This window comes from Micromonospora fiedleri, from assembly GCF_016774385.1.
Taxonomy (GTDB): Bacteria; Actinomycetota; Actinomycetes; order Mycobacteriales; family Micromonosporaceae; genus Micromonospora; species Micromonospora gifhornensis.
Genome location: NZ_JAETXL010000007.1, coordinates 228,099 through 285,769, shown reverse-complemented (window position 1 = coordinate 285,769; position 57,671 = coordinate 228,099). Strand labels below are relative to the sequence as shown.

Genomic DNA, 57,671 nt, shown 5'->3' with positions numbered 1-57,671 from the left:
CCCGCAGACACCGACGGGCCTCGGTGACTGGACACCGGAGCTGCTCGGCCCGGGTCAGGTGTTGCCGGTGGTCTCCGCGCCGCACCCGGTGCTCAGCCGGGCCGGGGCGCAGGTCGACCCGACCGCCGAGGAGACCGTACGGCTGGCGGCCGACCTGGTCGCCACGATGCGGGTGTCGCCGGGCTGTGTCGGGCTGGCCGCGCCGCAGGTGGGTGTGGGTGCGCAGGTTTTCGCGGTGGACGTCACCGGGCACGCCAAGGCGGTCACCGTGCACGGCACGTTCGTGCTCTGCAACGCCCGAGTGGTCGAGGCGACCCGATGGAAGGCGGGCCGGGAGGGGTGCATGTCGGTTCCCGATCTCACCGGGGACGTCAAGCGCGCCAGCCGGCTCGTGGTCGAAGGGGCGTTGCCCGGCAGCGGCGAGCAGGTCCGCCTGGTGACGGACGGTTTCGAGGCGCGCGCCCTGCAACACGAGATCGACCACTGCGCCGGGCTGCTCTTCCTGGACCGGGTGGCGGGCGCACACGCGATCTACCAGCGCAAGGTCTACCTCTGAACCGGCCGCGCCGGTACGAAGAGTGACGACCCCGGTCGGGTCTGTCGACAGTGGAGGATGTGTTCCGATGGCTCCGGTCTGCCTCGGCGCGTCGTTACCGTCCGTCGCGCACGACGCCGCTACGGTGGGGGCATCATGCGTCTGACGGTCGGCCCCCTGCCTCCCGCCGTGTACTGGCGGCGTCGCGCCGTCGTGCTCGGCGCGGTCCTGCTTTTCCTGATTGTGCTGCTCTACTCGTGCAACGGCCCGCGTGGCGGCAACGATGCGACCGGGGGCAATCAGCCCGATCCGGGCGTCTCCGGAACTCCGGAGCCCACCGGCTCGGTGCTGACTCCGCAGACCGGTTCGCCGCCGCCGTCGTCGGGTGACGCCGGTGCCGGTCCGACCACACCGACCGAGACCCCCGGGCCAGGGTCGAGCCTGACCAACAACCCGCCGGCCGTCGCACCCGTGGCCGACGAGGGCACCTGCACGGACGCGGAACTCTCGGTGACCGCTGTGGCGCTGCCGGCGAAGGTGGTCCGGGGTGCCTCGGTGGACCTGCACCTGAAGGTCCGCAACCGGGCCGACCGGACGTGCAATCGGGATGTCGGTGCGACCGCGCAGGAGATCTACATCAAGTCCGGTGCCGAGGTGGTCTGGTCGTCGGACACCTGCGGCACCGCCGCCGGGTCGGACGTGCAGTCCTTCACCTCGGGCTTCGAGCGTTCGTACCAGGTGGGCTGGAACGGCAAGGACAGCAGCCGGTGTGCCAACGGGCTGGCGAGCGGGGAAACCCCGCCCGCCGGGACGTACGAGGTCTTCGCTCGGGTGGGCACCAAGCTGAGCCAGCCGGTCAAGCTCGTCCTCACCGACTGACCGAGCGTCAGACGTACCGCTCCAGGATGGACGCCTCGGCGAGCCGGGACAGCCCTTCGCGTACGCCTCGGGCCCGGGCATCGCCGACGCCCTCGACGGCCTGGAGGTCCTCCACGGTGGCGCCGAGCAGCCGCTGGAGGCTGCCGAAGTGCACCACCAGCCGGTCCACCACGGCCACCGGCAGCCGGGGCACCTTGGCCAGCAGCCGGAAGCCGCGAGGGCTGACCGCCGCGTCCAGCGCGTCGGAGGCGGCCGGGTAGCCGATGGCCTTGGCGACCGAGACCAGGTCGATCAGCTCGGTGGCGGTGAGCAGGTCCAGCTCGACCAGGGCCTCGTCGAGCGTGCGGGGCTTCCGACCGGCCGGCAGGTAGTCCCGGATGACCAGGGTGCGGTCAGCATCCACGCCGGCCATCAACTCGTCGAGCTGGAGGGCGAGCAACCGGCCGTCGGTGCCCAGCTCCACCACGTATCCGGCGATCTCGTCGGCGATCCGGCGGACCATCTCCAGCCGCTGCACCACGGCCACCGCGTCACGCACGGTGACCAGGTCCTCGATCTCCAGCGCCGAGAGCGTGCCGGAGACCTCGTCCAGCCGGAGCTTGTAGCGCTCCAGGGTGGCCAACGCCTGGTTGGCCCGGGACAGGATCGCCGCCGAGTCGTCGAGCACGTGCCGTTGCCCGTTGACGTAGAGGCTGATGATCCGCATCGACTGGCTGACCGAGATCACCGGGTAGCCGGTCTGCCGGGCGACCCGCTCGGCGGTGCGGTGCCGGGTGCCGGACTCCTCCGTCGGGATGGTCGGGTCGGGCATCAGGTGCACCGCGGCGCGGACGATGCGGGTGCCGTCACTGGACAGCACCACCGCGCCATCCATCTTGCACAGCTCGCGGACCCGGGTGGCGGAGAACTCGACGTCGAGCGGGAAACCGCCGGTGCACAGCCCTTCGACCACCTTGTCGTAGCCGAGCACGATCAGCGCGCCCGTCCGCCCGCGCAGGATGCGTTCCAGACCGTCGCGCAGTGCGGTGCCGGGTGCCATCAGGGCCAGATTGGCGCGCAGCGGATCGCCGGCGCTGCCACCCCCGGTCACGCTGATGCTGATCGGACGGGCGGGCGAGCCCACGGCGCCGGTGCGGGCGTGGGGCGTCGCGCCGGCAGGCTTGGTGGTATCGCGGTCGACTGGCACGGGCACAGTCTACGGACTGCCGTGCGGTGGGTGCTCCTGTGGTTACTGTGATGTGTCACGATCCGTCCCTCCGTCCGGGCCGGGCGGAATCACCCGGGACGTGGCTTTCATTCCGCCGATGCCCGGGCTGCCGCCTGAAGCGCCGAACGGACGTTGTCGACCTCGATCACCCGCATCTGGTCGGGGCCGGCGCCGGTGCTGGTCGGCCCGCAGCCCGGTGGCACCAGGGCCAGCCGGAAGCCGAGCCGGGCCGCCTCGGTCAGCCGGCGGGGCACCGCGCCCACCCGGCGTACCTCACCGGTCAGACCGACCTCGCCGATCGCCACGAGGTGGGGTGCGATGGCCAGGTTGAGGCCGCCGGAGGCGACGGCGAGCGCGACCGCCAGATCTGCCGCCGGCTCCACCACCCGGATGCCCCCGACGGTGGCCGCGAAGACCTCCCGGTCGTGCAGGGTGAGCCGTTCGGTGCGGCGTTGCAGCACCGCCAGCACCATCGCCAGGCGGGCCGAGTCCAGACCCGAGACGGTACGCCGAGGTGAGCCGGCCACCGTGGCACCGATCAGCGCCTGCACCTCGGTGACCAGGGCCCGCCGCCCCTCCATCGCCACCGTCACGCAGGTGCCCGGCACCGGCTCGGCGTAGCGGGTGAGGAACAGCCCGGAGGGGTCGGCGAGGCTGCTGATGCCGCCCTCGTGCATCTCGAAGCAGCCCACCTCGTCGGCCGCGCCGAAACGGTTCTTGACCCCGCGTACCATCCGCAGCGACGAGTGCTTGTCGCCCTCGAAGTGCAGCACCACGTCGACCAGGTGCTCCAGCACCCGAGGGCCGGCCACCTGGCCGTCCTTGGTGACGTGGCCGACCAGCACGGTGGCGATCCCGCGCTCCTTGGCGACCGAGACCAGCGCGGCGGTGACCGCCCGGACCTGGGTGACCCCGCCGGGCACCCCCTCGGTGCCGGTGGTGGAGATGGTCTGCACCGAGTCGAGCACCAGCAGGCCGGGCTTGACGGCGTCGAGGTGACCGAGCACCGCCGCCAGGTCGCTCTCGGCGGCCAGGTAGAGCTGGTCGTGCAGGGTGCCCATCCGCTCGGCCCGCAGCCGCACCTGGCTGACCGACTCCTCGCCGCTGACCACCAACGACGGGCTGCCCGCACCGGCCGCCCACTGCTGGGCGACGTCGAGCAGCAGGGTCGACTTGCCGACACCGGGCTCACCGGCGAGCAGCACCACCGCCCCCGGCACCAGCCCACCGCCGAGCACCCGGTCGAGCTCGCTGACGCCGGTGGGCCGGGCCCGGGCCGGTGCCGCGCTGATGGTGGCGATCGGCCGGGCCGGCTCGGCGGGCATCCGGGAGCTGACCACCCGTCCCGACACGGTGGGACCGGTGATCGTGCACTCGACCACCGAGCCCCATTCGCCGCATTCGGTGCAGCGTCCCACCCATTTCGGTGGCTGGTGGCCGCAGGCGTCGCACTCGTACGCGGGCCGGGGCTCGCGGCCGGCAGCCTTGCCGCGCCCACCGGCGGTGCCTCGGGCCGGAGTCGATCGGGAGATGCTCACCCCAGCGACGCTAACCCCCGGGTACGACGACGATGCCGCCGGCATGGGGTCACCACGCCGGCGGCGCCGGAATTCGCTCGGGCGGGACCTGCCGCTCGGTGGGTCAGTGGCCGCCTTCGCCCTCGAACTCGGTGTGCCGCTCGATGATGGGCGAGGGCGGCGGCGGCGGGGTGAGCGGCACGGCCACCGGGGCCGGGCTGGTGATCTGGTCGCCGCCACCGAAGTCGAAGTTGACGGTGACGTTCTGGCCGGCGAGCAGGGCCCCGTTCAGCCCGATGAGCTGGAGCACCCGGTCACCCTCGGTGTTCAGCTGCACGTAGCTCAGCGGCGGGATCTCGATCCGGGCCGGCTGGGTGTCCGGCGACGAGGTCGGGTCCGGCGACGGCGAGTCGTCGGGCGAGGGGGAGCCGTCGGGCGACGGGGAACCGGTCGGCGAGGGCGAGCCGGTCGGCGACGGGCTGGCGGTGGGCGACGGGCTGGTCGCGGCGCGGACCGTGGTGAGCACGACCTCGCGGGCGTCCGGCGAGGTGACCGTCACGGTGACCGGGTTGTGCGTGTCGTTGTAGAAGACCGCGTTCAGCACCGCGTTGTCGCCGGCCTGGTAGCCCTCGACACCGGGGTACGCGACCAGCACGCCCAGCACGCCGTACTTGCCCTCGGCGCCCTGGAGGTTGACGCCCTGGACCGACGGCACCTTGTTGGCCGTCTCGGAGATCTGGCCGGCGCCGCACCCGGACAGCAGCAGCGCCGCTGCCGCCGCGATTCCGGGCAGCAGTACGGCAGCTCGCCGGGATCCCCTGATCGAGCGCGTCACGTCGGTCCTCCTCGTCACGATCACTACCCGGCTAACCCGCCGGACCCGCTGGCCATGCCCGCGCAGACCGCGCTCCAGGGTAGTTGGAGCTGATCGTGGCCCGCACGCCGACCCGGTGCAGCCACCTGCCAGGGTGAGGCTCAGACCAGCCGACCGCTCGTGACCAGCAGCACGACATCGATCAGCGCTACCAACATCATCGCCCGGAAGGCGGCCACCGGGCGGACACCGGCTCGTTCGGCGCTGCGACCGGCGTACCAGGCGCTTGCGGTGATCATCAGGGCGGCGGCGACGGTCGCGAGGCCCACGCCCGACGGCGGGCCGGGCGGGCCGAGCACCAGCGTGCCGGTCGCCGCGACCAGCAGCCCGACGGCCGCCAACCGGCTCCCCGCCGGACCCAGCCGGTGTGGCAGCCCGCGTACCCCGGTCCGGGCGTCGTCGGCGAAGTCGGGCAGCACGTTGGCGAAGTGTGCGCCCGCGCCGAGCAGAGCTGCGGCGGCGACCAGCCAGACGGGCGGGGCGGGTGCGCCGGGCAGGGCCAGGACCACGAAGGCGGGCAACGCGCCGAAGGAGATCGCGTACGGCAGCACCGAGATCGCCGTCGACTTCAGCGGCCAGTCGTAGAGCAGGGCCGAGAGCAGCCCGATGGTGGCCCAGAGCGCGGCCACCGGGTTCGTGGTCAGCGCCAGCGCCACGGTGCTGGTGGCGGCCACCGTCGCGGCCACCGCCACCAGTCGGCGGCTGACCAGCCCGGCCGCGACCGGTTTGTCGGTGCGGCCGACCAACGCGTCCCGGTCGGCGTCGACCAGGTCGTTGGTCCAGCCGACGGCGAACTGACTGGCAGCCACGGTGATCGCCACCGTGGCGATGCCCTGGGGCGGGTGACCGATACCGGCGGCGAGCAGGGCGGCCACTGTGGTGACTGCCGCCGTCGGCTCCGGATGGCTCGCCCTGACCAGCCCTAACACCGTCGACGACATAACGGAAGTCTGGTCGTTACCCGTCAGTCGTGCCACGCTCGATGTCATGCGTGATGCCGGCCTGAGCCTGCCCCGCAACGATCCGCGCCAGTACGACGACCTGGCCGGGGAATGGTGGCGGCCGGACGGCGCCTTCGCCATGCTGCACTGGCTCGCCCAGGCCCGGGCGGCCCTGGTGCCCCCGGCGACGCGTCCCGGCGCGCTCCTGGTCGACCTCGGTTGCGGTGCTGGCCTGCTCGCCCCGCACCTGGTCGGCAAGGGTTACCGGCACGTCGGGGTGGACCTGACCCGCTCGGCGCTGAGCCAGGCGGCCGACCACGGTGTGACAGTGGTCAACGGTGACGCCACGGCGGTGCCGCTCGCCGACGGCTGCGCCGACGTGGTCGCCGCCGGTGAGCTGCTGGAACACGTCCCGGACTGGCGCGCCGCGGTCGCGCAGGCGTGCCGGTTGCTGCGACCGGGCGGCCTGCTCGTGCTCGACACGCTCAACGACACCGCCCTGAGTCGGCTGGTCGCGGTCCGGATCGCCGAACGGCTGCCGACCGTGCCGCGTGGCATCCACGACCCACGGTTGTTCGTGGACGATCGTGAGTTGGTCGCCGAGTGCGCCCGACACGGGGTGGACCTGCGGGTGCGTGGCGTCCGCCCGGCCGTGCCCGGCCTGCTGCGCTGGTTGCTCCGCCGGGCTCGCGGCATCGAGACGCCGTCCGACCAGGTGCCGCGCATCGTGCCGACCGCGTCGGCCGCGGTGCTCTACCAGGGGCGCGGGGTACGCGACGGATAGCGGAACTCGACGGGGGGTATGGGGATGGCCGAGGAGGGTTCCATGAACGAGCGTCATCGGGTGGCTGGTCGGCGGGGCGCGGTGGCCCGCGCCGATGCGGAGCGCCGGCATGGGTGAAGCGGGAGCGGCCGCGGCTCGGAGGTTGGCGCCCCGGTTGGCGGCTCGGGCCGCCGAGCATGACCAGGCCGGCTCGTTCCCGGCCGATGACTTCGCCGATCTGCGCGCGGCCGGGCTGTTCGGGTTGATGGTCCCCGCCGAGCTGGGTGGTGCGGGCGCCACCTTCGCCGAGTACGCGGCCGTCGCCACCGAGCTGGCCCGGGGCAACGGCGCGACGGCACTTGTGTTCAACATGCACGCCTCGGTCACCGGCGCGCTGGGGGCGGTCACCGAGGAACTGGCCGAGGCGCTCGGCGTACCGCAGGAGGCGCTTGCCGCCCGGGACCGGTTGCTGCGCGCGGCGGCCGACGGGGCGTGGTACGCCGTCGCGATGAGCGAACGCGGCGCCGGCGCCCGACTGTCCCAGCTCAGCACGGTGTACGAGCCGGTCGACGGCGGCTGGCGGATCAAGGGCAGCAAGACGTTCTGTTCCGGTGCCGGTCACGCCGACGGCTACCTGGTGGCCGCCCGGAGCGCGACCGACCCGTCGATCGTCTCGCAGTTCCTGGTCCCGGCGGGGGAGGGTCTCACCGTCGAACCGACCTGGGATTCCCTGGGCATGCGGGCCACCGCCTCGCACGACCTGCACCTGGACGTCACGGTGCCGGCCGATCGGCTGCTCGGCGGGGTGGAGGGTCTGGCCCTGGTGGTCGCCCAGCTCATGCCGCACTGGCTGGTGGCCAGCTACGCCGCCGTCTACGTCGGGGTGGCGCGGGCGGCGATCGACGCGGCGGCGGAGCACCTCAACGCCCGCAACCTCGCCGGGCTGCCGGCGGTGCGCGCCCGCCTCGGTCGGGCCGACGCCGCCGTGGCGGCGGCACAGTTGACGGTGGCCGAGGCGGCCCGCCGGGTCGACGAGGCACCCGGTGACGCGGAGACCAACCGCTGGGTGTGGCGGGCCAAGCTGCTGGCCGGTACGACCGCCGCCGACGTGGCGGCATCCGTGCTGGAGGCGGCGGGCACCTCCGCCACCCGACGTGGCCATCCGCTGGAGCGCCTCTACCGGGACGCCCGGTGCGGGTCGCTGCATCCGGCCACCTCTGATGTCTGTGCCGACTGGCTCGGTGTCGCCGCCCTCGGTGGTGACCCGGACCGTGAGGGCTCGGCCCCTCGTTGGTGAGGGTGGTAAGTCCGACCAGAAGGAGGGTGAAGCCGTGTCGGTACCGGTGATCGCGGGCCTGGGCACGGCTTCGCCGCCGTCGGCGGACCAGGACGAGTTGTGGGAGCGGTTCTTCTCCCGGCACTACTCCGGCAGCACCCGGGCGCTCGCCGAGCGGATCTTCGCGAACTCGGGGGTCGACCGGCGACAGGCCGCGGTCAACCCGTTGATCGAGGACGTCTCCGACTGGCCGACCGAGCGGCGGATGCGCCGCTACCAGGTCGAGGCGCTGCCGCTGGGCAAGGAGGCGGTCGGTCGGGCGTTGACCGCCGCCGGGCTGGCGGCCGGTGACATCGGGCTGTTCGTCGTCTGTTCCTGCACCGGGTACGCGACGCCGGGGCTGGACATCCTGCTCGCCCGGGACCTGGGCATGGCCCCGTCGACCCAGCGGATGTTCGTCGGTCACATGGGTTGCTACGCGGCGTTGCCCGGGCTGGGCGCGGCGAGCGACTTCGTGACCGCACGGGGACGGCCGGCGCTGCTGCTCTGCGCCGAGCTGACCAGCCTGCATCTGCAACCGTCGTCGGCGAGGGTGGACACCCAGCAGATCATCTCGCATGCGCTCTTCTCGGATGCCGCCGTCGCCGCCGTGGTGGTTCCCGGCGGCCGTGGGTACGCGGTGCGCGCGGTCACCTCGGTCACCGACTCGTCCACCGCCGACCACATGACCTGGGACGTGACCGACACCGGCTTCCGGATGGGGCTGTCCCCCAAGGTGCCGCAGGTGCTCTCGGCACACGTCCGGGGCCTGGTCGACGAGTTGCTGACCAGCCACGGCAGCCGGCTGTCCGACGTCGACGGCTGGGCGGTGCACCCGGGGGGACCGCGCATCCTCAACGTGGTCGAGCGGGAGCTGGCCCTGGCCTCTGCCGCCTTGGCCGCCTCGCGGCAGACCCTCGCGGAGCACGGCAACTGCTCGTCCCCCACCGTGCTGCTGATCCTCGACCGGCTGTTGCGGTACGCACCGTCGCCGCGTCGAGTGGTGATGCTCGCCTTTGGACCCGGGTTGACCCTTTACGCAGCGTTGCTGGAACGTCACGTCTGAGCGGTACGGTAGCGGCTACCCTTTAGGCGTGGACGTCGATGCCATCTACCGCTTGCGCGGGGCCTTGCTGGTCGGGGTCGGCGTCGTCGCGTTGGCCCTGGGCGGCTGGTGGTGGCGGGTGGAAGCCCCGGCGTCGCCGCCGGCGGGGGAGCGCCTCGAGGCCGCGTCGGAGGATTCCTTCTGGCAGGAGGATCGGATCGACCGGAGCAGGTTCCGACAGGAGCCGGGCGCATCCTCGTCGATCGTGATCGAGTCCACCACCGGCGCGGTACTTGTGGACCCGCACACCGGGCAGGTGATCGGGACGGTCTCCGAGAGCGACGCCGGCCCTGGTGCGGGACGGGGCATCGGTCGACAAGCGGCGGTGTGGACCGAGCGGGCCTCGCTGGACGCGGGCACGGCGCTGGCCCGGGAGTCCCGGCTCGATCGCGGCGAGCGGAACGTGCTGATCTTCAGTTGCACCGGTCCCGGCGAGTTGCTGGTCACCGTCGTTGGCGCCAGAGCGGGCGATCCGATGACGGTGGGCTGCGACGGCACGGTGATCACGACGGAGATGGTCGGCACGGGCGCGAACGTGACAGTGCTGTTCTCCACCGCCGGTGCGGCGTCGCTGCAACTGGTGGCCCGCCTGGTCGACCCGTCCTGAGCGGGCGGGCGTCAGCCGGCCAGGGCGGCCAGTTCCCGCTGGTAGTCGGCGATCGAACCGACCTCGGGGACCACCAGCACGATTCGACCGGTGCGGTCGGCGAGCAGGGCGGTGGCCGTGTCCGGGCGGGCCGGCAGGTGCAGGAAGGCGCGCAGTCCCCCGGCCGGGTCGCCGAGGGCGTGTGCGTTGCTGCCCGCAGGAGCCGCCCGAGGGCTCTGCCCCGCGACGGTGACGACGGTGACGCCGACGGGTGCCGCTGCGGCCGCCTCGGTGACCCGATGCGGGCAGGCGCACCCGTCGACCAGCAGCACCACCGCCGGCAGCAGCCCACGCAGCGGCACCGGCGACTGTTCGGCGTCGACGAGGTCCAGCGCGGGCAACGCCCTGCCGTTGAACTGGGCGGGTGTGGGTTCGGGCCCGGCCGTGGTCGGTTCGGGAGTGCCCCGGCCGGCCCGGGGCCAGGTGACGGTGACCAGGCCGGCGACGGTGGCGATGACCGCGACGAGCAGCACCAGCACGGGCACCGTCGGGGGTCGCCACCAACGGGATCGGCTCACCACCTGCGTCCGCAGCTCACGGCGGACCTGTTCGGCCTCGGCGGCCAGCGCGGAGGCGTCGTCCGGTACGACCACCCGACCCCACTCGGGAGGCAGGTCGGGCAGCCCGGGACCGTCGGCGTCAGCCTTGCCCATCACGACCCCCTGGTGCTTCCTGGGTACGCGGACAGTGGCCTCTCCAGCGTCCCGTACTGCGCCCGGTCCCGCTACCGCTGCCCACACTTGGGTACGGCGGGATATCATGGGGTGGGTGCGTAGCCTTTGATCTCTGGTTACTTGATCTTTGAGTGCCTGATCATTGGGTGTCTGAGCAATGAGGTACTTGATCTCTGGCGTGGGCGAAATCGCTGACGTAGAGGTATTGGTCTGCAGACGTATTGATCATTGGTGGGTTGATCATTGACGGGCACGCCGAGGTTCACGGCTTTTTCGTCGGCCATGCCCGATCGGTCATGTTCAGATTACAGAGCGTGCTCGAATCATCGGATCGGTCATATGTCAAGCCGAAGAAAGACCTCTCACAGGGCCCCTGAGCTGCGCCAACGGTCAGGACAGCGGTGAGACATCGGTGCCTGAGCGTGTTACCCTAGACACAGCGAAAGGGGTTTCGAACCTATGGTTTTCAGTGTCGGCGAGACCGTTGTTTACCCCCACCACGGGGCCGCACTCATCGAGGCAATCGAGACTCGGGTCATCAAGGGCGAGCCCAAGCAGTACCTCGTCCTGAGGGTCGCGCAGGGTGACCTGACGGTCCGGGTGCCTGCCGAGAACGCCGAGATCGTGGGTGTGCGCGAGGTGGTGGGCGAAGAGGGCCTCGGCAAGGTCTTCGACGTTCTCCGGGCTCCGCACACCGAGGAGCCGACCAACTGGTCGCGACGTTACAAGGCGAATCTGGAGAAGCTGGCCTCCGGCAATCCGCTGAAGGTGGCCGAGGTCGTCCGCGACCTGTGGCGCCGGGAGCGGGAGCGGGGCCTTTCCGCAGGTGAGAAGCGCATGCTCGCCAAGGCCCGCGACATTCTCGTCGGCGAGGTCGCGTTGGCCGAGAAGAGCACCAAGGACGAGGCGGAGACGCTGCTCGACAAGGTGCTGACCGAGGCCTAGTCCGCACAGCATCGTCGTACCCACTTCGTAGCGAAGAAACCATCGAGGACCGCGACGTGACCGCGCAGCTGAATCCGCGCGGTGACGTCGCGGTCCTCGTGCCTGCGGCCGGTGCCGGCGTACGCCTCGGCCCCGGTCGACCCAAGGCGCTGCGGCTGTTGGCCGGGGAACCGCTGCTGGTGCACGCGGTCCGCCGGCTGGCCGCCGCCGCATCGGTGCACACCATCGTGGTGGCCGCCCCGATCGCCGAGGTCGCGGCCGTACGTGAGCTGCTCGCGCCGATCGCCCCGGTCACGGTGGTGCCCGGTGGGGCCGAACGGCAGGAGTCCGTGGCCGCCGCCCTTGCCGCCGTGCCCGCCGGGCCCGACATCGTCCTGGTGCACGACGCGGCCCGCGCCCTGACCCCGCCCGCCCTGGTGGAGTCGGTGGCGGCTGCGGTGCGCTCGGGCCACGACGCGGTCATCCCGGTGCTGCCGGTGGTCGACACGATCAAGGAAGTCGACGCGGACGAACTGGTGCTCGGCACCGTCGACCGGCGAGCGCTGCGGGCGGTGCAGACCCCGCAGGGGTTCCGACGGTCGGTACTGGCCGCCGCACACGCCGCCGCCGGTGACGCGTTGACCGACGACGCCGGGCTGGTGGAGAAGCAGGGCGTACCGGTGTTCTGTGTTCCCGGCTCGGATCACGCCCTGAAGATCACCCGCCCCTTCGACCTCGCGCTGGCTGAGCACCTGCTGGCGACCGGTCTCCGGACGCGTACCCTCGATTCATGATCGTTCCTCGGGTGGCCATCGGCACGGACGTGCACGCTTTCGAGGCTGGCCGACCCTGCTGGGTGGCCGGCCTGCACTGGCCGGACCAGGACGGGTTGGCCGGGCACTCCGACGCCGACGTGGCCGCGCACGCCGCCTGCAACGCGCTGCTCTCCGCCGCCGGGTTGGGTGACCTCGGCGCGAACTTCGGGGTGGGGCAGCCGGAGTGGGCCGGGGCGAGCGGGGTACGTCTGCTGGTCGAGACCGCGCGCCGGGTCCGCGCCGCCGGCTTCGCCATCGGCAACGTGTCCGTGCAGGTCGTGGGGGTACGACCCAAGATCGGTCCACGCCGGGAGGAGGCCGAGCAGGTGCTGTCGGAGGCGGTCGGCGCCCCGGTCACGTTGTCCGCCGCGACCACCGACGGGCTGGGGTTCACCGGGCGCGGCGAGGGACTCGCCGGGATCGCGGTGGCCTTGGTGTACGCCCAGCCGAGCGCCTAGGCTCGCGCGATGTCCGCCGACGTCCCCGCCGACCCGCCCGCCGCCGACGGCTACCTTCAGCGCGCCACCCTCCTCGCCGAGTTGGGCCGCTACGACGAAGCGGTCGATGAGCTCGGTCTCGCGCTCGCCCTCGACCCCGCCCACGTGGAAACGCTCGTCATGCTCGCCCGGGTGCAGTTGGCCGCGGACCGGCCCGTCGAGGCGCTGGCCGCCGCCGAATCCGCCGTTGCCGCCGCACCCGGGCAGGTTCCCCCGCTCGTCCTGCGCGGCCTGGCTCTCGGCGACCTGGAACGGTACGGCGACGCCGCGCGTACCGCCGACGAGATCCTGGCCCTGGGCCCGCAGGACGCGTACGCCCAGCGCAGCGCGGCGGCGATTCTGGCGGGTTCCCGCAACGGCCAGCCGGCCCTGAACGCCGCCTGGCACGCGGTGGAGTTGGCACCCGAGGAGCCGCAGGGGCACCTGGTGCTCGGCCTGGTGGCGGCGAACATGCGAATGTTCGATCTCGCCGAGCGGGCCTACCGGGAGGCGTTGCGACTGGATCCGCGACTGGCCGAGGTGAGCGAGGACGTCGGCGTGCTGCGGTTGGAACAGCGACGCTGGAGCACCACGCTGGAGCAACTGGCCGAGGCCGCCGTGCCGACGCTGCCGCCGACCGATCCCCGCCGGACCGAGGTGAACCGTCCGGAACCGGCTCCCGACGACCTGCCCCGGCAGGGTCCGCACCCGCCCACCGGTCCGGGCGCCGACCAGCAGCCCGGCTGGCCGACCGAGGGTCGTACCGGGCCCGGCTGGCCCACCGAGGGTCGTACCGGGCCGGGCGGGCCGGCCGACGGGGGCGCCTGGCCGGGCGGGACGCCTGCGGGGTGGGACACGCCTAGCGGCGAGCGCCGCCCGGGGCCCGGTCCCCAGGACGGTGGCGAGCAGCCGAGCCACGGTGGGGCCGAGTTCCCCGAGCCGGGCCGGTTCGGCGGGCCGGTGGATGCGGGCCGGGCCGGTACCGGTCCGTTCGTCGCGCGTCGTCCGGTGCCGGCGGCGCTGCGGCAGTTCGTGCTCTGGGGCGCCGGCTGGTCGATGGTCGCCGCCCTCGTGATCGCCTGTTCGGCGACCACCGGTTCCGGCTTCTCCCGGTTCATGGCGGTGCTGGCGGCCGCCGGCGGGGGCATCGTGCTCTGGCGGCACGCGTCCCGGCTGCCCGGCCTGACCCGGACGGTGCTGCCGGTACTGCGGCGAACCGACCGTCCGCTGGTCCTGGCCGTGTACGCGGCAGCCGCCGCGCCCGCGCTGATCCTGCTCTACGCCCTGGTCGGCACGCCCTGGCCGCTGGTGCTCTCCATCGGCATCGCCACCGTCGCCCAGTTGACGATCGTCTCGCGCCCGGTGGCCTGAGCCCCGCCCTCGCCGTGCGGCAGGCAGCGGGCCTGGCGTTGGTGCGACGTGCGCAGCTCCAACGCCGGCTGCGCGCTAACAACCGGCTGCCCGTTAACAGGGGGCCCCTTCACCTCGCGAGGCGTTAACAAGGGGCCCCTGCTTCGTCAGCGGCGGGACCAGGTCCAGGCGTACGCGTCGTCCTCGCAGTCGGCTGCCGCGTCGCACAGGTCGAGCGGGCGGAAGGTGTCGACCATGACGGCCAACTCGTCGAAGAAGTCGACACCGATCGAGCGTTCCGCGGCACCGGGCTGGGGGCCGTGGGTGAAGCCGGACGGGTGCAGCGAGATGGAACCCTGCTCGATGCCGGAACCGCGTCGCGCCTCGTAGTTGCCGCCGGTGTAGAAGAGCATCTCGTCGGAGTCGACGTTGTGGTGGTGGTACGGCACCGGGATGGCGTCCGGGTGGTAGTCGACCTTGCGGGGGACGAACGAGCAGATCACGAAGTTCGGGCCCTGGAAGGTCTGGTGCACCGGTGGCGGCTGGTGGATCCGGCCGGTGATCGGCTCGAAGTCGTGGATGGAGAAGGCCCACGGGTACATGTGACCGTCCCAGCCGACCACGTCGAACGGGTGGTTGGCGTAGACGTGGCGGGTCCAGCCGCGACGGTGGCGGACCAGCACCTCTACGTCGGTCTCCTCGACCAGCAGCGGCGCGTCCGGTCCCCGGACGTCCCGCTCGCAGTACGGCGAGTGTTCCAGGAACTGGCCGCGCACCGAGAGGTAGCGCTTCGGTGGGCCGATGTGGCCGGTCGCCTCGACGGCCAGCAGCCGGGTCGGCGTGTCCCCGGTGGGCACCAGCCGGTGCACCGTCGAGGTCGGAATGATCACGTAGTCGCCGGCCACCGCGTCCAGTACGCCGAAGGTCGACTCGACCCGCAGGGTGCCCGCCTCGACGTACAGGCAGTGGTCGCCGGTGGCGTCGCGGAACAGCGGGGACGGCTGGTCGGCGAGCACGTAGGCGATGCGTACGTCGTCGTTGGCGAGCAGGTAACGCCGGCCCAGGATCGGGTCGGCCCCGGTGCCGTCGAGCTTGTGGGTGCGCAGGTGCCGGGGCTTGAGCGGCAGGTTGGGCACCCGGGTCACGGCCGGCGGGGTGAACTCCTCGGCGGCGACGATCGCGGTCGGGGCGTACCGGTGGTAGAGCAGGGACGAGTCGGAGGAGAAGCCCTCCTGGCCCATCAACTCCTCGGTGTAGAGGCTGCCGTCGGGCTGCCGGAACTGGGTGTGGCGCTTGCGCGGCAGTTCGCCGACGCTGCGGTAGTACGGCATGTCGCCTCCCGGTCACCAGCTTGATGCGTCCGATTATCGGACGCTGTTGTCCGCTCCTTGTAGCGTCCCGTACATTCTTGTCTCGTGTCAACGCAGCTGCCCGCACTCGTCGCCGGCCTGGTCGACGATGCCGCCGTCTTCCCGCCGGGCAGCGCGTCGCTGCCCGACGCCGTCGCCGCCCACCGGCGACACCGCGCCGACTGGTACGCCGACCTCGTCGGCCCGCTGCTGCTGCCCGCCTCGAAGGTTGCGGCGGGCGAACTGAGCGGGCTGGTCGACCCGGCCGAGGGCTTCGTGATCGGGTTGATCGGCGACACCGGCCTCGACCGGCTGCCCCTCGCGCTGTCGTTCCTGCCGCCGCTCGGGGTGACCGTCCGGCAGGTGGAGGCCCCGGTCGCCAAGCGGGGCGAGGACCCGCAGCCCGGCCTGGCCGAGCTGATCAAGCTCACCGAGCGGCTGGACGACGTCGCCGTCTTCGCGGAGATCCCGTTGACGTTCGGGCTGACCGCCGCCCTGGACACGCTGGCCGAGGCGCGCTCCGATGGGTTGCCGGTCGCCGCCAAGTTCCGTACCGGCGGGTTGGCCGCCGAGCTGTTCCCCACTCCCGCCGAGCTGGCTGCGGTCATCTGCGCCTGCCGGGACCGGCAGCTGCCGTTCAAGTTGACGGCGGGGCTGCACCACGCGGTGCGCCACCTCGACCCGGAAACCGGCATCACCCATCACGGCTTCGCCAACGTGCTGGCCGCGACGCTTGCCGCCGCCGAGGGGGCCGCGGTGGGGGCGGTGACCGAGCTGCTCACGGTCCGCGACGAGCGACCCCTGGTGCAGCAGTTCGAGGGCCGGCACGACCTGGCGCGTCCGCTGTGGGTGGGCTTCGGCTCGTGCAGCATCGTGGAACCACTTACCGATCTGATCCGGCTGGGGCTGGTGAACGGGAGAAATCAGGCATGAGCGAGCGAGTGAGCTGGGTGGCGGGCGCGGAAGGGTCCGGTTTCGGCATCCAGCACCTGCCGTACGGGGTGTTCCGGGTCGGTGACGGGGAACCGCGCATCGGCGTACGCATCGCCGATGTGGTTCTGGACCTGGCCGCCGCGGAGGCCGCCGGTCTGGTGCTGGCCGGCGGGGCGCTGCGCGAGCCGACGCTCAACACGTTCCTGGCGCTGGGGCGTCCGCAGTGGACCTCGGTACGGCAGCGGATCACCGAACTGCTCACCGACCCGGCCCACCGGGCCGCCGTGGAGCCGCTGCTGGTGCCGCTGGAGCAGGTCCGGATGGAACTGCCCATCGAGGTCGCCGACTACGTGGACTTCTACTCCTCCGAGCAGCACGCCTCGAACGTCGGCCAGATCTTCCGGCCCGGCCAGCCGGCGCTGCTGCCCAACTGGAAGCACCTGCCGATCGGCTACCACGGCCGGGCCGGCACCGTGGTGGTCTCCGGCACCCCGGTGGTACGCCCGCAGGGCCAGCGGCCGAGCAAGGACGGGCCGGTCTTCGGCCCGTCGGTACGCCTCGACATCGAGGCCGAGGTCGGGTTCGTGGTCGGCGTACCGAGTCCGCTCGGCGCCCGGGTGGCCGTCGCCGACTTCGACGAGCACATCTTCGGCGTGGTGCTGGTCAACGACTGGTCGGCCCGGGACATCCAGGCGTGGGAGTACCAGCCGCTGGGCCCGTTCCTGGGCAAGTCGTTCGCCACCTCGATCGCCGCCTGGGTGACCCCGCTGGACGCGCTGCGGAACGCGTACGTCGCCGCGCCGGAGCAGGACCCGGCGGTCCTCGACTACCTGCGCGACGACCCGCACGTCGGGCTGGACCTGCGGTTGACCGTGCAGTGGAACGGCGAGACGGTCAGCGAGCCGCCGTTCGCCGGGATGTACTGGACGCCGGCCCAGCAGTTGGCCCACCTGACCGTCAACGGCGCCTCGCTGCGTACCGGTGACCTCTACGCCTCCGGCACCGTCTCCGGTGACCGGCGTGACCAGGTCGGCTCGTTCCTGGAGCTCACCTGGGGCGGTGCCGAGCCGGTGACCGTGGGTGGGGCGGAACGCACCTTCCTGCTCGACGGCGACACCGTGACCATCACCGCCACCGCACCCGGACCGGACGGCTCCACCATCACGTTGGCCGAGGTTACGGGCACGATCGTGCCGGCTCGCTGACCCCTTTCCGACAGGTCTCCCGCTATCGCACCGGCTGTGCGAACAAGTCCCGTCACCGCTCGTTGATCGCCTCGGAATTCCGTCGCCACGTCGCGCCGGGCTGACCGGCGCCCCCCGTTCCGGTCGGTCCGGTCGCGGCGGGGCGGCATGTCGAAGCCGAGGGAGATGACGACGATGCACGATCTCGTGGGCGCGGTCTGGCGTACCAGCAGCCGCTCCAATGACCAGGGGCTCTGCGTGGAGGTGGCCGACAACCTGGTCCGCCGCCGCGGTGTGGTGGGTATACGTGACTCCAAGGACCAGGCCGGGCCGGTGCTGAAGGTCAGCCCTCGGGGCTGGAGCGCGTTCGTCGGTGCGATCCGCGACGGCGACTTCGCCCGCTGACCGCCCAGGGTCTCCGGGGCGGACGATCTGCCCCGGGGCCCCGCATCATGATCTCGCCGGGTCGGCTGCCGACCTCCGCCGCAGCGCAGCCTGACCGCAGCATCCGGGCCGTTCCGACTGGTGGGTAGGGTGCCGGGCGGGGAGGTACGGCATGGGGTGGACGACGGGGCAGCGGCGGATCGTGGCAGCGGTGGCGGCGACCGGGGTCGCGGCGGCACTCGCGCTCGTCGCGTACCGCGTCCTGGCGCCGGCCGAGGTCAGCACCACCGCCCGAGGCGACTACCCCGCGCGCAGCCAGCCGGCACCCGGGGTGGTGGGCCGCCTGCCGGTCGCCCCGCTGATCGTGGACGGCCGGCTGCGGGTGTACGCGGCACAGCGCCAGGTCTACGCCGATCAGCCGGCCGACGGTCGGCACCGGAGCACGCCGTACTGGTCGTACCGCCGGTGGCCGGCGACGGTGGACGCGGTGGTGGCGAGCGGTACGACTGTGGTGAGCCGGTGGTCCGACGGCAGGCTGGTGGCCCTCGACGCGCGTACCGGTCAGGTCATCTGGCGCGCGGACGGCCCCGAGCCGGAGCGGGAACGGGTCACCCGCCGGACCGGGTCGGCGATCGTCTGGCAGCCGCGTGGTGTCTCCGTGGTCCGGACGGCCGACGGCCGGGATGCGGTGGTGACCTCCGGTTCCGGCGAGGTGCGGGCGGTGGACCTGGCCGGTGGTGCGCAACTGTGGCAGGCCGAGGTGGGGCGTGGTTGCCGGGAGCCGGTCGGCGGCAGCGCCGACGGCCAACTGCTCACCCTGGACCGCTGTGCCGGGCCGACGGTGGTCGAGTTCCGGGACGCGGCGACCGGGAAGGTGGGCGACCGGTGGCGTCCTCCGGACGCCGGTGACGAGCTGACGGCGACCCTGATCGGCTGCGCTCCGACGGGCTGCGCGGCGTTGCGTACCGCTGGTCCGGACGGCATCTCGACCCGGGGTTGGTTGCTCGGCTCCGGTAAGCCGGTTGCGGCTGCGGTGCTCGACGCAGCGGACGCCGAACTGCTCGACGGGACGGCCGTGACCTTGACGGACGGGCTGGTCGTCGGCCGCGCGGTGCGCAACGGCACTGAGCGCTGGCGGGCGTCGGTCGGGCCGGGCCGGTTGATCGCCGTTCAAGCCGACCGGGTCCATGTGTTGACCGTGGGGAACGAGCTGGTCACGTTGGACGCGGCCAGCGGTCGTGAGCTGTCCCGGTTCGTCCTGAACGTGGGCTCCGACGGCACCGGGTGGCTGCCCGGGTCGGTGTACGCAGCCGACGGATACGTCACGGTGGAGCGGCTGCGGCGGCCGGTCGACCCCGATGGGGACGATCACACTTACTACTTCACCGCAGAACCGTTGATCATCGCCGCGACCTGATCAGCGCACAAATATCCGCAAAGCGGACAAAAAAGACATATGGTGCTGGTGGTGGGCTTCCGGGCCGGTCCGCTGGGGGATGGCGGACCGGCCCGGTACGGCCTCGGGAGCCGGGCTCAGCTCAGCGCGACCTCGGCGGCGGCCAGGAAGGCGTCGTTCTCGGCCGGGGTGCCGATGGTGACCCGGACCCCGTCACCCGGGAACGGTCGGACGATCACGCCCCGAGCCTCACACGCCTTGCCGAACTCCAGCGCCCGCTCGCCCAGCGGCAGCCAGACGAAGTTCGCCTGGCTGGCGGGCACGTCCGGGATCAGCTTGCGCAGCGCCTCGGTGACCCGCTCCCGCTCGGCCACCACCAGGGCGCACCGCCGCTCCATCTCGTCGGCCTGGGCCAGCGCGGCCAGCGCCCCGGCCTGGGCCGCCATGCTGCTGGAGAAGGGCGTGACGACCTTGCGTACCGCCGCTGCCACCTGCGGCTGGGCGACCAGGAAACCGATCCGCAGACCGGCCAGCCCCCAGGCCTTGGACAGGGTGCGCAGCACGGCCACGTTGGGCCGGTCGACGTAGTTCAGCCCGTCGGGCACCTCCGGGTCGGTGACGAACTCCCGGTACGCCTCGTCGATCACCACCAGCACGTCGTCCGGCACGTCGTCCAGGAAGCGGTCCAGCTCCGCCCGACCCAGCGCGGTGCCGGTCGGGTTGTTGGGGTTGCAGACCAGGATCATCCGCGTCTGGTCGGTCACCGCCGCGGCCATCGCCGCCAGGTCGTGCCCGTGCCCGGCGTCGTTGGGCACCTTCACGCTGGTCGCGCCGCTGGTCGCCGCGATGATCGGGTACGCCTCGAACGACCGCCACGCGTAGACCAGCTCGTCACCGGGCAGGCAGGTGGCGCGTACCAGGTGCTCGGCCAGCGCCACGGAGCCGCAGCCGGTGGCGATCCGGTCAGGGTCCACCCCGTACCGGTCGGCCAGCGCCTGGCGCAGCGCCACCACGCCCATGTCCGGGTAACGGTGCACCCCGGCGGCGGCCTCGGCGACCGCCTCCACCACACCGGGCAGCGGGCCGTACGGCACCTCGTTGCTGGCCAGCTTGATGGCCTCCGGCAGACCCAGTTCGCGAGCCAGGTCGGCCGGGCTGCGCCCGGGCACGTAGTTGGGCAGCGCGTCGAGGTCGGCACGGGTCAGCCGCACTGTCGGCTGGCGTCCGGTGTCGGTCATGGGGCATCTCCGGGTGGGTTGGCGCCGTCGGCGGGGGTACGGGGAACCTTGACCACCACGGTCTGCGCCCGCTTGTCGTGCAGCGCCTGTCGCAGCGGGTGGTCGAAGAGCGGGGAGAGTGCGTCGATCAACTGGAGCAGCAGACCGAGGCCGCAGCAGTACCAGAGCAGGGTGGGCAGACCGAGGGTGTTCCACCGACGCAGCGCGCGGCCGAAGCCGAGCGGGGCGTCCGCCTCGACCGGTACCGCCCGGATGCCCATCAGCCGCTTGCCGAAGCTCTGCCCGCTGGCCGCCATCGACGGCACCTCGTACGCCAGCCAGAGCATCGTGGCGATCAGCAGAATCACCACGATCAACGACCCGGTCTGGTCGCCGGCCTGCGGCAGCGGTTCGGTGTTGCGTTCCGGGTTCTGCAGACGGCGGCCGAACTCGTTGAGCGGCACCGAGATCTCGTCCAGCAGGCGCGCGACGAACCAGCCGTTGACCAGCACGTTGAGCATGAACACGATGCCGAAGTCGATGAGTCTGGCACCGAGTCGAGCGCCGAAGCCGGCCAGCGGCATACCGTGCGGCCGGGGCTCCGGTGGCCGTCCGGGCCAGGTCGGGTACGGCCAGCCGGGCGGTGGCCCGTGCCGCGGATCGCCGGCCGGCGGCCACTGCTGCCAGCCAGCGGGTGGAAGATGCCCCGGGGGTGGGCCCCCGACCGGTGTGCCCGGCGGGGTGGCTGGTGTGCCGGGCGGGGTGGTTGGTGTGCCGGGCGGGGTGGCCGATGTCACCGGCTCGGGTTCCGGTGTCGGTTCGGGCTCGGGCGGGGGTGGGCCCTCGGGTGGGGTGGCGTCGACCGGGATGGGCGCGCCGATCCAGCCCTCGCCGTCCCAGTATCTGCGGGTTTGCGGGTCGGCGGGGTCGACGTACCAGCCGGGTGCCACGCTCACGGCGCGGCCTTGCTGTGCTCGGTCACCTGGCCACCTTAACGACGACGGTCCCGGCGAACTTGTCGTGGAGGCACTGCTGCCAGGGCTTGTCCCACAGTTGCCACAGCCCGTCGAGGTAGCTGCCGAAGGGCACCAGCGACCCGCCCACGAACTCCACGAGGTACCGCTTCCCTGCCATCCGTCGATCGAGGGTGGCGGTCGGATCGAGCGGAACGACCCGCAGTTTCATCACCTTCTTGCCGATGGTCTGCCCGGTCCGCTTGAGGTACTCGACGTGGTACAGCCAGTAGATCGCGAACATGAGCGCGAACAGCGCGACCTGGAGCAGCAGCATCGGCAGCAGGATCTCCGTGATGACGTCGGCGGGGGTGGGGTCCGCCAACGTGCCGTCCGGGTTCATTTCCGGCAGGTTGGTGACGAGCCAGGCCGTGAATGCCAGGAAGATCGGCGTGAACAGCACCAGCAGCACGGCGGTGGCGATCGCCGTGTCGATCAGGTACGCCAGCAGCCGGTCACCGAAGCTGGCCAACGGCTGCCCACCCGGCCCGAGCACCGGCGGTGGCGGCCCGCCCGCCCACTTCGGCGGCGGCTGACCCGGGGACCAGCCCGGGGGCGGTTGACCTGGGGACCAGCCGGGTGGTGGCTGACCCGGCGGCCAGCCGGGTGGCGGGCCACCGGGGACGCCCGGCGGGGGTGGCGGGCCGGCCCAACCCGCGGGGGGTGGGGCGTACTGCGGCGGGGAACCGGTGGGCGGCGGGGCGTCACCGGCGACGGGCGGCGGCCCACCGATCGGTGAGCCGCCACCGACCGGCGACGTGGGGTGGGGTGAGGGCTGGGTCACGCTCGACAGTGTTACAGGTTGCCGCGCTTCTCCTGCTCACGCTCGATCGCCTCGAAGAGGGCCTTGAAGTTGCCCTTGCCGAAGCCGAGCGAGCCGTGCCGCTCGATGAGCTCGAAGAAGACGGTCGGGCGGTCCTGCACCGGCTTGGTGAAGATCTGGAGCAGGTAGCCGTCCTCGTCCCGGTCCACCAGGATCTTGCGGGCCTTCAGCTCCTCGATCGGCACGCGTACCTCACCGATGCGGGCCCGCAGCTCCGGGTCGTCGTAGTACGAGTCCGGGGTGTCCAGGAAGTCGACGCCGGCCGCCCGCATCGCGTCGACGCTGGCCAGGATGTCGTTGGTGGCCACGGCGATGTGCTGCGCGCCCGGGCCCTGGTAGAACTCCAGGTACTCGTCGATCTGCGACTTTTTGCGGGCGATTGCCGGCTCGTTGAGCGGGAACTTCACCTTGCGGGTGCCGTTCGCGACCACCTTGCTCATCAGCGCCGAGTAGTCGGTGGCGATGTCGTCACCGATGAACTCGGCCATGTTGGTGAAGCCCATGACCCGCTTGTAGAACTCGACCCACTCGTCCATCCTGCCGAGCTCCACGTTGCCGACCACGTGGTCGACGGCCTGGAAGAAGCGCTTCGGCTGGATGCCGGCGTCGATCATCGGCTGGCGGTCCACGATCGGGCCGCGGGCGACGAAGCCGGGCAGGAACGGGCCGGTGTAGCGGGACCGGTCGACCAGGGTGTGCCGGGTGTCGCCGTACGCGGCGATGGCGGCCATCCGGACGGTGCCGTGCTCGTCGCTGACGTCGTGCGGCTCCAGCAGGCCGGTCGCGCCCTGCGCGGTGGCGTGCGCGTACGCGGCGTCCACGTCCGGCACCTCCAGCGCGATGTCGGAGACACCGTCGCTGTGCTTGGCCACGTGCTCGGCGCCGTCGGCGTCGGGGCGTACCACGCCGGTGAGCACGAACCGGGCCGAGCCGCTGGTCAACACGTACTGGGCGTGGTCGCGGTGGCCCTGCTCCGGGCCCCGGTACGCCACGCAGGTCATGCCGAAGGCGGTGGAGTAGTAGTGCGCGGCCTGCTTGGCGTTGCCGACCAGGAAGTGCACGTGGTCGAGGCCCTTGACCGGGAACGGGTCATGGGCGATGTCGTGGTCGACGGCGCCGACGAGGGCATCGACGTCGACGTCGTCGGTCGACTGGGGTCGGTCGATCGCCTGGGTCATGGTGGCCTCCCTTGCGTACCGGCCGGCCTGCTCGGCCGACGCTGTGCTCGTTCCCCGGACTATCACCGTGACCCCGCTCACTGAGCAACTGTCAGCTCTATCGCTGGTCAGGTTGCACAACAAGTAGGGTGTTCAGCCGTGAACCCTGGACAGGATGTACAGCTCGATGCGCTCGATGTCAGCCTGATCGAACTGCTCGCCGCGGAACCGCGGATCGGTGTGCTGGAGTGCTCCCGTCGCCTGGGGGTGGCTCGCGGCACCGTCCAGGCGCGGCTCGACAAACTGGTCGACCGGAAGGTGATCGGCGGATTCGGGCCGGAGGTGTCGCCGGCCGCGATCGGGTTCACGGTGACCAGCTTCGTCACCTTGGAGATCAGTCAACGGCACGGGCACGTCCCGGTGGCCAACCACCTGGCCGGGATTCCCGAGGTGCTGGAGGCGCACACCATCACCGGCTCCAGCGACCTGCTCTGCCGGATCGTGGCCCGCTCCAACGCCGACCTGCAACGGGTGATCGACCAGATCGTCGCGTACGAGGGCATCCGCCGCGCCTCCACGATCATCGCCCTGGACGAGCAGATCCCGTACCGCGTCCTTCCCCTCGTCCGCTCCGCCGTCCGGGAAGGAAGGGCACCTTCTTAACGCCTCCGGTAGAGCAGGGGTCCCCTGCTAACACGCCTCAGTCGGGTGACGCGCCTCAGGCGGCTGAGGCGGATCAGTCGGCGCACAGCGCGTCACCGAGCGGGGTGCGCCGGTAGCGCACGGCCCGGCCGGTGCGGATCCGGCTGACCAGCCCGGCCTCCCGCAGCACCGTGAGATGGTCGCCGACACCGCCGAGGCTGAGCCCGAGTTGAGCGACGAGTTGACTGGTGGTGGCGGGCAGGGCGAGCGCCCGCAGCACCGCCGCCCGCGAGCGGCCGACCAGCCGATCCAGGGCGTCGTCGGGCCGCGCCGGGTCCGGCGGCCCGAGCAACTCGGCCACCCCGGAGGCCCGGTAGACGATCGCGTACGGCCAGGGCTGCTCGACGTACGCGATCAGGGTGCCGAAGACGGTGGGTACGAAGAGCAGGCCCCGACCGGCCAGCGAGTGGGTGTCGGGGTCGGTGTCGTTGATCTCGATGACGCCGACGTCACCGGGGATCCAGCGCAGCCGAGGATCCAGGTCGGCGACGGCCGCACCCCAGCCGTAGGCGAGCAGGCGACCCGCCCGACGCACCAGGTCGCGCTCCAGGATCGCGCGCAGGCGCGGCCAGTCCGGCTCGACCAGCGCCTTCCAGGACTCCTCGATCGCGTCCGCGATCAGGTCGACCACGTTCGGTGACGCGTAGATCCGGCGGGCGTACGCCGGTGGAGTGGCGCGGGGCCCGGCGAGGTTACGGGCCAACTCGTCGCGGGCCTGCGCCAACGGGGTCGCCCGGACCGCGGCCAGTTCGCCGTGGAAGTCCCGGGCCGTGCCGTCCGGCGGAGGCTGGATGAAGTCGGCGTTGTAGCCGCCGCGACGCAGCAGCGCCAGCAACGCCCCGACCGCCGGCACCTCCCGGCGCAGCCGCTCGTACGCGGGCCTGGTCCGGGCCACCCACGGCCCCAGCCCGTCGGAGGCTCGCTGGCCGGCGTGCAGCCGCAACGCGGACACCGTCTCGCCCAGCGGGGAGACGGCGTACCGACTGGCGGCCACGTCGGCCGGAGTGACCTCGATCCGCATGCCGCACCTTTCGCTTGACAGCGAAAGGATAGAGCCGACCGGGGCCTTCGACCAGGCTGATCGCCGTGACCGACACGCGTACGCCCACCGTCGAGCGGCCGGCGACCTTCGGCGACGTCTTCGCCGTCGCCGAGTTCCGGGTGATCTTCGGCAGCTTCGGGATCTTCATGATCGGCGAGACGGTGAAGATGCTCGCCCTCTCCGTGCTGGTCTACGAGCGCACCGGCTCCGGGCTGCTGGCCGCGCTGGCGTACGTGACCGGGTTTCTGCCGCACGCGCTCGGCGGGGTGTTCCTGCTGGCCCTGGCGGACCGGATGCCGGCCCGCGCGCTGATCGTCGGGTACGACCTGTTGCGGCTGGCGGTGGTCGTGGTGCTCGCCACCGGCGCGCTGTCACCGCCGCTGATGCTCGGCCTGGTCGCCGTCGTGGCGCTGTTCGGCCCGGTCAGCAGTGCCGCGCGGACCGCGCTGCTGCCCGAGGTGCTGCACGGCGACTCGTACGTGTTGGGGCGGTCGCTGCTCTCGGTGGCATCCGGGGGCACCCAGGTGGCCGGCTTCGCCGTCGGTGGCCTGCTGCTCGGGCTGGTCGGGCCCTACGGCGCGCTCTGGCTGACCGCGTTGACCTGCGGGCTGTCCGCCCTGCTGGTACGCGTCGGCCTCACCCGCCGCCCCGCCCGGATCCGCACCGCCCCTGCCACCGATGCCGTAAGCACTGGTGCCGTGGGCCCGGCCAGCGGTGCCGTGGGCCCGGCCGTGGGGCGGGGCAGGGGTGGTGCCGTTCGGGAGACGCTGCGGGTCAACCGGGAACTGCTCGCCGATCGCCGGATCCGGGGACTGCTGCTCGCCCAGTGGCTGCCCGGCTCGCTGCTCGTCGGTGCCGAAGGCGTGGCGGTGCCGTACGCGGCGGAGTTGGGGCCGGGCGCGAGTGCCGGCGTACTGCTGATGGCCGGTGCGGGCGGGATGCTGGTCGGTGACCTGCTGGTGGGTCGGTTCGTGGCGCCGGCGCGTCGGGAGCGGTGGACGCCCTGGCTTGCGTTGCTGCTCGGCGTACCGATGCTGGCGTTCCTGGCCGGTCCGGGGCTGCTGCCGGCGGCGGCGCTCTTCGCGGTGGCCACCGCGGGCTTCGCCTACCAGCTCGGGCTGGCCCGACGCTTCCTCGACGCGGTGCCCGAGTTGCGTCGTGGGCAGGCGTTCGGGCTGGTCAGCACGGGGATGATGGCGATGCAGGGGCTGGCGGCGGCGGGTGCGGGCGGGCTGAGCGAGTGGCTCGCCCCGGGCGTGGTGATGGCGGTGGCCGGTGCCGCGTCGATCGCCGCGACGCTGACACTGTGGCCGGTGCTGAAGCCTGCCGCTCACTCGCGTTAACAAGGGGCCCCTCTACCACCGGAGGCGTTAATAAGGTGCCCTTCCTTTCACGACACGCGGTGCGGTGCGGGCGGTGGGGGGTGCGGGTGGCTACCGTGTTCCGGTGGCGAAGGGCAGTGGCCTCGGCGTGCGTGGTTGGCTGCTGCTTGGCCTGACCACGGTCGTCGCGCTGGCCGCGACCGGAGTCTGGAACCCGTTTCCTGGCATGTGGGATTGGGTGAACCGGCGGTCGCCCATCTCCGAGCCGGACCTCGTCTGGCAGCAACGTATCGGTGGCACCCCGCGCAGCGTCACCATCGCCGGGGAGACGGTGGTGGTCGAACAACGCACCCGGGTCGAGGCCCGCAGCCTGGCCACCGGCAGTCAACTCTGGGAGCGCAAGGCCGACTGGAGCGCGGTGGCCGGCGGCGGTGCCGAAGCCGTGGTCGCCGTCGGTCGCCTGCTGGTCAAGGGGTACGAGGTCCTCGACCCGACCACCGGCGTGACCCGTCGGCGCAACAACGACGCGGTGGCCGTCTGGACCTACCGCAACCTGCTGCTCGACGCGCGTTGCGTGGAGGCGACCGACTGCACCCTGAGCGCCTGGGAACCGCGCGGGGTCGCGCCGCTGTGGACCGCCTTCCTGCCCGGGGTCAGCAGCGGCCTGCTCGCCGACAACCCGAACCTGCTCGACAGTCGTCGGCTGTCCAGCCCCCGCATCGACGGTGAGGTGGCGGGCCCGGAGACCGTACCGGCGCTGCTCGGGTTCCCCGTCGACGGGCGGGTGCACGTGGTGGACACCGCCACCGGTCGGGTGTTGCAGGACGTGGAACCCGGACGCGACGAGCGGCTCGCGGTGATCGGTGGCCGGCTGCTGCGCATCGTCGCCCGCTCCCAGGACGGCAACTGCTACTTCACCATCTCCGGCCGGGACGCGGCCACCGGGCAGGAGACCTGGCAGCGTTCCGGGCTCAACCTGCGTACCGCCGACAGTGCCGGGTGCGTGCAGCGGGAGGACCCGTACGGCGCCCGCAACGTGCTGGTCGGGGTCGCGCCGGACGGTCGGGAGGCGATCCTCGACGGGTACGACGGGCGGCTGCTGCTGGCCACCGAGAACTCCGAACGGGTGCTCGCCGTGGACGACCGGTACGCGGTGGTGCGTACCGCCGGCCGGGACGGGATCTCCGGCCGGGAACTCAGCTCCGGTCAGGTGCGGTGGAACCGGCCGAGCGGCGAGAAGGCGGGTGCGGCACTGACCCCGTACGCGGCCGTCGTCGCCGACGAGAAACCGAACCGGCTGGTGGCCCTGGACCCGCGTACCGGCCGGGAACTGGTCGCGCTGCGGACCTCGGCCAACGCGCTGGCGGTCGGCCCGGCCGGCATGGTGATCGGTGAGGGCCGTGAGATCGGCTACATCCGCTTCGGTGCGGCGAGCGGCGACCCGGCCCGCAACGGTGATCCAGGTCGCAACGGCGACGGAAGTGTGCCAGGGCCGGCGGGCAGTCCCGGCGCGCCGGGGCCGCAGAGCACCTGCGGGCCGAAGAACGAACTGTGCGACGACCCTGATCCCGGCAAGTGACGCCGTCCGCCGGGTCGGATGAGGGTGAGCGGCACCACCCCACCCGGTGGGTAGGAGTGATCGAACCTTCTGCCCTAGGCTTTGCCGTCATGAGCGAGCGTCAGCGAGCGAATCACGGGTGTAGTGCGGTGGTGCCCCACGGCGGCACGGAGCGCAGTGGAGTGACGGCATGAGCACGGAATTCTCGTACGCCCCGCTGTTGCCGACCGGGCCGGACCAGACGGAGTACCGCCTGGTCACCGACGAGGGCGTCGACGTGGTGAACGGCCCGGGTGGCCGCCGGTTCCTCACCGTCGACCCGGCCGCGCTGACCGCGCTGACCGCCGAGGCGATGCATGACATCGCCCACTTCCTGCGGCCGGCGCACCTGGCCCAGCTGCGGTCGATCATCGACGACCCGGCGGCCTCGCCGAACGACCGGTTCGTCGCGCTGGACCTGCTGCGCAACGCCAACATCGCCGCCGGCGGAGTGCTGCCGATGTGCCAGGACACCGGCACCGCGATCGTGATGGGCAAGCGTGGCCGGCACGTGCTCACCGACGGCAGCGACGCCGAGGCGATCTCCCGCGGCGTATGGCAGGCGTACACCCGGCTGAACCTGCGCTACTCGCAGCTCGCCCCGCTGACCATGTGGGAGGAGCGCAACACCGGCAGCAACCTGCCCGCCCAGGTGGAGCTGTACGCCGAGGACCCGGACGGGCACCCGGACGCGTACAAGTTCCTCTTCATGGCCAAGGGCGGCGGCTCGGCCAACAAGTCGTACCTCTACCAGGAGACCAAGGCGCTGCTGAACCCGACGCGGATGATGCAGTTCCTGGAGGAGAAGCTGCGGCTGATCGGCACCTCGGCCTGCCCGCCGTACCACCTGGCCGTGGTGATCGGCGGCACCAGCGCCGAGTACGCCCTGAAGACCGCCAAGTACGCCTCCGCCAAGTACCTCGACGCGCTGCCCACCTCCGGCTCGATGACCGCGCACGGCTTCCGTGACCTGGAGCTGGAGGCGGAGGTGCTGGAGTTGACCCGCAACTTCGGCATCGGCGCGCAGTTCGGCGGGCGCTACTTCTGCCACGACGTACGGGTGGTGCGGCTGCCCCGACACGGCGCGTCCTGCCCGGTGGCCATCGCGGTGTCCTGCTCGGCCGACCGCCAGGCGGTTGCCAAGATCACCCCGTCGGGTGTGTGGCTGGAGCGACTCGAAACCGACCCGGCTCGCTACCTGCCCGAGGTCACCGACGCGCAGCTGGACACCACCGAGGTGGTCCGCGTCGACCTGAACCGGCCGATGGACGAGATCCGCGCCGAGCTGTCGAAGTACCCGGTCAAGACCCGACTCTCCCTGACCGGCCCGCTGGTGGTCGCCCGGGACATCGCCCACGCCAAGATCGCCGAGCGGCTGGACGCGGGCGAGCCGATGCCGCAGTACCTGCGCGACCACGCCGTCTACTACGCCGGCCCGGCGAAGACCCCGGAGGGCTACGCCTCCGGCTCGTTCGGCCCGACCACGGCCGGGCGGATGGACGCCTACGTGGAGAAGTTCCAGGCCGCGGGCGGGTCGATGGTGATGCTCGCCAAGGGCAACCGGTCCGCTCAGGTGACCCGCTCCTGCGAGCAGCACGGCGGCTTCTACCTCGGCTCGATCGGCGGCCCGGCCGCCCGGCTCGCCCAGGACTGCATCAAGCACGTCGAGGTTCTGGAGTACGCGGAGCTGGGCATGGAGGCGGTCTGGAAGATCGAGGTGGAGGACTTCCCGGCCTTCATCGTCGTCGACGACAAGGGCAACGACTTCTTCGCCGAGGTCACCAAGCCCGTCCTCACCATCGGCAGCCGCTGAGCGTCTCGGCCACCTGAGCGACGGCAGTGCGACGATGCGAGCCCTCGGCGTGTTGCCGAGGGCTCGCCTGCCGGGCTCAGTAGGGCGTCTCGTAGTCGTACAGCGCCGTTACACCCTCTTCCCGGTCGAGATCGCCCGGTGCGCGTTCTCCGCCCGGTCGGTGACCGGGCTCTGTTGCTAGTGAAGGCTCGGACTCCCGAGACGCCGCAACCATGTAGCCAACCTTGGCGGATGCCCCAGGATGCCGCATCCCGGCACCGTCTTGCGGAACCCGAGACTGCGACATGCGGCAACCGGTGCCGCGCTCTCACATCAGCCGCGTGCAACGCCACCCACCGCCGTCGAGCGGCTGACCTTGAAAGCCGCCATTCCCCAGCCCTCCGGCAGCCCTGGGTAGGGGCCCGGGCGCCTTTGCTCTGCTTCACCCCACGCACTGCTTCGTCGCCGAAACCGTTGCGTGGGTTGAAGCAGAGCAAAGGCGCGGCGAAGGGGTGTGCTCACCCGGCCACCGGGCGAGCGTCGCCTGACCCACCCGCTCCAGGATCGCCTCGGCCGCTTCCTCCCAGCCTCGCGCCCGAGACGGGGATGAAGCTCCCCGATGTTGAGCGACCCGCCCGCGCTGGCGCCGTCCCCCTCGCGGTCAGGTGGGCCCACCGGGAGGCCCCGAGCCGCGCCGGGTCGAACACCGGCCCGCGCCGGGCCGTGACCGGACGAAGCTACACCTGCGCCAGCGAGTGGATCCAGCTGTGCTTCCGCACCAGGGGCGCCGGACTTCCGCCCGGCACCCCTGTCGTTCCGGATCAGCCCTGGTAGTGCACGTAGAAGTAGTAGTAGTCCTCGCCGGAGGTGATGCCCGACGCGGTCCTGCTCGACACGTACAGGTAGTGGCCGCCGTCGTACCTCGGGGTCAGCGTGATCGTCGCGGTGCCGTCGGCACCTGCCGCGACCGTCCGCTCCTCGTTGTTGTACCGGTAGACGAACTCGGTGGTGCCAGGCATCTGCGCGGTCAGCGTGAACTGACCCGGGATGTTCGGGCCGCCTCCGCCGGTGGGTGGGTAGTCCGTGCTGCTCACCGTCGGCGCCAACCGGTTGAGGACGAAGGCGTGCTCGGCTCCGTCCGAGACGATCGATCCCATCGTGGCGCGTACGGTCAGCCGCACCCAGCCGGAACGGTCAGCAGGGTAGGACTGCGGCGTCCAGTTGATCGTGGCCACCCCATCGGCGCCTGCGGTGACCGTCCGCTCCTCTTCGCCCTCGAAGGTGTAGACGTACCCGGTCACGCCGTCGTGGGCCGGGCGGAAGGTGAACTCACCAGCGACTCCCGGTCCGCCGCTCTGCTGGTAGATGGGATAGTCAGCCGATTCGATCGTCGGTGCCCAGGACGTCGCTTCGAAGTACGCCGAGGCGGCCTCGGAGACGGTGCCGTCGGCGGTTCGGCTGTAGACCTCCATCCAGTGGAATCCGCCGAAGGTGGTAGTGAAAGTTACGCTCGCGGTACCGTCCGCCTCGGCGGCGACCGTCCGTTCCGGTCCGCCGGCCACCGACCAGACGTACTCGGTCACGCCGGGCATGCCGGGGCGGAAGACGAACGTGCCGGGGGTGCCGACGAGGGCGCCCTCGCCGCCTCCGATCGGGTACTGCTCGGACGAGACGGTGGGCTCGGTTGCCAGGTAGAACTGCAACTGCGCCTCGCCGCTGGGCAGCCCGCCGGAGGTCCGACTGGTCACGGTGACCCGGTTCCAGCCGGACTTGCGGGGAGTGACCGTCACCGTGGCGGTGCCGTCCGTCCCTGCCGGCACGGTGGCCGGATCGCCGTCGTTGAGCCGGTAGGTGTACTCGACCACGTCCTCCATACCGGGCGTGAACGTCAGCTCGCGGGGTTCGCCGATGGCGCCGTCCGGATTTCCGTCGGTGATCCGGGGCGCGGTGTCGCGCACGGTGAACTCGTAGGTCGTCTGTGCCGAGCGATTGCCGGTGTGGTCGGCGGTTTGCACGTACAGCCGGTTGGAGTGGCTGCGCGTCGGCGCGTGGCTGATGGTGGCCAATCCCGACTCGTCGGCGGCCACGTATGTGTACGGGCCGCTCTCGCCGTAGTAGTAGCCGGCGATGTCGTCCGCGCCCGGCGCGGAGAGGTGGAAGGCGCCGGGAATGCCCGGACCGCCGTGACCTGGCTGGCTCCAGCCGGCCGGGTAGTCGGTGGAGGTGACTGTCGGAGCCGGCGGTCGCACCGTGTCGACGGTGAACCGGCACTCCGGGGACCAGTCGGAACTGGCGTGCTGGTCGGCGGCGCGGACCGAGAAGGCGTACGTGCCGCCGTGGACCATCCCACCCTCCGGCACCGTGTAGCTGATGCGGCGTGGCGCGTAAGTACTGTAGGACGTCCACTCGGTGCGCTCGGTGGGCCGATCGGCCGGCCACCAGGCGAAGGTGGCGGTGACCTGATCTCCGGCGAACCCGTCGAGCTTGTCCGGGTCGGTGACCTGGGCGCTGAGCACCGGCACGGTGGTGCCGATCAGCCGGCCGTCCGCGCAGGCTAGACCGGCGACGGTCAGTGCGCTCGGCACGTCGGGTGCGGCGTTGGACTCGATCGAGATGCCCAGCGGCGTGATCCACCGGCTGAGGCGCTTGTTCTTCTCATGCTTCCCGGCGATCCGGGCCATCAGGGTGAGGCTGTCCTGACCGTCGGCAACCGCCTGGCGCAGCGTTTCGGTGAGATCGAGTTCGAGGTAGCTGGCCGGGCAGGCGGGGGAGTTGAAGACGTCACCGCCCCGCTCGTACACCCGTGGCGCGGTCTTCCAGGTCGGCGGCTGAGCCGGCGTGGCAGTACGCCAGATCTCGATCTTGCGGGGCTGCGCGCAGTCGGTCACCGACGATTCGCCGGTGACCCCGTACGCCTTGATGATGTCCTTGCCCTGATAGGGCGTGAGGTCGAAGGTGAAGTACGCCCGGGAGGTGTGCTTGCCCTCGTCGGAGGCCCAGGTGCCGACCGGCACCCGGTCGGTGGTGCCGACCGGAAATGCCACGGTCGGCTGCTTGGCGTCGGTGTAACTGATGCTCGTCGGGCGTTCGAACCTGGTCGTGCCGGCGACCGCTGGCGTGCTGCTGACGAGCACGGCGACCGGCACGGTCAGCAGAACGGCCGCACCAGTGATGAGGAGTCGGCGCGGTTTGCGCCGCTGGCTTGCGATACGCACGCCGGTGTTACCCCCGTCGTCCTGCAACGTGTAAACCTCTCGATCGAAGTGATGAAATTTCGAAAATCTTAAAAGAATCACTATTTGGGCTGCCAGGATTTAGGCGGAAGGTGTCTCGCGGCCGGTTGCCGTTGATCTGGGACCGAGCGGCTGGGGCGAACATCTGCACGTCCACGCCGGGCGGGGCAGGATGGGATGCGTGACGACTGCAGAGACGACGGGTTACCGGATCGAACGCGACTCGATGGGCGAGGTGGAGGTGCCCGCCGATGCGTTGTGGCGGGCCCAGACGCAGCGGGCGGTGCAGAACTTCCCGATCTCGGGGCGGGGCATCGAGCCCGCCCAGATCCGGGCGCTGGCCCAGATCAAGGGGGCGGCGGCCGAGGTCAACGGCGATCTGGGGGTGATCGACGCGAACGTGGCCGCGTCGATCGCCGCAGCCGCCGCGCACGTGGCCGACGGTGGGTACGACGACCAGTTCCCGATCGACGTGTTCCAGACCGGCTCCGGCACCTCGTCGAACATGAACACCAACGAGGTGATCGCCACGTTGGCCAGCCGGGAGCTGGGCCGCGACGTGCACCCCAACGACGACGTCAACGCCTCCCAGTCCAGCAACGACGTCTTCCCGTCCTCGATCCACCTGGCCGCCACCGAGGCCGTCGTCCGTGACCTGCTGCCGGCGCTGGATCACCTGGCCGGCGCGCTGGAGGCCAAGGCCACGGAGTTCGAGACCGTGGTCAAGGCGGGGCGTACCCACCTGATGGACGCCACGCCGGTGACCCTGGGGCAGGAGTTCGGCGGGTACGCCGCCCAGGTCCGCTACGGCATCGAGCGGTTGGACGGGGTGCTGCCCCGGCTGGCCGAGCTGCCCTTGGGCGGTACGGCGGTGGGCACCGGCATCAACACCCCGCTCGGCTTCGCCGCCGCCGTGATCGAGAAGCTGCGCGACTCCACCGGGCTGCCGTTGACCGAGGCACGTAACCACTTCGAGGCGCAGGGCGCGCGGGACGCGCTGGTGGAGGCGTCGGGTCAGCTGCGTACCGTCGCGGTTGGTCTTTACAAGATTGCCAACGACATCCGGTGGATGGGCTCGGGCCCTCGCGCCGGCCTGCGTGAGCTGCGCATCCCCGACCTCCAGCCCGGCTCGTCGATCATGCCCGGCAAGGTCAACCCGGTGGTCTGCGAGGCGGTCCGGCAGGTCTGCGCGCAGGTGATCGGCAACGACGCGACGGTGGCGTTCGCCGGCTCGCAGGGCGACTTCGAACTCAACGTGATGCTCCCGGTGATGGGCCGCAACCTGCTCGAATCCATCCGGCTGCTGGCCGCGTCGAGCCGCCTGCTCGCCGACCGCTGCGTGGTCGGCCTGGTCGCGGACGCCGAGGTCTGCCTGTCGTACGCCGAAGGCTCGCCGTCGATCGTCACGCCCCTCAACCGCTACCTCGGGTACGACGAGGCCGCCTCGATCGCCAAGGAGGCGCTGGCCAAGCAGACCTCGATCAGGGAGGTGGTGATCTCCCGTGGCCACGTCGACTCCGGCAAGCTCACCGAGGTCCAGTTGGACGAGGCCCTGGATCTGCTCCGGATGACCCACCCCTGACCGGCGTCACAGGTGCGTCCCGGGGCGCGGTACCCAGGCCAGGAACCGGGCGAAGAGGGCGGCCGGGGTAGGACCCTCGTCCGGGTCCAGGCGGTCGAGGTCGGCTGCCGCCTCGTGCAGTACGGCGCAGAGGTAGACGCTGAGGGCGATCCGGTCGTGGGCATACTCGGCGATCAGCGTCAGTCGTGCCGTCGCGCAGGGCCAGGGTGCCGCGCAGGCCCGACACAGCCACAGTGGACGCAACGGCAGGTGCGGCCGGATCACCCTGGCCTGCGCCCAGGGCGGGCGGTTCGGTGCCGGGGGTGCGGCCGGCTCGGTGGGCACCAGCCGGTGGCGGTCCGGACAGGTTCGCCAGCGCAGCCCGCAGGAGCAGTACCGCCGAAGCCCTCGCCAGACCTGCCGGTGGCGAGGTGCCAGGGGTACGGGCCGTCGGCTGCCGCTCGATCGTGGTAGCCAGGGGAAACGGTGCGGACCGGACTCCGGTCCCTCGGCGGATGGGGTCGGCATGGCGCAGCCTTCCGGTCGATCTGACTCGTCACGGCCCCCGACGATGGGACCGCCCGGCCGGGGGAGCGGGGCGGTCCCACCTCGACGCCACCTCTCGGGGGAATGAGCGGCGAGCGTCGCTGCGCACAGTCTGCTGAGCACACCGTTACGGTCGGAAGGGTTTGGCCGTGCTGTCCGAGGCCCACTGTGACCGGGCCGGGTTGCCGGTGGCGGTGCGCTGTAGTCGATCGACCGGTTCCTGGAGGGCGGCTGGAAATGACGAGTGGACAGCTGACAGCGGCGGCCTTCCTGGTCGCGGAGCTACGTCGGGCGCGGGCGCGGCAAGGCTGGAGTCAGGAGGATCTGGCCAAGGCCGTCAACTACTCGCCGTCGATGGTCAGCGCGGTGGAGTTGGGTCAACAGCCGCCCACCCCGAAGTACCTGGAACAGTTCGACAAGGCCCTGGACACCGGCGGCCTCTACGGCCGAATGCTCACCCACCTGGTAGCCCTCGACAAAGCCCAGGTCTGGCTTCGAGGATGGCGTGCCATCCTCGAAGGTGCCGACGAACTGCGGTGGTTTGAACCACTGCACGTGCCCGGTCTACTCCAGACCGAGCCCTATGCTCGCGCGGTCTTCGAAGCCGACGACTCATTGGCCCGCGCGGAGCGCGAGGAACGCCTCGCCGACCGCCTGGCGAGTCAGGGCATTGTCTGGCAGGAGGACCCGCCTCGCATGGTGGTGGTGATAGATGAGGCCGCTCTGCGGCGCCGAGTCGGTGGCCGCAAGATCATGTTGGAGCAGACGCAACACCTGCTCCGGCTGGCAAGTGATCATCCGTCGCTTCGGCTGCTTGTGGTGCCGCAGTCCGCCGACGAGTATCCGGGGCTCAACGGACCGTTCATGCTCGCCACCCTGAAAGACCGGACGGTCGTGGCCTACCTGGGTGGCCAGATCGGTGGCCGCGAACTTGATCGGTCGTCGGATCTGTCGATGCTGCAACGGGTTTGGGAGGCTACCCTTGGCGCGGCCCTACCAGCACAGGAGTCGATCGAATTGCTGAAGGAGATTGCCGAGTCATGGAGTTGAGCGGTGCGCGGTGGCGCAAGAGCAGCCGCAGCGGCTCCAGCGACCAGTGTGTCGAGGTGGCTACGAATGTGCCTGGGGTGGTGGGGGTGCGGGACAGCAAGGACGTTGCGGGGGCGGTGCTGACCTTCGAGGCGTACGCCTGGCGGGTTTTTGTCGCCGCGCCGCCGCGCTGAGGTGATCACCTCTCCTGGTGCGGAGGTGTTGGAACGGCTGGACCGGGAGCGGGTGGTCTGGCTCTGCACGTTGCGGCCGGACGGGTCGCCGCACCTGACGCCGGTCTGGTTCCTGTACCTCGACGGCGAGTGGTGGATCGGCACCGCCGAGCGCAACCGGAAGGTCCGCAACATCGCCGCCGATCCCCGGGTGTCGCTGGCGCTGCCGGACGTGGATGCGCCGGTCGTCGCCGAGGGCGTGGCGAGCATCGTGCGCCAGCCGTTCCCGGCCGCCGTCGTCGACGGCCTGCGGCACCGGTACGACGGATGGGACGTCACCGTGGACGGCCCGGACGGAACGTACGTGCTGCTCCGGGTCGCGGTGACCCGGTGGCTGATGGCCGGGCGCGCCCACTGACCGTCTTCGTCTCTGGGTGCGTTTCTTGTTGCTCTGGCGACAACAAACGCACCCAAAGACGGCGGGGTCAGGGGCGGGCGGCGGCCTTGCGGGCGCGGTAGGCGTTGACGGCGGCCCGGTTGCCGCAGCCGGCCTCGCAGAATCGGCGGGAGCGGTTCTTCGACAGGTCGACAAGCACGTTGTCGCAGTCGGGGTACTCGCAGGTGCGTAGCCTGCGCAGTTCGCCGCCGCGCACCACGTCGGCGATCGCCATCGCCGCCTCGACGGCCATCCTGGTGGCCAGCGGGGCATCCCGCGGTACGGCGTGCAGGTGGTACGGCTCGTCGTCGTGGGTGATGAGCTGGGGCAGGGCACGGTGTTCGCGGAGCAGTCCGTTGACGATCGAGACGATCTCGTCGACGTCGGCGTGCCAGATGCGCCGTAGCCGGGGGCGCAGGGCGCGTACGGCCCGCAGTTCCGCTTCGGTGTGTTCGTGGCGTCCGGTGTAGGAGTGGGTGGTGAAGAAGGCGTTCAGGGCAGCCACGTCGGGCAGCCCTTCGCCGCCCTGGCCATCGGTGTTGACCAGCGCGGCAACGGCGATCAGGGAACACTCGGTGTCATGGGCGAAGAGCAACTTGACTCCTGTCGTGGCCTGACTCTAGCGTCATTGGCGTAACCATAGTTTGCCCATGTCAAGGCGCCGTGCCAAGGAGAGCCATGCGTCAATCACCCGTCGCCGGTGCCGGCCTCGCGCTGGCCCTGCTCTCCGCGGTCACCTTCGCCACCTCGGGCACCTTCGCCCGATCCCTGATCAACGCCGGCTGGTCGGCCGAATCGGTGGTCATCGCCCGCGTCGGCCTCGCCGCCCTGGTGCTGGCGGCACCCGCGTTGCTCGTCATGCGGGGCCGGTGGCCGGTGCTGCGCCGCAACCTCGCCTCGATCGGTGTCTTCGGGGTGCTGGGAGTGGCGGTCGCCCAGGTCTGCTTCTTCAACGCGGTGCGCTACCTGCCCGTCGGCGTCGCGCTGCTGCTGGAGTACCTCGGCATCATCCTCGTCGTCGGGTGGACGTGGCTGGTGCAGGGGCAGCGTCCGCGTCGGCTGACCGTGGCCGGGTCGGTGGCGGCGTTGGCCGGCCTGGTCTTCGTGCTCGACCTGGCCGGTGCGGGTCGACTCGACCCGATCGGGGTGCTCTGGGGACTGGGTGCGGCGGTCGGGCTCGCCGGCTACTTCGTACTCGCCGGTCGGGTCGACTCCGCGCTGCCCTCGGTGGTCATGGCCAGCGGCGGCATGGCGGTCGGTGCCGCGGTGCTGCTGGTACTCGGCCTGGTCGGCGCGCTGCCGCTGCGGGCCAGCTTCGGCACAGTGCAGTTCGGCGGGCAGGAGATGAGCTGGGTGGTGCCGATCGCCGGCCTGGTGCTGGTGGCCGCGGTGATCTCCTACCTGGCCGGGATCGCCGCGACCCGGGTCCTCGGCGCGCGGATGGCCTCCTTCGTGGGGCTCACCGAGGTGATGTTCGCGGTGCTGATCGCCTGGCTGGTGCTTGGCGAACTGCCCACGGTGGTGCAACTGTTCGGCGGGGCGTTGATCGTCGCCGGGGTGGCGCTGGTCCGCATCGACGAACTACGCGCACCCGCCCTCCCCGAGCAGCCGAAGGCAGCGGAACCGGCCCTCACCTGACACCCTGGTCGACATGCTGAGCGCGGTGGTGTTCGACGCCGACGAGACCCTGCTCGACCTGCGCCCGGCCGTCACCGGTGGGTTGGTGACCGTACTCGACGAGATGCGGCGCCGTACCCCGGCGGCGGCCGAAGTGTCGCTCGCCGACCTCGAATCCGACTGGGGCGCCGTCTTCGGCGACCTGGCCTCGGCCCCGGTGCGGGAGATCCGTCGAGCGGCACTGGCTCGTTCTTTGGCCCGGGCGGGCCTCGACGACCACCTGGACGAGTTGGCCGAGCTCTTCTTCGCCCGCCGGTTCGCGCTCACCCGACCCTTCCCGGACGTGCTGCCCGCACTGGCCACCCTGCGGCAACGGTGGATGCTCGGCTTCGCCACCAACGGCAACAGCCGCGCCGAACGCTGCGGGCTCGCCGGCGAGTTCACCTTCGAGGTGTACGCACACGAGAACGGCCTGCCGAAGAAACCCGCGCCGGAGTTCTACGCCCGGGTGTGCGAGGCGGCCGGGGCGACACCTGCGCAGGTGGTGCACGTCGGCGACAACCTTGCCTTCGACGTGGTCGCCGCCCAGCGGGCCGGGCTGCGGGCGGTCTGGCTGAACCGGCGGGGCGAGTCGCTTCCCCCTGATGTGCTGCCGGATGCGGCAGTTTGCTCCCTCGCCGAGCTGCCCGCTGTCCTGGTCGGCCTTTCCGGCGAAGCAGACTTTTCATTTCCTAGCAGACACCGGTCTGGCGAAACGTCATGCGTTGATGTCTGATGACGCCACGTCCCTCAACGAGAGGATTCGATGTGGTGAGCAAGCGCTTCACCGTCGGTGTCGTCGCGACCGCGGCGGCACTGGCACTCACGGTGACCGGCCTGGGCGTGCCCGCTGGTGCCGAGCCGTCCGGCGTTGCCCGGACCTTCACCGTGGTGGCGGAGGACGGGGTCTCCGCCGACGCCGCCATCGCCGCGATCCGGTCGGCCGGCGGGACCGTGGTGTCCCGTACCGACGAGGTCGGTGTGTACCAGGTGACCAGCGACCGGGCCGACTTCGCGACGAAGGCGACCGCTGCCGCCGCCCTGATCGGCGCCGCCGAGGAGAAGGCCATCGGCCGCAAGCCCAAGCTGGACCGGGTCGAGCAGGAACACCTGCTGGCGGTCGCCGCCGCCAAGGGGGCCGGCAAGCAGCGGGGCAAGAAGCTGGACCCGCTGGACGACAAGCTCTGGGGCCTGGAGATGATCCGGGCCGACAAGGCGCGCAAGATCGAGCCGGGTGACCGCCGGGTCACCGTCGGCGTCCTGGACACCGGCGTCGACGCCAGCCACCCGGACATCGCGCCGAACTTCAACTGGGCGCTGTCGCGCAACTTCGCGCCCGACATCCCCGAGATCGACGGGCCCTGCGAGGTGCCGAGCTGCCTCGACCCGGCCGGCACCGACGACGGCGGACACGGTACGCACGTCGCCGGCACCATCGGCGCTGCCGCCAACGGCTTCGGCCTCTCCGGCGTGGCCCCGAAGGTCTCCCTGGTCAACCTCAAGGGCGGCCAGGACTCCGGCTACTTCTTCCTCAACCCGGTGGTCAACGCGCTGCTGCACGCCGGCAGGTCGGGCCTTGACGTGGTCAACATGTCCTTCTACGTGGACCCGTGGCTCTACAACTGCACGGCCAACCCGGCTGACTCGCCGGAGGCGCAGGCCGCGCAGCGGGCCACCATCCGGGCCATGAAGCGGGCGCTGACCTACGCCCACGACCGGGGCGTCACCCTGGTCGGCGCGCTCGGCAACAACCACGAAGACCTGGGCGACCCGCGTACGGACGTCTCCAGCCCGAACTACGGGGACGTCGCGCCGTACCCCCGCGAGATCGACAACAACAGCTGCTGGAACCTGCCCACCGAAGGGGCGCACGTCATCAGCGTCGCGTCGGTCGGGCCGTCCGGTAAGAAGGCCGACTACTCCAACTACGGCACCGAGCAGACCGCCATCGCCGCCCCCGGCGGTTGGTTCCGGGACGGCTTCGGCACCGACACGTTCCGCACCGACGCCAACATGATCCTGTCCACGTACCCCTTGAAGGTCCTCCAGGAGGAGGGCTCGGTGGACGAGGACGGCAACATCGTGCCGGGCGCCGAGACCTTCGTGTTCAAGGAGTGCAAGGCCAACCGGCAGTGCGCCTACTACACGTACCTCCAGGGCACCTCGATGGCCGCTCCGCACGCCTCGGGCGTCGCCGCGCTCATCGTGAGCCGGTACGGCAAGCCGCAGGGCCGGGGTGGCTTCGGCCTCGCGCCCGACGTGGTCGAGCGGCACCTGCTCCGTACGGCCGCCGAGCGCGCCTGCCCCGAGCCGAGGCTGCAGACCTACACCAACGAGGGTCGGTCGGCCGAGTTCGACGCGTACTGCGCCGGCTCGCGCGACTTCAACGGCTTCTACGGCCACGGCATCATCGACGCCTACGCCGCAGTGACCACCCCACTGCGCCGCTAAGCACGGCGGCGCGTCCGCCGCAGGCGTGTCGTGTGGGGCACGCCTGCGGTTTCGCCGAAGTGGCGGTTACCCAGTGCCTGGGTGACCGCCACTTCGCCGTAACGGAGTGGATCACTCGCCCTCCGCAGCGACGCGGCGGGGAGTGGATCATCCGCCCCCCTCGGCGGCGATGCGGCGGGGAAGTGGATCACCCGCCTGGGTGGCGGGGTGGTCAGCGGTGCCAGCCGGCGGCGGCGAGGGCGGTACGGACCTCCCGCACGAGTCCCGGGAAGTCGCGGTGCAGGCGTCGGCTGGTCACGTGCAGCACCCGCCAGCCGGCCGTCACCAACAGGTTGAGCCGTTGCCGGTCGAGGTGGATCTGGTCGGGATCGCTGTGCCAGTGCCCGTCGTACTCGACGGCCACCCGGTATTCGGGCCAGGACAGGTCAGGGTGCAGGATCCGCCCGGTGGCCAGCAGCACCGGATGTTGGGTGACCGGTCGGGGCAGCCCCGCCAGGATCAGTCGGACCCGTAGCTGCGACTCGGGCGGCGACTGCGCACCCGCATCGGCCAGGCCGAAGACCCACTCGGCCCGTCGACCCCCGGGCCGACCCGTGTTCGCCCTGGCCACGGCCTCCAGTCCGGCGCGGTCCACCAACTTCTGCCGGAGCATGGCGTCGATGATGCCGACCGCCTGCACGGGCTCCAGCCACACCGCGCATTCCCAGGCCGAGCAGATGACACTCGACCGGAGCAAGGGCTGTGAGCCCGCCGACCCCGCGATAGTGGCAGGTCGGCGGGCGCGCTCGGCGATTGCGGACGTGGGCCTGGCACCGGGGATGGGGGTCGCAGCGGGTGCGAGTACGGGTGCGGGCGTGAGCGCGGCTCCGGGGGTCGGGGTGGGGACAGGTGCGTTGGCGGGTGCGGTCGTGGGCGGGAGTGCGGATGTGGGGATAGGGGCAGATGCAGGGGCGGCTGCGGATGCGTATGCCGTGCTGGGGGCGGAGGCGGGTGCAGCGGTGGACGCGGATGCGGGGGTGGAGGGCTCTCGGTGCGCCGTCTTGCTGGTCGAGTCCTGTGGCGGGGGTGAGTCTGGTGGCAGGGCGAACCACTGCTCGATTTCCATGGTGGGTTGCGGGGGTTGTCGCGGACCGAGGGTGTGCACTCGGATGCCGCGTTGTGAGCCGAGCCGGAACTGCATCGGTGCCAGGACGTGAACCTCGTCGGTGAAGGTCGCGGCGTGCTCGATGCCGTGCAGGTAGGCCGCTGAGGGGCCGGCCATCAGCACGCCGGGTGGTAATCGCAGCGAGGCCGCTCGGCAGAGCAACTCGTGATCGCGGTCGAGGCGGGCGTCTGCGTACACGTCGTGCATCAGGCGGACCCACGAAGCACCGCGAAGCTGGTGCCGGGTGATCAGGCGGTCGCGGATCGCCTCGGAACCGCGGAACACCTGCCACGCGAGGGCGGCCGGCCGGTACGGGGAAGGAGGCATGCCTCCACCGTGCGGCCTACCATCGGCTCTGCGGGACCCCTGTGGACAACGGCTGCTCCCATGATCGACCACCCCTGTGGACAACACCCGCGCCACAGCTTCGCCGTGGTATAGGCGCGCGCCACAACCCCTGTCATAGGCGGCCGCACGCCGCAGGCGCGCTGATGTGGGAGACGCTTCCGCCGTTACGGCGGAGTTGCGGTCTCCGGTGCTCCCGGATACCCCCATTCCGCCGTAACGGTGCTGGCCAGAGCGCGGGAGCGGCCGGCCGTGCCGGTGGACCAGGCTGGCGGGGTGGGAGCGGGACGGGCGAGGCCGGGCGGGCGGGTGTCAGCGGCGGGCGGGCGTCGGCGGCGGGTGAGGCGGTGTCAGCGGAGGGCGGCGGCGATTGCGGTGGCGGCGGCGAGGACCTGGGCGCCGACTGCGTCGGCGTCGAGTGGGGCGAGCGCGACCACGCCGACGCTCGCTTCCAGGCCGGGCACACCGAGGACCGGGGCTGCCACCCCGTACGCACCGGGTTGCAACTCGCCGACGGTGCTCACCGGGCCACCCTTGCCGGACCGCCCGGCGAGGATGGCCTGCCCGGCCGCGCCTCGTTCCAGCGGGTGTCGGGCTCCGGTGCGGTACGCCACGTGGAACGAGGTCCAACTCGGCTCGACCACGGCCAACGCGACACCCTCGCCGCCCTCGACCACGGTCAGGTGCGCGGTCGCCCCGGCCTGCTCGGCGAGGCGTCGCAGGGCCGGCAGCGCGCCCTCGGCGAGCAGTGGTTGGGCGCGCCGGGCCAGGTGCAGCACCCCGGCGCCCAGGCGCAGCCGGCCGTCGGCGTCCCGGCGAAGCATTCCGTGCCCGGCCAATGGTGTGACCAGGCGATAGACCGCCGCCCGGCCGATGCCCAGCCGGTTCGCCGCCTCGGTGACGGTGAGCCCGCCGGGCGCGTCGGCGACGAGGTGCAGCAGCCGCAGCCCCCGATCCAGCGTCTGCGAGGTCTCCCCGCCCGGCACGCCCACCCCGCCCCCACCCGTGCCGCCGGTAGCGCTTGGGCCGCCGACAGCGGGGCCGCCGACAGCGGGGCCGGCGGTAACGGGTTCGCCGCTCGGTACGTCTGCGGTCGGCTTGCCGCCGCCTGCCGGGCCGCGGTGGGGCGTGGCGGGCGTGGGCGGGTCGGTGCCGGGGGCCGCGGGGGAAGTCACGATCAGCAGCGTACGACCCGGCTCCGGCGGACCGGGAAAACGACGGACGGCTACCCTTGTACGGTGACGCTTCGCCTGTACGACACCGCCACCCGATCGGTGCGGGACTTCGTCCCGCGGGAAGCCGGCAAGGTGGGGGTCTACCTGTGTGGGCTCACCCTTCAGGCACCGCCGCACATCGGCCATCTTCGTTCCGGTGTGAACTATGACGTGCTGCGTCGTTGGCTGCTGGCCGCCGGTTTCGAGGTCACCTTCATCCGGAACGTCACCGACATCGACGACAAGATCCTGATCAAGGCGCAGGAGCAGGAGCGGCCGTTCTGGTCGATCGCGTACGCCAACGAATTGAAGCTTGCCGAGGCGTACCGGGCGTTGAACGTGTTGCCGCCGACCTATGAGCCGCGCGCCACCGGGCACATTCCGGAGATGCACCAGCTGATCGCGCAGTTGATCGAGCGGGGGCACGCCTACCCGGCCACCGACGACTCTGGCGACGTGTACTTCGACGTGCGTTCGTGGCCGGCGTACGGCGCGCTGTCCAACCAGTCGCCGGACGAGATGCAGTCCGCCGCCGACGCCCCCGAGCGCGGTAAGCGTGACCCGCGTGACTTCGCGCTCTGGAAGGGCGTCAAGCCGGGCGAGCCGGCGGACGCCTACTGGCCGTCGCCGTGGGGGCTGGGCCGGCCCGGTTGGCACATCGAGTGCTCGGCGATGTGCTGGCGGTACCTGGGTGCCGAGTTCGACATCCACGGCGGTGGGCTCGACCTGATTTTTCCGCACCATGAGAACGAACTGGCCCAGTCGCAGGCCGCCGACCTGCCTTTCGCCCGCTACTGGGTGCATCACGGTCTGCTCGGCATCGGTGGCACCAAGATGGGCAAGTCCCTGGGCAACGCCCTCGACCTGGCGTACGTCGCCGGGCTCGGGGTACGCCCGGTCGAGTTGCGCTACTACTACGTCGCCGCGCACTACCGCTCCCGGATCGACTACTCCGAGGAGGCGCTGCGCGAGGCGGCTGTGGCGTACCGGCGGATCGAGGGCTTCGTGCAGCGGTCCGTCGAGCGGGTGGGTGTCGGGCACCTCGGCGAGATGCCGGCCGCGTTCGCTGCGGCGATGGACGACGACCTGAACACCTCGGCCGCGTTGGCGGTGCTGCACGACGTACTGCGGGACGGCAACAACGCGTTGGCCGGCGGTGACGATGTGACCGTACGCACGGCGCTCGCCAGTGTCCGCGCGATGCTGGATATCCTCGGCGTCGACCCCCTCGACCCGGCCTGGACCGGCGGTGCCCGGGCGAGTGACCTCCGTGGTGTGGTCGACTCCCTGGTCGCCCTCGCTCTGGAACAGCGTGCGCAGGCCCGTGTCCGCAAGGACTGGGCCGCCGCCGACGCGCTGCGGGACCAGCTCAAGCGGGCCGGAGTGGTGGTCGAGGACACCCCACAGGGCCCGCGTTGGACAATTGGAGAGCATGACTGATGGCCGGCAATTCGCAGCGCCGTGGCCGGCGGGTGGCGTCGAAGGCGAGCGCACCCAAGGGCTCCGGCGGCAAGAACAAGGATTCCCTCGCCGGTCGGGGCCGTACCCTGCCCGCCGACGAGCGGCCGTGGCACAAGGCGTACTCCGGCACGGAGAAGGTGCCTCAGCGCACCGCCTGGAAGCAGGAGAAGGAACGCCGCGCGGCGGCCGAGGAGGGGCGCGCTCCGAAGATCGGCAAGCCGGGCACCAAGGACACCACCTGGGGTCGGGGCGGCGGCCGGGGTACGCCCACCCCGAAGCCCGTTCGCGGCAAGCAGCCCGCCGGGCGTGGTGGTCCCCGGGTCGCGCCCGGACGTAAGTCGAACCCGGCCAAGGACGCGCCGGAGCTGCTGGTCGGGCGTAACCCGGTGCTGGAGGCGCTGCGCGCCCAGGTGCCGGCGACGGCGCTCTACACCGCGCAGGGCATCGACATGGATGACCGGGTCAACGAGATCATCCGTACCGCCGCAGACCGGGGCATCGCCATCCTCGAGATCAGCCGCGCCGAGCTGGACCGGATGACCGGGGGCGTGCTGCACCAGGGTGTCGGCCTTCAGGTGCCGCCGTTCGCGTACGAGCCGTTCGAGGATCTGGTCGCCGCCGCGTTGGAGCAGGCGGCACCGCTGCTGGTGGCGTTGGACGGGGTCACCGACCCGCGCAACCTCGGCGCGGTGATCCGGTCGGCCGCCGCGTTCGGCGCGCAGGGTGTCTTCGTACCGGAGCGGCGGGCGGCCGGGATCACCGCGACCGCCTGGCGGACCAGTGCCGGTGCGGCCGCGCGGGTGCCGGTGGCCCAGGTCACCAACCTGACCCGGTCGTTGAAGGCGTGCCGGGACGCCGGCTTCATGGTGGTCGGCCTGGACGCCGACGGCGATACCGACCTGTACGACCTGGAGGCCGCGGTCGGCCCGCTGGTCGTGGTGGTCGGCTCGGAGGGACGCGGGCTGTCCCGGCTGGTCGGGCAGACCTGTGACCTGACCGTCAGCATCCCGATGGTCTCCGAGGTGGAGTCGCTCAACGCGAGCGTGGCCGCTGCGGTCACCCTCGCCGAGGTGGCGCGTCGCCGGGCCGTCGAAGGCTGACGCCAAGCCGCTGGGGCTGGGCGCGCCCGGGGCTGACGCCGCGAAGGGCTGCGGTCTGCCTGCCACAGCAGGATGACGAATGACGAAAGGGGCGGCCCGGCGGGCCGCCCCTTTGTCAGTTGCTGTCTCAGATGCGCTTGCCCGTGGTGGCGTGGAAGGCGTGGTTCTGGCCGGCGCGCGGCTTGACGAAGATCGTCTCGCCCATGTTCGGCATGGTTCGCCGGTCGGTACGCACCACGAACCGCTCGGAGGCGCCGTCCAGCGCGGCGTGACCGTAGACGTTGGCGTCCGAACCGAGGTCCTCGACCAGCTCGACCACGACCGGCATGCCGCCCTCGGTCGGGCTGACGATGTCGCAGTCCTCCGGCCGGAAACCGACGGTGACCTTGCCGGCGCCGCCCTCGGCGTTGGCCGCCTCGACCTGCTCGCGGGTCAGCGGGATGAACATCTCGGCGAAGGCGGCACCCTGCTCGGTCAGCGGGACCGTCTTGATGTTCATGGCGGGCGAGCCGATGAAGCCGGCGACGAAGACGTTGGCCGGGGTGTCGTAGAGCGCACGCGGGGTGTCGACCTGCTGGAGCACACCGTCGAGCATGACCGCCACCCGGTGACCCATGGTCATGGCCTCGACCTGGTCGTGGGTCACGTAGACGGTGGTGATGCCGAGCTTGGCCTGCAGCGACGCGATCTGGGTACGGGTCTGCACCCGCAGCTTGGCGTCGAGGTTCGACAGCGGCTCGTCCATGAGGAAGACCTGGGGCTCCCGGACGATGGCCCGGCCCATCGCGACCCGCTGACGCTGACCACCGGAGAGCGCCTTGGGCTTGCGGTTGAGGTACTCCTCCAGCTGGAGCAGCGCCGCCGCCTCCTTGACCCGCCGGTCGATCTCCGACTTCGAGGTCTTGCGCAGCTTGAGGGCGAACGCCATGTTCTCGTACACCGTCATGTGCGGGTAGAGCGCGTAGTTCTGGAAGACCATCGCGATGTCGCGGGCCTTCGGCGGCAGGTGGGTGACGTCCCGGTCGTCGATGTAGATCGCGCCGTCGTCGACGTCCTCCAGGCCGGCCAGCATCCGCAGGCTGGTGGACTTACCGCAGCCGGAGGGGCCGACCAGGACGAGGAACTCCCCGTCGCCGATCTGGAGGTCGAGCTGGTTGACCGCGGGGCGTTCGGTGCCCGGGTAGATCCGGGACGCCTTCGCGTAGGTGACCGTAGCCATGAGGGGGTGCATCCTTTCACCGGCAGGAACGTGCCGGACGATCCGAGTGAAGGAGCGACCGGTGCATGCGCACCGGCGCCACGGCTGTCAGGGGACCAGCCCATGTCAGCCGTGTCACTGCACGGTAAACGGCTTTTGCCACGCTGCCAAGATGCGGAACAGTGGATGGGACGGACGGCATACGCATACCGGTCAGTCGGGCACGGTCGGACACGAATCGACGTTCGCAGGTCGGGATGTCGACGTTTCCCGTGCTCGGGACCCCTGCCGGGCGGGAAAACCGGACGCCGGTCGCTATGCTGGCCTCGGACACTGCCCCTGTAGCTCAGCTGGCCAGAGCACCCGCCTTGTAAGCGGGATGTCGCCGGTTCGATCCCGGCCGGGGGCTCCATCCGTACCACGTACGCGGCCCACCGAGCTGACACCTCGGTGGCCCGGCCGCGACGCTCCCTGCCCGACGGGGCGGCCGGGCGGCACCGCTATCGTCGCCGTACCCGGGCAGACGCCCTTTTGGCAGGACCGAGACCCGGCCGGAGGGGCGGTGGACAGTGGCGGACGCAGAGCTGACCGTGACGGTGTCGGGTCAGGTGGCCACGGTGGTCATCCGGAATCCGGGCAGGCGCAACGCCATGACCCTGGCCATGTGGCGGCAACTGCCCGTACTGCTGGATCACCTGGAGGCGGAACCGGCGGTACGCGCAGTGGTGCTCACCGGGGCGGACGGCACCTTCTGCGCCGGTGCCGACCTCGGTGACCTGGACGAGCAGTTGTCCACCGGTGACGCCGGCATCGCCGTCGCGGCCGAGGAACGCCTGGCCGCGTTCGCCAAGCCCACGGTGGCGGCCGTCCGGGGTGCCTGCGTCGGCGGTGGCTGTCAGCTCGCGGTCGCCTGTGACCTGCGCATCACCGCCGACGACGCCAGATTCGGGGTGCCCCCGGCCCGACTCGGCCTGGTCTACCCGGCACCCACCACCCGCAGGCTGGCCCGGTTGGTCGGCCCGGCGGCGGCCAAGCACCTGCTGTTCACCAGCGAACTGATCGACGCCGAGCGGGCGCAGCGGATCGGTCTGGTCGACGAGGTGCTGCCCGGTGACCGCCTGGCCGCCCGCATCGACCAGCTCACCGCCACGATGGTGGAACGCTCGCAGCTCAGCGTCGTAGCCGCGAAGGAGATCATCGACGGGCGGGCCGACGACGCCCGGGTGGACTGGTGGTACGGGCAGGTACGGGCCAGCGGTGAGGCCCGCGAGGGCATCACCGCCTTCCACGAACGCCGTCCGCCCCGGTTCACCTGGAGCCCTCCGCCCACAGGCTGACCGGACCGGGGGGGCCGGCGGGTGCCGCGCCGGGATTCCGACGCCGCCCCCCGTTCCCGCCGGCCCGGCCCGTCACCGCCCCGCCAGCGCCGCCCAGCTCGGCGCGACCGGTACGCGCCGCAGCGGCATGCCCGCCTCGGCCGGCGTACGGTCGCCCTTGCGCTGGTTGCAGGCGTAGCAGGCGGCTGTCGTGTTCTTCCAGGTGTTCCGGCCACCGCGCGAGCGGGGCAGGATGTGGTCGATGGTGCTCGCCGGGCCGTCGCAGTACGCGCAGCACCGCCCGTCGCGGGCCAGCACCCCGGCGCGGGACCAGGCCGGGCCGGACGTGAAGCGCCAGCGGGTCACCACGTACCGGACGAGCCGGACCACCCGGGGCACCGGGAAGACCCCGATGACCTGGTCCGGTACGGCCTCGTGGATCTCGGCGACCCGACGGCAGAGCATCCGGATCGCGTGTTGGACGGTGACCCGGTGCAGCGGGCCGAGGTCGGCGTTGACAACGAGGACGGCGTACACCGGTGTCTCCCTCCAGGACGGTGACGGGCGTAGCGGGTCCGGACAGCGAGGAGCCGCCCGGTCCCAGGGCGGGTGGGCGGCTCGACGGGTACGGGTACGCGCGTCAGCCGGGCCGGCCACCTCGGGGGTGTTCCGCCAGACAACCGCCGCCGAGCAGCCACGACGGCACAGCCGAGTGGTGCTGCTTCGACATGGCTTGCTCCCGGAACGGTGGTTGACCTTGCGCGATCACGGTAGGTGCGCCCGAGTGCCACGGCAACGCATTTCGATGCGCCCTGCCGGGGAACGATCGCGTCGGTTGTCGCGGGGCTCAGGGGCGGGCGAGCAGGCCATGGGGGCGGACCGACCAGAGCGGTTCGGTGGCCGCGCCCGCCGAGCGCAGGATGTGGTTCGCCGCGAGGATGCCGGTCGCCGACGCCCGTTCCATCAGGGCACTGGGGAAGTCGGTGTGGATGCCGTCGCCGGCCAGGTAGAGCCCGTCGGCGTCGGTGCGTACGCCCGGTCGGCGGGCATGACCGCCCGGCGCGAACGCGGGTGCCTTCGCCTCCACCCGGGCGTGCAGCTCGCGCACCCGCAGCCGGCTCACCTCCGGCCACAGCGTGGTCAGCTCGGCCCACATCCGCGCCGCCAGCTCCGTCGCGGGCACGTCCGGTTCGCAGGCGTACGCGTGCAGTTCGAGCACGCAACCGCCGGTCTGCTCGGCCCAACGTCGACTGCCGTGCTCCAACCGGTGGTACAACGTCACCGAGTCCAGGGTGGACTGCCGGGTCACCCCGCTGAAGACCGCGCGCTGCGCGGCCACGTCCCCGTCGCACCAGTAGCGTGCCACCGCGTACGGCGGACCGGGCCTGCCGAACGCGGGCATCGCCGCCACCAGTTGCGGTGCGGCGTCGGCCAGGCCGGGGGAGGCCGCGACCAGCGCGGCGAGCGCGGGCGGGTCGAGGGCGAGCACGACGTGCCCGGCCCGGTACGCCCCCTCGGTGGCCGTCACCCGCCAGCCGGCCTCCTCCCGGTGCAGCCCGGTCGCCGCGACGCCGGTCACCACCCGACCGCCGTGGCGCTCGACGTGTCGGGTCAGCGGCGCCCAGATGGTCGTGGCGTAGTCGTCCTCCGGGCAGTCGAAGGCCAGCCCTTCCGGGTTGCCGAGCAGGTAGAAGTGGAACTGGGCGATCATCTCGGCGGCCGACATCTGCGCCTCGTGGTTGAAGAACGAGTGCGAGAAGACCTCGAACAGCATCGCGCGGGCCCGGTCCGGCAGCCGCAGCGAGGTGAGCAGGTCGTCGGCGGTGCGCTCGTCGAACTCGGCGTAGGTGCGCGCCGGGTGGTAGGTCAGCAGCGGCAGGGCGGCGTCCCGGTCCATTGCGCGCAGGTCCCGCAGCCGCAGGCTGGGGCTACGGGCCAGCAGGGTGAGCAGGTTCGCCGGTGGGGCGGGCGGCAGCCGACCGAACTCCTCGGTCGGCCATTGGGCGCTGAGCACCGGATAGCTCGGTACGGGTCGCAGAAACCGCAGCTTCGGGTCGATCCGGCGCAGGATGTTGCGCCAGTTGTAGTACTGCCGGAAGAACGCGTGGAAGCCGTGCTCGTTGACCTGCCGGCTGCCGTCGTCCAGCGTGTGCGGCCAGGCGCCCAGCCGACCGCCCAGGGTCGGCGCGGCCTCCAGCACGGTCACCTCGACGCCCCGCTCGGCGAGCACCACCGCGACGGACATGCCGGCGATCCCGCCACCGACGACGAGCGCGCTCACCGGTTGCGGTACGCGGGGCAGGCCACCGCCGCCCGACGTCACCTCGTGCCGGCGTACGCCGAGGAGCCGACCCACCATCTGCGACAGCGCCACCCGCCACCCCCTGACCCCCTCAGTCTGCCCGAGATGCCGGGAACAGTCGCGTGTTAACAAGGGGCCCTTTCACCTCGCCAGGCGTTAACAGGGGGCCCTTCCTTGCCCCTCAAAGGCAGCGGCGAGGGCGGTCGGACGGCGGCCAGACGTATTCGAGGTCGGCGGGCACGTCGTCGCCGAAGATCGGGCGGTAGTGGGCGGGGTCCTTGCGGAGCAGCGACGAGCGGTGGCTCAGGTGCAGATCGGCGCGGCCCAGCCAGGGTGGCAGTTCCCCGGCCACCGCCAGCTCCTGCTGCGAGCGGATCTGTTCGATGCCGCAGGCGGTGGCCAGGTCGGCGGCCAGTGTGCCGGCGCAGGTGTCGGCCCGGCCGGCGGCGCACCAGACCTCGCAGACGTCCAGCCCGTAGCGGGTCAGGGCCTCCTCGTACCCGGCCCACATCTTCACCGCCGGGTGGTTGCGCCAGCCGTAGTCGGGCCGGGTCAGCCCGCGCAGCACCTGGATCGCCTCGACCCGCTGCTTGCCCAGCCGGCGCTGGTCCAGGGCCCGGGCGCTGGCCAGGAAGTCCGGATACGGCAGGAACGTCTGCATTCCGCTGGCCTACCCGCCACGGCCCGGCTCATGCCGGTCCGTCGCCGACATGATCATTGCGGGGCTGCGCGGGTTGCGACCGGCTGACTACCATGCCGGACATGGCGGAGCCGCTGCTCGATCGGGCCCTGCGGGCCAGCCGCCGGTTGCGGGTCAACGGGGAGCCCCGGGCCCACTACGTGATCTGCGGTCAGGATCCGCTCGCCTACTGGGTGGTGCGCGCGTTGCGGGGCAGCGAGCCGCAGGCCGGGCGGCTGCGCATCACGCTGATCGTGCCGGGCCGGCAGCGTTCTCCCGCACCGGACGGCCGGGACCTGCCCGGCGTCGAGGTGATCCGGGCCGACCGGCTCGACGAGCACACCTTCCGTCGGGCCAACCTGGCCGGGGCGGCCGGGCTGGCCCTGCTGCACCAGGACGACGTGGGCAACATGCACGCCGCGCTCTGCGCCCAGGAGGTCGAGCCCGGGTTGCGCCTGGTGGTGCGGATGTTCAACACCGGCCTGGCCAACGGGGTACGGCAGATCTTCCCCGACTCGGCGGTGCTGTCGGACGCCTCGATCGCCGCCCCGGCCTTCGTGGCCGCCGCGCTCGGCGAGGTCGCGCCGACCCATTTCCGGCACGGCGGTCGCACCCTCTACCTGGCGCGCCGGGAGGACGTACGCCCCAACGAGGTCGTCTGCGGGGTGGCCGACACCCGTGATCCGCAGCAGGACCTGGTGTTGCCGACCGACGACCGGGCCGCCGACGTGGTGCTCGCCGAGGCCGCCGGCCGGCCCGTCGGCACCGAGCTGGCCGCCCGCCGGCTGGCCCGGGCGCGGCGACGACGCCGACCGGTGGCCATGGTGCTCCGGGCGATCCGCAGCTTCGCCACCCGCAAGATCGGCATCACGGTCATCCTGCTGCTCGCGGTGGTGGGACTCCTCGGCGGGTTGTACGCCAACGCGGCGCACGTCAGCCTGGCCGACGCGTTCTACCTGACCCTGGTCACCACCCTCACCGGACAGGACCCGGACACCGCCAAAGGCGGTGCCGAACAGGTCGTCCAGGTGATCCTCAACCTCGCCGGGCTGGCCCTCATCCCGTTGATCACGGCAGTGGTCGTCGACGGCGTGGTCAACGCCCGGCTGGCCCTGCACACCGGGCGGATCCTGCCCGAGCGGTCCGGGCACGTCGTGGTGGTGGGCCTGGGCAACATCGGCACCCGGGTGATGGCCCAGCTCAACGACTTCGGCGTCGAGGTGGTGGCGATCGACAAGAACCGGGACGCGCGCGGCGCCGGGCTGGCCCGCCGGCTGGGCGTACCGCTGGTGGTGGGGGACGCCGCCGAGGAGGAGACGCTGCGGGCCGCCTCGGTGGCCACCTGCCAGGCGCTGGTGGTGGTCTCCACCGACGACGGGGCCAACCTGCGGGCCGCCCTCAACGGCCGGACCATCAACGACCAGCTTCGCGTGGTGCTGCGGCTGTTCGACGGCCACTTCGCCGAGCGGGTCCAGCGCGCCTTCGGCATCGGCACCTCACGCAGCGTCTCCTACCTGGCCGCCCCGTCGTTCGCCGCCGCCCTGCTCGACCGGGCGGTGATCGCCACCATCCCGGTCGGCCGGCACGCCCTGCTGGTCACCGAGGTCGCGGTGGCGGCCGGGTCGGCCCTCGACGGCCGCCCACTGGCCGCCGTCGACAAGGCGGGGAGCGTACGGCTGCTCGCGCACGCCCGCTCCGGCCAGCGCTACGACTGGTCACCCGACCACCGTCTGGTGATCGTGGCCGGGGACCGGCTGACCGTGGTGGCCCGGCGCGCCGGCCTGAACGCCCTGCTCCGCGAGGCCGCCCCGCCCGAGGAGGAGGCCCCACCCCCGATCGGGACCCCGCCCCTACCCAGAGACCCCGACGAGTGAGCCTGGCGCGCTGTCCGGAAGATCGCGCTCGATCTGGGATCGAGTGGTCTCGTTGTGAATGCAAGCCACTCGATCCCAGATCGAGCGTGACCATGGGAGGCGGGTGAACGGGCGTGGAACTGTGGGACGCAGAGGCGACCCAGACCTCAGCGAGAACGAGCCGGATGCCGGTGCGCTCGCCGCTGCCGGCCGCGGAGTAAGGTGCGGCCGTGCTTGGTGGTGGGGTCGGACGGCGAGCCCGGGTGCGGCAGGTGCCCCGCCGGGGCGGGCCGCCGTGGGGGTTCGTGCCACGTCCGGTGTTGCGGTGGGCGCTGGTGGCCGCCGGTCTCGTGGCGGTGCTGACCGCCGCTTGGCTGCTCTGGCCGGACGACGAACCGCCGCCGCGCCAGCGCGAGTACCGAGCCGAGACCGCCTGCCTGCTCACCGGCGCTCAGGGGGTTACCTCCCCGGAGGCCAGTCCGGTGTGGAGCGGGATGCAGGAGGCATCTCTCGCCACGCAGGTGAAGGTGCAGTATCTCGAAGTGGACGGTCCACAGACCGGGCCGCAGGCGGAGACCTTTCTGGCCGGTCTGGTGCAGAACCGCTGCGATGTGATCTTCGCGGTCGGCGCGGCCCCGGTCGCCGGAGTGACGAAGATCGCTGCCCGCTATCCCCAGGCGCGTTTTGTTGCCTTCGGTGCCATCGAGCCGGGTCGGAATGTGTCGGTTGTGGACGATAGCGACCCGGAAGTGGTGCGGCAGCAAGCACATGACCTGGTTGTGGCGCTGACCCGAACGCCCTCCTGAGCTCTCAGGTTTTTTTCAGAATCTGTTCGTTCGGACAGCTTGCCGCTTGATCGACTCAAACCGCAGACTTCCCGAGGATCATCAATATCAACGGGGGAGGGAGCGGCCATGGGCCGATCCTTCAGCAAGGCTGGTCGCCGATCGGCGCTGGTCGTCGCTGTGGTCTTCGGGCTGACCGTCGCCGTACCGCCTGATGTGGTGCGGCCCGGTGGAGAGTTTCCGCTCACCTGGCTGAGTTGGTTCAGACAGCATCCGGCATGGTCCGCCTCTGCGGCCTTCCTCGGGCTGCCGGTGCAGCAGGCGGGTCGGCCGGTGCAGGTGGATCCGCAGTCGCCCGCGGCGGCGACCGATGCGCGACGCGGCGCCGGGCGAGCACCGAAGCCGGCTGCCGGCACGCTCGACTCGTACCAGCCGCATCAGATCGAGTCCACTCCGGATGAGACCGGGGTCGCCGAGCCCGGGTTCGACGCCCGTACCAGCAAGCGGGACGCGCGTCGGTCCAGCGCCCGCTCCGACGTCTACGTCAACGCGGACGGGTCGTTCACCAAGCGCACCCACAACCGTCCGGTCAACTACCGGGCCGCCGATGGCAGCTGGCAGAAGATCGACTCTGATCTGACCCGCCGCCCCGACGGACGCCTGCACGTCAAGGCGAACCGGCTGAAGCTCTCCGTGGCCGGGGAGCCATCCGCCGGTGCCGACCGCAGCGCCGCCCCCGGCGCCAGGAGCGGGGCCACCGCTCAGGAAACGGAACTGGCCCGGCTCACCCTGCCGACCGGCGAGTCCGTCGCCTACCGGCTGGAGGGCAGCGCCATCGGTGCTCCCGAGGTCACCGGACCCACCGCCTTCTACCGCGACGTCCTGCCGCACACCGACCTGGAGCTGACGACCTTCGACGCCGGGATCAAGGAAACCCTGATCCTGCGGTCACCGGAGGCGGCCTCGACCTGGGTGTTCCCCCTGGATCTGGACGGGCTGACGCCACGCCCGACCGCTGAGGGCTCGGTGGAACTGCTCAACAGCGAAGGCAAGGCTGTCGCCTGGTTCCCGCACGGGTCGATGCAGGACTCCAAGGTCGACCCGCAGTCCGGGGCACCGGCAGAGTCCTCGGCCGTCGGCTTCGAGCTGGTGACCGTCGACGGTCAGCCGGCCCTGAAGGTCGTCGCCGACCCGGCCTGGCTCAACGACCCGGCGCGGGAGTACCCGGTCCGGGTGGACCCGACCACCACCACCGGTACGACCGGCGACGTCTACGTCGACAACGACTCCGGCACGACCAACCACAACGGTGACAACCTGCCGGTCGGCACCTACAACGGCGGCACCGTTAAGGCCCGCTCATTCATCCACTTCGACGAGTTCGACGACGACGGCCTGATGGGCAAGCGGATCACCGCCGCGAAGCTGAAGCTCTTCCACACCTGGTCGTACGACTGCACGTCGCACAAGCCGTTCAACGTCCACCGGGTCAACGAGGCGTGGACGGTGGCGAACCTGACCACGGGAAGCTACCCCGGTCCGGCGATCTCGTCGTCGATCGGCTCGCTGACGATCACCGACAACTACCCGGCCTGCACGAACACCAACGCGGTCCGCAGCACCGGCAAGTGGGTCACCGTGCCGCTCGCCGTCGACACCTTCAACGACTGGTCGACGGGCGGGATGAACGAGGGCCTGGCGCTGACCGCGTCGGTGAGCGACTCGACCGCCTGGAAGCGCTTCACCGCCGCCAACTACTCGGCCGGCGCGTACAAGCCGTTCCTGGAGTTGACCTACTCCAACAACGTCGCGCCTCAGATCAACCTGCGTTACCCGGGCAACAACGCGGTGGTCAACACGCTCACCCCGCAACTGCTGTCGCGGGCGGTCGACTCGGACAACTGGCCCAACAAGGGCTTCACCTACAACTACGTGATCACCGACGCCGCGACCAACGCCGCCGTGGTGAACTCCGGCTGGGTCAGCTCTCCCACCTGGACCGTCCCGGCCGGCAAGCTGGCTTGGAACAAGACCTACCTGTACACCGTCCGGGTGTACGACAAGGTCAGCTACAGCGCGGTCTATCCCGCGTACGCGTTCACCACCTCCGTACCGCAGCCGTTGCTCACCACGAACCTCGCGCAGAACGCCGGTAAGGGCTTCGACCCGAGCGTCGGCAACTACACCACCTCGGCCACCGACGCCAGCATCAGCACCGTCGGGCCTTCGCTGTCGGTGACCCGTAGCTACAACAGCCTGGACACCCGCCGCGACAACGCCTTCGGCGCCGGCTGGTCGAGCCTGGTCGACGTGCGGGCGACCCAGGTCAAGGACGTCGCCGGCAGTGTGCAGTCGGTGCTTGTCACCTATCCCACCGGCCAGGACGTCGCCTTCGGCCGGAACGCCAACGGCACCTTCAGTCCGCCGTCCGGCCGGTTCGCCACCTTCGTCGAGACCAAGGATTCCGGCGGCACGGTCACCGGCTACACCCTGACCGACAAGGACGCCACGGTCTACACCTTCGGCCGGGCGACCGGCACCGGGGTATTCAAGGTCACCCGGATCGCCGACGCCAACGGCCGGGCGATGACCTTCTCGTACGACACGTCCGCGAATCTGACGACAGCGACGTCGGCCTCCGGCCGCTCGTTGCACTTCACCTGGTCCACCCCGGCCGGGTCGACCAAGCCGCACGTCGCCACGGTCTACACCGATCCGGCCGTGCCCGGCGCCCCGAACACGGTCGCCACCTGGACGTACAGCTACGGCACCAACGATCAGCTGACCAAGGTGTGCCCGCCGACCGATCACACCAAGTGCACCACGTACCAGCAGGACACCACCTCGCAGTACGCCAACGCGGTGCTCAACGCCGGCCCGTACTCGTACTGGCGGCTGGACGAGGGCGCCGGGTCGACCACCGCGGTCAGCGAGGTGCTGAGCAACGCGGGCGTCGACAACGCCCGGTACAACAATGTGACCCTCGGTCAGCCGGCCGCGCTGCCCGGCTCGACCGCGACCACGGCGACCTTCAACGGCACCAGCTCGCACGTCCAGTTGCCGGGGAAGCTGGTCGCCGACGGCCAGTACCAGTCGATCAGCATGTGGTTCAAGACGAGCACCCCGAACGGTGTGCTCTTCAGCTACCAGGCCGACGCGATCAGCAAGGGCACCACCGCCGGCAACTACACCCCGTCGCTCTACATCGGCAGTGACGGCAAGCTGCGCGGCGGATTCTGGACCGGCAGCGTCGCGAC

At 71.5% G+C, this 57,671-nt stretch carries 50 protein-coding genes, 1 tRNA gene and 1 pseudogene (2 of these 52 cut by a window edge); 32 read left to right on the top strand and 20 right to left on the bottom strand.

The window, feature by feature from the left end; genetic code table 11:
* Together JMF97_RS21075 and JMF97_RS21070 are read left to right on the top strand one after the other, a co-directional pair.
* A protein-coding gene (locus JMF97_RS21075; protein WP_043725914.1) for a peptide deformylase crosses the window boundary here: on the top strand, positions 1-556 show its 3' portion. It extends 5 nt beyond the left edge of the window; only the last 556 of its 561 coding nucleotides appear in the window; the start codon falls outside the window, past its left edge; the stop codon is at positions 554-556.
* 135 nt (positions 557-691) lie between these two features.
* Positions 692-1,414: a hypothetical protein gene (locus tag JMF97_RS21070; RefSeq protein ID WP_203223096.1), complete on the top strand. Its 723-nt coding sequence runs from the start codon at positions 692-694 to the stop codon at positions 1,412-1,414.
* Positions 1,415-1,421: 7 nt separating this feature from the next.
* On the opposite strand, the gene disA is transcribed toward JMF97_RS21070, so the two are convergent.
* The 4 genes from disA to JMF97_RS21050 form a co-directional block, all read right to left on the bottom strand.
* Entirely contained in the window at positions 1,422-2,600 is a 1,179-nt protein-coding gene (gene disA / locus JMF97_RS21065) for a DNA integrity scanning diadenylate cyclase DisA (protein ID WP_203223095.1), read from the bottom strand.
* A 107-nt stretch (positions 2,601-2,707) separates the two neighbouring features.
* Complete coding sequence (radA, locus tag JMF97_RS21060; protein WP_203223094.1) at positions 2,708-4,159, bottom strand: DNA repair protein RadA; 1,452 nt, start codon at positions 4,157-4,159, stop codon at positions 2,708-2,710.
* Positions 4,160-4,262: 103 nt separating this feature from the next.
* Positions 4,263-4,973: a hypothetical protein gene (locus tag JMF97_RS21055; protein ID WP_203223093.1), complete on the bottom strand. Its 711-nt coding sequence runs from the start codon at positions 4,971-4,973 to the stop codon at positions 4,263-4,265.
* A 140-nt stretch (positions 4,974-5,113) separates the two neighbouring features.
* Complete coding sequence (locus tag JMF97_RS21050; RefSeq protein ID WP_238359762.1) at positions 5,114-6,001, bottom strand: UbiA family prenyltransferase; 888 nt, start codon at positions 5,999-6,001, stop codon at positions 5,114-5,116.
* Here JMF97_RS21050 and JMF97_RS21045 point away from each other — a divergent pair.
* The 4 genes from JMF97_RS21045 to JMF97_RS21030 all read left to right on the top strand — a co-directional run bounded on the left by JMF97_RS21045 (position 6,000) and on the right by JMF97_RS21030 (position 9,743).
* A complete protein-coding gene (locus JMF97_RS21045) occupies positions 6,000-6,737 on the top strand; it encodes a methyltransferase domain-containing protein (RefSeq protein WP_203223091.1) in 738 nt (245 codons plus the stop codon). The genes JMF97_RS21050 and JMF97_RS21045 overlap by 2 nt on opposite strands.
* A gap of 109 nt (positions 6,738-6,846) precedes the next feature.
* Positions 6,847-8,013, top strand: a complete 1,167-nt coding sequence (locus JMF97_RS21040; protein WP_203223090.1) for an acyl-CoA dehydrogenase family protein — start codon at positions 6,847-6,849, stop codon at positions 8,011-8,013.
* Between the two features lie 34 nt (positions 8,014-8,047).
* Positions 8,048-9,097, top strand: coding sequence for a type III polyketide synthase (locus JMF97_RS21035; protein WP_203223089.1), 1,050 nt, complete (start codon positions 8,048-8,050; stop codon positions 9,095-9,097).
* A gap of 28 nt (positions 9,098-9,125) precedes the next feature.
* A complete protein-coding gene (locus JMF97_RS21030) occupies positions 9,126-9,743 on the top strand; it encodes a hypothetical protein (RefSeq protein WP_203223088.1) in 618 nt (205 codons plus the stop codon).
* An 11-nt stretch (positions 9,744-9,754) separates the two neighbouring features.
* Here JMF97_RS21030 and JMF97_RS21025 read toward each other — a convergent pair whose 3' ends face one another.
* Positions 9,755-10,435, bottom strand: a complete 681-nt coding sequence (locus JMF97_RS21025) for a hypothetical protein (RefSeq protein WP_203223087.1) — start codon at positions 10,433-10,435, stop codon at positions 9,755-9,757.
* A gap of 480 nt (positions 10,436-10,915) precedes the next feature.
* Between JMF97_RS21025 and JMF97_RS21020 the strand changes: the two genes are divergently transcribed.
* From JMF97_RS21020 to JMF97_RS31445, 4 genes and pseudogenes are all read left to right on the top strand, one after another.
* Positions 10,916-11,401 (top strand): CarD family transcriptional regulator, encoded by a 486-nt coding sequence (locus tag JMF97_RS21020; RefSeq protein WP_007073334.1) that lies wholly within the window; start codon positions 10,916-10,918, stop codon positions 11,399-11,401.
* 56 nt (positions 11,402-11,457) lie between these two features.
* Positions 11,458-12,174, top strand: coding sequence for a 2-C-methyl-D-erythritol 4-phosphate cytidylyltransferase (gene ispD / locus JMF97_RS21015; protein WP_203223086.1), 717 nt, complete (start codon positions 11,458-11,460; stop codon positions 12,172-12,174).
* Complete coding sequence (gene ispF, locus JMF97_RS21010) at positions 12,171-12,653, top strand: 2-C-methyl-D-erythritol 2,4-cyclodiphosphate synthase (protein WP_203223085.1); 483 nt, start codon at positions 12,171-12,173, stop codon at positions 12,651-12,653. Before ispD ends, ispF begins: the two co-directional genes overlap by 4 nt.
* 9 nt (positions 12,654-12,662) lie before the next feature.
* Positions 12,663-13,310, top strand: a pseudogene (locus tag JMF97_RS31445) (tetratricopeptide repeat protein); the annotation flags it as partial.
* Between the two features lie 878 nt (positions 13,311-14,188).
* Here JMF97_RS31445 and JMF97_RS21000 read toward each other — a convergent pair.
* Positions 14,189-15,352 (bottom strand): homogentisate 1,2-dioxygenase, encoded by a 1,164-nt coding sequence (locus JMF97_RS21000; RefSeq protein ID WP_203223083.1) that lies wholly within the window; start codon positions 15,350-15,352, stop codon positions 14,189-14,191.
* An 84-nt stretch (positions 15,353-15,436) separates the two neighbouring features.
* Between JMF97_RS21000 and JMF97_RS20995 the strand changes: the two genes are divergently transcribed.
* From JMF97_RS20995 to JMF97_RS20980, 4 genes are all read left to right on the top strand, one after another.
* Positions 15,437-16,303, top strand: a complete 867-nt coding sequence (locus JMF97_RS20995) for a hypothetical protein (RefSeq protein WP_203223082.1) — start codon at positions 15,437-15,439, stop codon at positions 16,301-16,303.
* A gap of 8 nt (positions 16,304-16,311) precedes the next feature.
* Positions 16,312-17,508 (top strand): fumarylacetoacetase, encoded by a 1,197-nt coding sequence (fahA, locus tag JMF97_RS20990; protein ID WP_203223234.1) that lies wholly within the window; start codon positions 16,312-16,314, stop codon positions 17,506-17,508.
* A 174-nt stretch (positions 17,509-17,682) separates the two neighbouring features.
* Positions 17,683-17,892 (top strand): DUF397 domain-containing protein, encoded by a 210-nt coding sequence (locus tag JMF97_RS20985; RefSeq protein ID WP_203223081.1) that lies wholly within the window; start codon positions 17,683-17,685, stop codon positions 17,890-17,892.
* A gap of 151 nt (positions 17,893-18,043) precedes the next feature.
* Positions 18,044-19,288, top strand: coding sequence for an outer membrane protein assembly factor BamB family protein (locus JMF97_RS20980; protein WP_203223080.1), 1,245 nt, complete (start codon positions 18,044-18,046; stop codon positions 19,286-19,288).
* Positions 19,289-19,404: 116 nt separating this feature from the next.
* On the opposite strand, the gene hisC is transcribed toward JMF97_RS20980, so the two are convergent.
* Genes hisC through hppD form a run of 4 tightly spaced genes read right to left on the bottom strand, consistent with a single transcriptional unit; the run spans position 19,405 to position 23,498 of the window.
* Positions 19,405-20,505, bottom strand: coding sequence for a histidinol-phosphate transaminase (hisC, locus tag JMF97_RS20975; RefSeq protein WP_203223079.1), 1,101 nt, complete (start codon positions 20,503-20,505; stop codon positions 19,405-19,407).
* Complete coding sequence (locus JMF97_RS20970; protein ID WP_203223078.1) at positions 20,502-21,440, bottom strand: RDD family protein; 939 nt, start codon at positions 21,438-21,440, stop codon at positions 20,502-20,504. The genes hisC and JMF97_RS20970 overlap by 4 nt, the downstream gene beginning before the upstream one ends.
* Before the next feature lie 22 nt (positions 21,441-21,462).
* Positions 21,463-22,281 (bottom strand): RDD family protein, encoded by an 819-nt coding sequence (locus JMF97_RS32050; protein WP_307817029.1) that lies wholly within the window; start codon positions 22,279-22,281, stop codon positions 21,463-21,465.
* Between the two features lie 11 nt (positions 22,282-22,292).
* Positions 22,293-23,498, bottom strand: a complete 1,206-nt coding sequence (gene hppD, locus JMF97_RS20960) for a 4-hydroxyphenylpyruvate dioxygenase (protein ID WP_203223077.1) — start codon at positions 23,496-23,498, stop codon at positions 22,293-22,295.
* 138 nt (positions 23,499-23,636) lie between these two features.
* Here hppD and JMF97_RS20955 point away from each other — a divergent pair, with 138 nt between their 5' ends.
* On the top strand, positions 23,637-24,140 hold the full coding sequence (locus JMF97_RS20955; protein WP_203223076.1) for an Lrp/AsnC family transcriptional regulator: 504 nt from the start codon (positions 23,637-23,639) through the stop codon (positions 24,138-24,140).
* Positions 24,141-24,213: 73 nt separating this feature from the next.
* Here the strand turns inward: JMF97_RS20955 and JMF97_RS20950 are convergent, their stop codons facing one another.
* On the bottom strand, positions 24,214-25,200 hold the full coding sequence (locus JMF97_RS20950; protein ID WP_203223075.1) for an ArsR/SmtB family transcription factor: 987 nt from the start codon (positions 25,198-25,200) through the stop codon (positions 24,214-24,216).
* 65 nt (positions 25,201-25,265) lie between these two features.
* Between JMF97_RS20950 and JMF97_RS20945 the strand changes: the two genes are divergently transcribed.
* The 3 genes from JMF97_RS20945 to JMF97_RS20935 all read left to right on the top strand — a co-directional run bounded on the left by JMF97_RS20945 (position 25,266) and on the right by JMF97_RS20935 (position 29,953).
* Complete coding sequence (locus JMF97_RS20945; protein WP_203223074.1) at positions 25,266-26,564, top strand: MFS transporter; 1,299 nt, start codon at positions 25,266-25,268, stop codon at positions 26,562-26,564.
* A 103-nt stretch (positions 26,565-26,667) separates the two neighbouring features.
* On the top strand, positions 26,668-28,122 hold the full coding sequence (locus tag JMF97_RS20940; protein WP_203223073.1) for an outer membrane protein assembly factor BamB family protein: 1,455 nt from the start codon (positions 26,668-26,670) through the stop codon (positions 28,120-28,122).
* Between the two features lie 169 nt (positions 28,123-28,291).
* Positions 28,292-29,953 carry a fumarate hydratase gene (locus tag JMF97_RS20935; RefSeq protein ID WP_203223072.1) on the top strand — a complete coding sequence of 554 codons (1,662 nt, stop codon included), beginning with the start codon at positions 28,292-28,294 and terminating at the stop codon, positions 29,951-29,953.
* An 800-nt stretch (positions 29,954-30,753) separates the two neighbouring features.
* On the opposite strand, the gene JMF97_RS20930 is transcribed toward JMF97_RS20935, so the two are convergent.
* Positions 30,754-33,147: a hypothetical protein gene (locus JMF97_RS20930; RefSeq protein ID WP_203223071.1), complete on the bottom strand. Its 2,394-nt coding sequence runs from the start codon at positions 33,145-33,147 to the stop codon at positions 30,754-30,756.
* 199 nt (positions 33,148-33,346) lie between these two features.
* On the opposite strand from JMF97_RS20930, the gene JMF97_RS20925 reads away from it, so the two are divergent.
* Positions 33,347-34,747 carry a class II fumarate hydratase gene (locus JMF97_RS20925; RefSeq protein WP_203223070.1) on the top strand — a complete coding sequence of 467 codons (1,401 nt, stop codon included), beginning with the start codon at positions 33,347-33,349 and terminating at the stop codon, positions 34,745-34,747.
* 6 nt (positions 34,748-34,753) lie between these two features.
* Here the strand turns inward: JMF97_RS20925 and JMF97_RS20920 are convergent, their stop codons facing one another.
* Entirely contained in the window at positions 34,754-35,011 is a 258-nt protein-coding gene (locus tag JMF97_RS20920) for a hypothetical protein (protein WP_203223232.1), read from the bottom strand.
* Positions 35,012-35,509: 498 nt separating this feature from the next.
* Between JMF97_RS20920 and JMF97_RS20915 the strand changes: the two genes are divergently transcribed.
* Genes JMF97_RS20915 through JMF97_RS20905 form a run of 3 tightly spaced genes read left to right on the top strand, consistent with a single transcriptional unit; the run spans position 35,510 to position 36,892 of the window.
* Positions 35,510-36,322: a helix-turn-helix domain-containing protein gene (locus JMF97_RS20915; protein ID WP_203223069.1), complete on the top strand. Its 813-nt coding sequence runs from the start codon at positions 35,510-35,512 to the stop codon at positions 36,320-36,322.
* Positions 36,313-36,495: a DUF397 domain-containing protein gene (locus JMF97_RS20910; RefSeq protein ID WP_203223068.1), complete on the top strand. Its 183-nt coding sequence runs from the start codon at positions 36,313-36,315 to the stop codon at positions 36,493-36,495. Before JMF97_RS20915 ends, JMF97_RS20910 begins: the two co-directional genes overlap by 10 nt.
* 1 nt (position 36,496) lies before the next feature.
* Positions 36,497-36,892 (top strand): pyridoxamine 5'-phosphate oxidase family protein, encoded by a 396-nt coding sequence (locus tag JMF97_RS20905; protein ID WP_307817026.1) that lies wholly within the window; start codon positions 36,497-36,499, stop codon positions 36,890-36,892.
* A 67-nt stretch (positions 36,893-36,959) separates the two neighbouring features.
* Here the strand turns inward: JMF97_RS20905 and JMF97_RS20900 are convergent, their stop codons facing one another.
* Positions 36,960-37,505 carry a CGNR zinc finger domain-containing protein gene (locus JMF97_RS20900; protein WP_203223066.1) on the bottom strand — a complete coding sequence of 182 codons (546 nt, stop codon included), beginning with the start codon at positions 37,503-37,505 and terminating at the stop codon, positions 36,960-36,962.
* An 83-nt stretch (positions 37,506-37,588) separates the two neighbouring features.
* Between JMF97_RS20900 and JMF97_RS20895 the strand changes: the two genes are divergently transcribed.
* Genes JMF97_RS20895 through JMF97_RS20885 form a run of 3 tightly spaced genes read left to right on the top strand, consistent with a single transcriptional unit; the run spans position 37,589 to position 41,017 of the window.
* The gene (locus JMF97_RS20895; protein ID WP_203223065.1) at positions 37,589-38,548 is read left to right on the top strand and encodes an EamA family transporter; all 960 of its coding nucleotides are present in this window, start codon (positions 37,589-37,591) and stop codon (positions 38,546-38,548) included.
* 13 nt (positions 38,549-38,561) lie between these two features.
* Positions 38,562-39,302: an HAD family hydrolase gene (locus tag JMF97_RS20890; protein ID WP_203223064.1), complete on the top strand. Its 741-nt coding sequence runs from the start codon at positions 38,562-38,564 to the stop codon at positions 39,300-39,302.
* 35 nt (positions 39,303-39,337) lie between these two features.
* Positions 39,338-41,017, top strand: coding sequence for a S8 family serine peptidase (locus JMF97_RS20885; RefSeq protein ID WP_203223063.1), 1,680 nt, complete (start codon positions 39,338-39,340; stop codon positions 41,015-41,017).
* A 211-nt stretch (positions 41,018-41,228) separates the two neighbouring features.
* On the opposite strand, the gene JMF97_RS31440 is transcribed toward JMF97_RS20885, so the two are convergent.
* Together JMF97_RS31440 and JMF97_RS20875 are read right to left on the bottom strand one after the other, a co-directional pair.
* Entirely contained in the window at positions 41,229-41,711 is a 483-nt protein-coding gene (locus tag JMF97_RS31440) for an endonuclease domain-containing protein (protein WP_238359757.1), read from the bottom strand.
* Between the two features lie 1,145 nt (positions 41,712-42,856).
* On the bottom strand, positions 42,857-43,492 hold the full coding sequence (locus JMF97_RS20875) for an IclR family transcriptional regulator (protein ID WP_203223231.1): 636 nt from the start codon (positions 43,490-43,492) through the stop codon (positions 42,857-42,859).
* Between the two features lie 252 nt (positions 43,493-43,744).
* Here JMF97_RS20875 and cysS point away from each other — a divergent pair, with 252 nt between their 5' ends.
* A complete protein-coding gene (cysS, locus tag JMF97_RS20870; protein ID WP_203223061.1) occupies positions 43,745-45,160 on the top strand; it encodes a cysteine--tRNA ligase in 1,416 nt (471 codons plus the stop codon).
* Positions 45,160-46,281: a 23S rRNA (guanosine(2251)-2'-O)-methyltransferase RlmB gene (gene rlmB / locus JMF97_RS20865; protein ID WP_203223060.1), complete on the top strand. Its 1,122-nt coding sequence runs from the start codon at positions 45,160-45,162 to the stop codon at positions 46,279-46,281. Before cysS ends, rlmB begins: the two co-directional genes overlap by 1 nt.
* 127 nt (positions 46,282-46,408) lie before the next feature.
* Here the strand turns inward: rlmB and JMF97_RS20860 are convergent, their stop codons facing one another.
* Positions 46,409-47,500, bottom strand: a complete 1,092-nt coding sequence (locus tag JMF97_RS20860; RefSeq protein WP_013736206.1) for an ABC transporter ATP-binding protein — start codon at positions 47,498-47,500, stop codon at positions 46,409-46,411.
* A 314-nt stretch (positions 47,501-47,814) separates the two neighbouring features.
* Here JMF97_RS20860 and JMF97_RS20855 point away from each other — a divergent pair.
* A tRNA-Thr gene (locus JMF97_RS20855) sits at positions 47,815-47,891 on the top strand.
* 157 nt (positions 47,892-48,048) lie between these two features.
* Entirely contained in the window at positions 48,049-48,816 is a 768-nt protein-coding gene (locus JMF97_RS20850) for an enoyl-CoA hydratase/isomerase family protein (RefSeq protein ID WP_203223059.1), read from the top strand.
* Positions 48,817-48,888: 72 nt separating this feature from the next.
* On the opposite strand, the gene JMF97_RS20845 is transcribed toward JMF97_RS20850, so the two are convergent.
* The 3 genes from JMF97_RS20845 to JMF97_RS20835 all read right to left on the bottom strand — a co-directional run bounded on the left by JMF97_RS20845 (position 48,889) and on the right by JMF97_RS20835 (position 51,758).
* Entirely contained in the window at positions 48,889-49,332 is a 444-nt protein-coding gene (locus JMF97_RS20845; RefSeq protein WP_013736204.1) for an HNH endonuclease, read from the bottom strand.
* Positions 49,333-49,642: 310 nt separating this feature from the next.
* A complete protein-coding gene (locus tag JMF97_RS20840; protein ID WP_203223058.1) occupies positions 49,643-51,169 on the bottom strand; it encodes an FAD-dependent oxidoreductase in 1,527 nt (508 codons plus the stop codon).
* Between the two features lie 109 nt (positions 51,170-51,278).
* Positions 51,279-51,758, bottom strand: coding sequence for an MSMEG_6728 family protein (locus JMF97_RS20835; protein ID WP_203223057.1), 480 nt, complete (start codon positions 51,756-51,758; stop codon positions 51,279-51,281).
* 92 nt (positions 51,759-51,850) lie between these two features.
* Between JMF97_RS20835 and JMF97_RS20830 the strand changes: the two genes are divergently transcribed.
* From JMF97_RS20830 to JMF97_RS20820, 3 genes are all read left to right on the top strand, one after another.
* A complete protein-coding gene (locus JMF97_RS20830) occupies positions 51,851-53,650 on the top strand; it encodes a potassium channel family protein (RefSeq protein ID WP_438803769.1) in 1,800 nt (599 codons plus the stop codon).
* A 314-nt stretch (positions 53,651-53,964) separates the two neighbouring features.
* Positions 53,965-54,435 (top strand): type 1 periplasmic-binding domain-containing protein, encoded by a 471-nt coding sequence (locus JMF97_RS20825; RefSeq protein WP_203223055.1) that lies wholly within the window; start codon positions 53,965-53,967, stop codon positions 54,433-54,435.
* 108 nt (positions 54,436-54,543) lie between these two features.
* Positions 54,544-57,671, top strand: the start of a protein-coding gene (locus JMF97_RS20820) for a LamG-like jellyroll fold domain-containing protein (RefSeq protein ID WP_203223054.1). It continues 7,702 nt past the right edge of the window; the window shows 3,128 of its 10,830 coding nt (coding positions 1-3,128); the start codon lies at positions 54,544-54,546; its stop codon lies off the right edge, out of view.

Excerpts from the sequence above, each read along its gene's own strand:
- JMF97_RS20910 (WP_203223068.1), top strand. The coding sequence starts at position 36,313 with ATGGAGTTGAGCGGTGCGCGGTGGCGCAAGAGCAGCCGCAGCGGCTCC.
- JMF97_RS20915 (WP_203223069.1), top strand. The coding sequence starts at position 35,510 with ATGACGAGTGGACAGCTGACAGCGGCGGCCTTCCTGGTCGCGGAGCTA.
- JMF97_RS20830 (WP_438803769.1), top strand. The coding sequence starts at position 51,851 with ATGCCGGACATGGCGGAGCCGCTGCTCGATCGGGCCCTGCGGGCCAGC.
- JMF97_RS20935 (WP_203223072.1), top strand. The coding sequence starts at position 28,292 with ATGAGCACGGAATTCTCGTACGCCCCGCTGTTGCCGACCGGGCCGGAC.
- ispF (WP_203223085.1), top strand. The coding sequence starts at position 12,171 with ATGATCGTTCCTCGGGTGGCCATCGGCACGGACGTGCACGCTTTCGAG.
- JMF97_RS20950 (WP_203223075.1), bottom strand. The coding sequence starts at position 25,200 with ATGCGGATCGAGGTCACTCCGGCCGACGTGGCCGCCAGTCGGTACGCC.
- JMF97_RS21025 (WP_203223087.1), bottom strand. The coding sequence starts at position 10,435 with ATGGGCAAGGCTGACGCCGACGGTCCCGGGCTGCCCGACCTGCCTCCC.
- hppD (WP_203223077.1), bottom strand. The coding sequence starts at position 23,498 with ATGACCCAGGCGATCGACCGACCCCAGTCGACCGACGACGTCGACGTC.
- JMF97_RS20980 (WP_203223080.1), top strand. The coding sequence starts at position 18,044 with ATGGGGTGGACGACGGGGCAGCGGCGGATCGTGGCAGCGGTGGCGGCG.
- JMF97_RS21040 (WP_203223090.1), top strand. The coding sequence starts at position 6,847 with ATGGGTGAAGCGGGAGCGGCCGCGGCTCGGAGGTTGGCGCCCCGGTTG.
- JMF97_RS20890 (WP_203223064.1), top strand. The coding sequence starts at position 38,562 with ATGCTGAGCGCGGTGGTGTTCGACGCCGACGAGACCCTGCTCGACCTG.
- JMF97_RS21045 (WP_203223091.1), top strand. The coding sequence starts at position 6,000 with ATGCGTGATGCCGGCCTGAGCCTGCCCCGCAACGATCCGCGCCAGTAC.
- JMF97_RS20860 (WP_013736206.1), bottom strand. The coding sequence starts at position 47,500 with ATGGCTACGGTCACCTACGCGAAGGCGTCCCGGATCTACCCGGGCACC.
- JMF97_RS20895 (WP_203223065.1), top strand. The coding sequence starts at position 37,589 with ATGCGTCAATCACCCGTCGCCGGTGCCGGCCTCGCGCTGGCCCTGCTC.
- JMF97_RS21020 (WP_007073334.1), top strand. The coding sequence starts at position 10,916 with ATGGTTTTCAGTGTCGGCGAGACCGTTGTTTACCCCCACCACGGGGCC.
- JMF97_RS20985 (WP_203223081.1), top strand. The coding sequence starts at position 17,683 with ATGCACGATCTCGTGGGCGCGGTCTGGCGTACCAGCAGCCGCTCCAAT.
- JMF97_RS21070 (WP_203223096.1), top strand. The coding sequence starts at position 692 with ATGCGTCTGACGGTCGGCCCCCTGCCTCCCGCCGTGTACTGGCGGCGT.
- hisC (WP_203223079.1), bottom strand. The coding sequence starts at position 20,505 with ATGACCGACACCGGACGCCAGCCGACAGTGCGGCTGACCCGTGCCGAC.
- JMF97_RS20835 (WP_203223057.1), bottom strand. The coding sequence starts at position 51,758 with ATGCAGACGTTCCTGCCGTATCCGGACTTCCTGGCCAGCGCCCGGGCC.
- rlmB (WP_203223060.1), top strand. The coding sequence starts at position 45,160 with ATGGCCGGCAATTCGCAGCGCCGTGGCCGGCGGGTGGCGTCGAAGGCG.
- JMF97_RS21050 (WP_238359762.1), bottom strand. The coding sequence starts at position 6,001 with ATGACATCGAGCGTGGCACGACTGACGGGTAACGACCAGACTTCCGTT.
- JMF97_RS21000 (WP_203223083.1), bottom strand. The coding sequence starts at position 15,352 with ATGCCGTACTACCGCAGCGTCGGCGAACTGCCGCGCAAGCGCCACACC.